Source organism: Actinomadura sp. HBU206391 (genome assembly GCF_014323665.1).
Taxonomy (GTDB): domain Bacteria; phylum Actinomycetota; class Actinomycetes; order Streptosporangiales; family Streptosporangiaceae; genus Actinomadura_C.
The window spans coordinates 1-50,683 of record NZ_JABVEB010000034.1 but is presented as its reverse complement, the minus strand read 5'-3'; the positions used below and the strand labels follow the sequence as shown (position 1 = coordinate 50,683).

The window sequence follows — 50,683 nt, the reverse complement described above, 5'->3', positions numbered from 1 at the left end:
GCCCAGCCCGGTGCCCCCGGCGCCCGAGCCCGTGCCGCCGCCCGTGCCCCTGCCCGAGCCCGTGCCGAGCCCGCCCCCGGGCCCGCCGGCACCCGACCCTGCGCCGCCCGATCCTGCGCCGGACCCGGCACCGCCGCCGCCGGCCGATCGCGGACGGATGAGGTGGGTCACAGGCCAGGGCCCCGCAGCCGCCGGGGACCGAGCTCGGGACGCGGTCCGACCGGCCGCGCCAGCCCCAGGGTCGCGCCCGCCACGGTGACGCCGGAGGGTGAGACCACGACAGGGTCGAGCTCCAGGCGGGCCACCTCGGGCAGATCGTCGGCGAGCTGCGACACGCGGAGCAGCAGGTCCTCGAGCCCGTTGACGTCGACCGGGTCGGCGCCGCGGTGGCCGAACAGCAACGGGGCCGACCGCACCGCCCGCACGAGTTCGGCGGCCTCGACGTCGGTCAGCGGGGCCAGGCGGTAGGCCCGGTCGTCCAGCAGCGCCGCGGTGGCGCCCGACAGGCCGAAGGACACCACGGCGCCGAAGGACGGGTCCTCTCGCGTGACGATCCGCACCGCGATGCCCGAGTGACCAGAGGGGCCCGAGGGGCCAGAGGGATCGGTCGCCCCGCCGGGCGCGGCGACGGTCACGCCATAGGAGGCCAGGAGCGCCGCGACGTCGGCAGGCGCGACGACCACCTGGCCGTCCTCGGTCCGTCCCTCCGGGCCGGAGGAGGGGGCGGCGTCGTCCGGATCACCTGCGCTCTTCGGAACGCCCGCGCCGTCCGGCCCGTCCGCGCTGTCCCGGTCGTCCGCGATCTTCGGGCCGTCGGCCGCGAGCAGCCGCCCCACGAGCGCCCGGGCCCGGTCGCGGCCGGCCACGTCGCGCTCGGGCAGTCGCCCCTTGGGTCGCCGCCGCCACGCGGCGTAGCGCATGACGTAGGCCAGGGCGCGCATGGCGTCCTCCGGCGTGGCGTACGACGGGACCGAACCGGGGCCCGCCACCGCATCAGGGCCGCAGATTCGCAATTCGGCGGGCATCCCGGCCAGACCGAGATAGGTCGCCACGATCGGCTTGGGACTTCCGGCCGACAGGCCCGCCACCGCCTGCGCCACCGTCTTGGTCCCGGCGTTCCCGCCATCGGCCGACCCGGCCGCTCCCGCCGCGACCGCCGCGTCGGCCGCTTCGTTGATCCGGCCCATGACCGGCGGGGTGAAGACGGTGACCACGGCGTCGACGGAATCGTCGGCGAGCGCCTCGGCCAGCGCGGACTCGTACTCCCCCGCCCCCGCCCGCGGGCCGAGGTTCACCGGAGCGATCGGGTCCAGGCCCAGCGTGGCTGCGGCGTCCTGGGCGAGCAGGCCGAGCGAGTCGGAGTTGTCGATGATCGCCACTCTGTCGCCGGCGGGCAGCGGCTGGTAGGCCAGCAGCTGTGCCACGTCGAACAGCTCGGACAGCCCCTCCACCCGGATCACCCCGGCCTGCGCGAACAGGGCGCTCACCGCGTGGTCGGGCAGCGTCAGCGCGCGGGCGGCGTGCCCGAGCGGAACTCCCTGGGTCGTACGACCCGACTTCACCGCCACGATCGGCTTCTTGCGGCTCAGCCGACGGGCGAGCCGAGTGAACTTCCGCGGGTTGCCGATCGACTCCAGGTAGAGGAGGACGGCCGTGGTGGCGGGATCCTCCTCCCAGTACTGCATGAGGTCGTTGCCCGACACGTCCGCCCGGTTGCCGGCGGAGACGAAGGTGGACAGGCCGATGCCGCGCTCGGCGGTGCGCTGGAGGATCGCGATGCCGAGCGCGCCGGACTGGGAGAAGAAGCCGATCGGCCCGCGGCCGGGCATGGTCGGCGCGAGGGTCGCGTTCAGTCGTACGCCCGGATCGGTGTTGGCGATGCCCAGGCAGTTGGGGCCGACGACCCGCATCCCGTGTGCGCGCGCCAGCCGTACGAGCTCCTCCTGGCGCGCCCGGCCGGCCGGGCCGGTCTCACCGAAACCCGCGGACACCACCACGAGCCCGTGCACTCCCTTGCCCGCGCTCTGCTCGACCACCTCGTGCACGGCGCCGGCCGGCACGGCGACAACGACCAGGTCCACGTCGTCGGCGATGTCCAGGACGGTCGGGTGGGCCCGGACACCGGCGACGGCGGTGGCGGTCGGATGCACGGGGTAGACCGGACCCGAGAAGTCCCCCGTGAGCAGATTCCGCAGGACGGTCTGGCCGACGCTGTGCGCCTCACGGCTCGCGCCGACCACCGCCACCGAACGGGGGAACAGCAGCCGCTGGATCGACCGGGACTCGGCACGGTGCTCGCGTGCCGTCATCACCTCGATGGAGGTCTCGGTGGGCTCGAGATCCAGGGTGAGCCGGATGACGCCGTCCTCGAACCGCTGCTCGGCGCGGTAACCGGCGTCGCGGAAGATCTTGGCCATGCGACGGTTGTCCGGCAGGACGTGCGCGACGAAACGGCGCAGCCTGCGCTCGCGGGCGGCGGCGGCGATGTGCTCCAGCAGCACCGAGCCGATCCCCCGGCCCTGGTGGGCGTCCTCGACGAGGAACGCGACCTCCGCGACCCCCGGCTCCTCACGGAGCTTGTCGTAGCGCACGACCGCGAGCATCGAGTCGCCGACGGTGGCGATCAGCGCCGCCCGCTGGTCGTGATCCAGCGTGGTGAAGTGCGTGATCTCCCGTTCGGACAGTTGCGGCCGCGGGCCGAAGAAACGGTAGTAGATGGTTTCCGAGGACAACCGGGCATAGAACGAACGCAACGATTCCGCATCGTCGCTCCGGATCGGTCGCAGATGGGCCGTACCCCCGTCCGCGAGGACGACATCGGCCTCCCAGTGATCCGGATACTTCACCTACCAAAGAGTAGGGGACCCGAGATGTCCGGTCTGCCCCAGCCGTGTTCGGAGTTGGGTCAGAGTTCCGGGTTTCGCTGCGCGTTCGAGACCTCATTGGGGGCGCTGAGCTGTTACGGTCGGCACACGCCCCGGGGAAAGCTGTCAACCGGGCCGTGTCAATCGAGGTGATGACGTCATGACGCGCGTGGTCGTGATCGGTGATCTCATGACCGATGCCGTTGCGCGAGCCGCCCTTCCCCTGGCCAAGGGAAGCGACACGCCGGCCGCTGTGACCATGCACGGTGGCGGATCCGGGGCCAATGTGGCCGCGTGGCTCGCCGTCGAAGGGGTCGAGGCCGCCTTCGTGGGACGCCGTGGCTCCGATATCGCCGGCCGCAACCGGGACATGGAACTGATGGGGTACGGCGTCGACGCCCGCCTCGTCATGGACCCGGAGCGCCCGACGGGCACGTGTGTGGTGCTGGTCACCCACAAGGGTGATCGGACCATGCTGTCCGATCCGGGCGCCAACGCCGCGCTCCTGCCGGAGGACATCCCGCACGACCTGTTCGCCGCCGGGTCGCACATGCATCTGTCCGGCTACTCCCTTCTCAACGAGGGATCCCGGCAGGCCGCGTTGCACGCCCTCAGCATGGCGCGCAAGAGCCAGATGTCGATCTCGATCGACGGCGGATCCTCCTCGCCGCTCAAGCGCGTGGGCGCCGAACCGTTCCTGGAGTGGACGCAGGGCGCCCGGCTGCTGATGATCAACGCCGACCAGGCCGAGGTGCTCACCGGACGCGACGTACCCTCGCAGGCGGCGAAGGTGCTCACCGCGTGGTACCCGCAGGTCGTCATCAAGATGGGCGAGGACGGCGCGCTGTGGTACACCAACGGCCGGGCCGAGCCGATCCAGGTGCCGGCCGAGCCGGTCAACAAGATCATGGACGGCACCGGCGCGGGTGACGCGTTCTGCGCCGGCTTCCTGCCGCCCTGGCTCGACGGCAAGCCCCCGGCCGAGGCGCTCGCCGCCGGCTGCCGGCTGGCCGCCGCGGCCATGGGTGAGATCGGTGCCCGTCCCGGACTCTGATCCAGCGCGACCCCTGACCCGGTACGGGTCCTCTCCCGTGCCGGTGCGGTACTCCCGGATCGAGCGCGGGTCAGGTCTCCTCGAGGGCCCTGGTCAGAGTGCCGACCGTGGTCCCCCCGTCCTCGGCGGCGACCACCAGCATGTCCATGACGGCCAGATATCTCTCGACCTCCTCGAGCTTCTCCAGATAGACGGCGCTGTTGAGCTGCTCGAGGTAGACCACGTCGGGCAGTTCGGGCTCGTTGAACCGCAGGATGCTGAACGGTCCACCGGCCGCGGCATGCCCTCCGTACCGGAGCGGCATGACCTGGATGGCCACGCCGGGCGTGGCCGCCAGCTCGATCAGGTGCTTCAGCTGCCCGCGCATCACCCGCCGATCGCCCAGAGGACGGCGCAGTGCCGCCTCGTCGATGACGGCCCACAGATGGGGCGGGTCGGATGCTTCGAGGATCCGCCGCCGGATCATCCGCACCGCCACCCTGCGCTCGATCTCCTGCGGCGAGGCGTCCGGGTGGCCGAGCAGCGTGACGGCGCGGGCGTAGTCCTCGGTCTGGAGCAGTCCGGGGACGAACTGCACCTCGTAGGTGCGGATGCGCGATGCCGCCTGCTCCAGGCCGACATAGACCTCGAACCAGGGCGGCACGACGTCGGCGTACTGACTCCACCAGCCGGGGGTGTTGGCCTGCCGCGCCAGTAGCAGGCAGGTCTCCCGCTCGTCGCCGTCGGTCATCCCGTAGAGGGTGAGCAGGTCCGAGATGTCGCGCTCCTTGAAGCCGACCCGTCCCAGCTCCAAGCGACTGATCTTGGATTCCGAGGCCCTGATCGCGTAGCCGGCCGCCTTGCGGGTGATCCGGTTCGCCTCTCGCAGCCGGCGCAGCCGGGCTCCGAGCATCATGCGCAGAACCGTGGGGCCGCCCGCCGCGGGGGAGGGAATCTCAGACATCTCGGGACCGCCGTCCGGCTGAGCCGTCACCTTGTCCCACCGCGGGACGCACAACGGCCCAGCATTCCATCCTGAGCGTCCAGGGCAGGGCCCCGGAGCGCGCGAGCATGATCTCTCCCCCTGATCAATTCCGTGAGGCATTCATTCGACCACCTCGAACAGAACAGCGCCACCCATTGCCGGAATGTCACAATCATGGCGATCGGTGCCTGCTCGATCGCCTCGATGCCGGGCATCCTCGGCCGACCCGCCGTGGTCGCGCCCCGGAGGCACCGTGGACGCTGCCGGTGTACGACTTCCGCCTGGTCGGACTTCACGCTCGAGCAGAACCGGCTCCAGTGCCTTTCCTGAACCCCCCGGGCAACCGCCGGAGCGTCGCCGCAGGCCGCGTCAGCCGGATGTTTGGAACGATCCATATGCGAGCTCCGCCGAAGAGTGCGAGCATCGCCCGACGACCTGAAAGGTGGAATGGCGTGAGTGAGCCTGCGGTTCGCAAGAACGAGACGACGGTGCCGTTGATGCCGTGCGCGTCGGTGGAGGAGGCCCTGGCGTTCTATGCGGCGCTGGGGTTCGAGGCGACCTACAAGCAGAGCAGGCCCTATGTCTATTTGGTGCTGCAGTGGAGCGGATTCCAGCTGCACTTCGGCCCGGCGCCCAAGGGCCTGGATCCGGCCCGGGAGGAGTCCGGAGGCTGCCTGGTCATGGTCGACGCCGTGGCGCCGTACCACGCGGCGTTCGTCGCGGCGATGCGCCGGGGCCACGGGAAGGTGCTGAGTTCCGGCCTTCCGCGGATCACCCGCTACCGGCCCGGCGCGTCCCGTTTCACGCTGATCGATCCGTCCGGGAACTCGATCATCTTCATCCAACGCGACGAACCCGCCGAGCTGGAGTACGGCGGCTCGAAGAAGCTGGTGGGCCTGGCCAGGGCGCTCGACAACGCCCGGATCCTGCGCGAGTTCAAAAACGATGACCTGCAGGCTTTCCGTGCGCTCAAGTCCGCGGTTCGCAGGCACGGCGCGGACGCCCCGGTGGTCGAGCGGGCCATCGCCCTGTGCCACCTCATCGACCTGGCCATGGTCCTCGGCGAACCTACCGATCCCTGGATGGCCGATCTGCGCGGTCTGGAACTCACCACGGGCGACAGGCAGCGCATCGAGTCGGAACTCGGGCATCTTGCCGAACTGCCGGAGTGGCTCCCCAAAGTGATGCCCCTGAGACCCGAAGTGGCCGATTCGCACCATTAGTGGACGGGAATGAATGCCTAACCGGCGGGATAGCGAGAATGGCCGCAGCATTCGATAGTGTTTTCGATGACGGGAAATCCTTCTGAGGATACGGCCTAGATGCTGTCGGAGCCCAAGCGCCACCCGGAAATTGCGGGAGCCGGGACCTGGGAACTGTGGAGGGAGGTGCTCTGCCGATGCCACCGGCGATGGTCATCGATATCCTTTCCGGATCGGAATGGGAAGGGCGGGCGGAGTTCCCTCCCGGGCCGCAGCTCGCGTGCGCACTTGCCGGACAGCGACTGAACGATCTGTCCGATGTGGAGCTGACCGAGCTGATGGCGGCCGCCCACCGCCAGACCTCCTGGGCACAGGCGCTGGAGCTGTCGGCGGTGGCCGAGCTGTCACGCCGACGCCACCATGACGATCACGGTCCGGCCGCCGCCGGGCACTGCACCTCAGAGATCCATGAGATCGTCACCGAAGAGGTCTCCCTCGCCCTCACCGTGACCGGTACGTTCGCGTCCGGGCTGGTCGTTCTGGCCGAACAGCTTGCCCAGCAACTCCGCCGCACCCGTGCCGCTCTGGAGAAGGGGCGCATCGACCTGCCTCGCTCCAAGGTCATCGCCGATGCCCTCCGCGGCCTCGACGACGCCCTTGCCGACTCGGTCGAGGCGGCGGTGATCGACGAGGCCACCGCGATGACCACTGCCAAGCTCCGCCACCGGGTGAGACGAGCGATCAAGGATGGAAACCCCGACGCCGCCGAGAAGCGCACCAGGGCCGCCGTCAAAGACCGTCGGCTGGAGTTGTTCGACAACAGCTCAGGTACCGGTGACCTGGCGTTGCGGGATCTGCCCGCAGAGGACGCCCACGCCGTCTACAACCGGATCAACGCCGCCGCTCAGGCTCTCAAAGCCGACGGAGACGAGCGGCCGATCGACATCCTCCGGGCCGACCTCACCCAGGCGCTCCTGCGCGGGCTGCCGCTCCCCGAGGCCGTCCGGCACATGCTCATCGAGCTCGCAGGCAACCTCGACCCGGGCAGGTCTCGACCGACCGGCCCCCACGACGACGGCACCCGCGATGATGGCTTCGCCGACCGGACCGGCACCCGCTCTCAACGGGAGACCGGGAGGCGGACGCCCGATGACGGCGGATCAATGGACGCCATCGAGCGGCGGATCGACGAAGCTCTTTCGCACAGCATCGATCAGCGCCTCAAGCGGCTGCTGCGCCAGGCCCGAACCGCCGGGCGCCTCGACGGCCTGGATCTGCTCATCGCCCAAGCCGTACAGGTCATGCACGACGGCCTGGCCGAGCTGAAGCACACCTGGTGCCGAACCACCGGGCCAAGGCCCGGAGCGGGGCCGGGCCCAGGAGCCCGGCCGACCCCCGGAGCCGGGCAAGGCGCCGGAGCAGGAGCGGACCCGGGAGCCGAGCCGAGGCCCGAAGAGCACGGCCACAGGGGCTACCGGCCACCTGCGGGAATGCGCCGGCTGATCGAACGGCGGCATCCCACCTGCGTCTTCCCCACCTGCAATCGCCAGGCCTCTCGTTGCGACATCGACCACACCATTCCGTGGCACAGAGGCGGACTTACGTGCCGATGTAATCTGTCGCCCTTGTGCAGGCGCCATCATCGGCTGAAACAACATCCTGGTTGGAAACTCCACCAACCGTGGCCGGGCCTCCTGGTGTGGATCACGCCCTCAGGCACATGGCACGTCGTCACACCCCAATGAGCCCGCCCGCCTCCCGGGCGACTCGGCCGTTCGGTTCGATCAACCGGTCCCCGGCGATGATGCACGCGTGCGCGACGTAACGCTCGACGTCGGGCCTCTCGACGTCAGGCCCGGAGGCGTGCCGCCGCGCAGCCTGAGCGCCGCGAGATCGAGTGCCGCCTGGGCGGGGGTGATCCCGGTGCGGTCCGCGGCCGCCAGTACGTCATCGACCGTTTCGCCGACGGCGTGGACCCGCGCGAGGGCCTCCTCGGCGGTGCTGTGGCGCAGTTCCACTGACAGGGCGTGGATGACCCCGCCTGCGCTGACGACGTAGTCGGGCACCCAGACGATCTTCCGCCGGTGCAGCAGGTCGGCGACGGCCGGGCCGGCCAGCTGATTGTTGGCCGGGCCGGCGACGGCCGCACAGCGAAGAGCGGGCACGACGTCCTCGGTGAGGACGCCGCCGAGTGCGGCCGGCACGAGTATGTCGACGTCCGCGGTGAGCGCCTCGTCAGGGCCGACCCACGTCGCGCCGAGCTCGGTGGCGAGCGCCTGCTTGGCCGGGTCGACATCACTGACGAGGAGCTCGGCCCGCTCCGCGGCGAGCAGGCGGGCCAGCCTTCCGCCCACGTTCCCGAGGCCGAGCAGCAGCAGGTCACGGCGGCGGCCCGCGTCGAGCACGGCGTCCGCGGGCACGGCGACGACGGTCTTGCCGCCGCCGTTGGGCAGCCCCGCGACGGCGCACTTACGGGTCATGGCGTCGGCCAGGAGCAGGGCGTCGGCGACGCCGTCCCGCCAGTCCGCGTAGCGCCAGATCCGGCAGCCGCCGACCGCCTGCCCGAGGACGGTCGAGTGCACGGCGACGATGACGGGAAGGCCGGAGCGCGACCCTCTGCGGATCACGACCTCCTCGTGGTCGAGTATCGACATGTCGGAGCCCTTCATCTGAGCGGTATCTCAGTCAGAGCATCGATCGACTGCCCGGAGAAGGGAATATCCATCGAACGAATGACCGGAATCGCTGGCAGACTGCCGCCCATGGACGAACTTGATTCGGAGATCATCCGGCTTTTGCAGACGGATGCACGACAGTCGAACCGGGAACTCGCCAGGCAGCTCGGCGTCGCTCCCTCGACCTGCCTCGAACGGGTGCGCGCCCTCACTCGGCGCGGGGTCATCCGCGGCTACCACGCGGACATCGATCTGGCGGCGCTCAACCGCGGCGTGCAGGCCCTCGTCAGCGTCCAGGTCCGCCCGCTCAGCCGCACCGTCATCGACACCTTCAAGGACAGCGTCAGCCGGTTCCCCGAGGTGATGTCGGTGTTCGTGCTGGCGGGCGGCGATGACTTCCTGCTGCACATCGCCGTACAGGATCTCGATCACCTGCACGGCTTCCTTCTCGACCGGCTCAGCATGCGCCGCGAGATCGTCGGCTTCCGCACCTCGGTGATCTACCAGCGGGTGCACAACACCGCGCTGAGCCGGCTTCCGGCACCGGCATCGGCCGGGACCTCATGAGGCGGTGGCGCAGAGGAACGGCGGCCACGGCGGTCACTGTGGGGCCCCGTCGTGGTGCTGGTCGACATCATCCTGCCGCTCCTGCGAGACGGCTCACCGCGGCCCTGGCTGGGCTGGACGGTACTGCTTCCCATCCCGTACATGGTGCTCCTCTGCGATGACCTCGATCACGGTGTCGGTGACGGCACGGAATCCGTGCCAGGTGTTCGGAGGCATGATCGCAATGTCACCTTCACGGCAGCGTCGGCGCTCGTCTCCGATGCGGACGAGGAGTTCCCCGCTCAAGACCCGCAGGACCTCGTCACCGGCGTGCAGATGTACAGCGCCGTGGTCATCGGCGGCCATGCGCCCGGAGGCGAGCAGCAGGCGGGTCAGGCCATTGTCGCGGCCTGCGAGAACACGGAAACCTGGTTCTTGAGGCACCTGGAACCGCTCGAACCATGTCATGGCCTCATCTCCGATTCTTCAGTTGACCACGGCGAGGACGAGCGGCAGCACCGCTGGAGCGCCGGCCTCACGCAGCAGCCGGGCCGCGACGGTCATGGTCCAGCCGCTGTCGATCCGGTCGTCGACCAGTAGCACCGGGCCGCCCAGGTCGGCGATCGCGGCGCGCAGCTCGTCCGGCAGCACCAGGGCGTCGGCCACCGACCGCAGGCGCTGGGCGCTGTTGTGCTGCCGTGCCATCGGCGGGCCCTGAGCGACGAGGTCCCCGAGGTACGGCAGCCGCCCGATCCCGGCGATCCGCCGCCCGAGATCGCCGACCAGCCGGGGCCGGGTGCGCGAGCCGACGCCCACGACGCCGGCCGGGCGCTGAGCCCAGTCCCACGCGCCCAGTACCTTCACGACCGCGTCGAACACCTCATCAGGCACCGGACCGTCCGGCTCGCCCTCCGCGAACATCTGCCGCAGGCGGTTGCCCCAGCCGATGTCGGTGAGCCGGCCGAGCGCCCGGCCCGGCTCTGCCATGACGCCGGCCGGGATGCGGCCGGAGAAACCGAGCTCCTTCATGCCGGTGGGCCACATCCGCCGGGGCGTCACCTCGACCCCGGGCCGGCGCAGCCGCTCGCGGGTGCGCGCGGCGCCCTGATCGGAGACGTCCACGGGCCAGTGCCGTCCCGTGCAGTTGTCACAGCGCCCGCAGGGCACCGCCTCGGGATCGTCGAGCCGGCGGCGCAGGAACTCCATCCGGCAGCCGTCGGTGGCGATGTAGTCGAGCATCGCCTGCTGCTCATGAGCGCGCTCGGCCGCCACCCGGGCGTAGCGGTCCCGGTCATAGCCCCACTCCCGGCCGGTGGCGACCCAGCCGCCGCGCACCCGCCGTACGGCGCCGTCGACGTCGAGGACCTTGAGCATCATCTCCAGCCGGCCACGGCTCAGGTCGACCCTCGGCTCCAGCGCGCCGGTCGACAGCGGGGTCTCGCCCAGCTCGGCGAGCGTCGCCCGGACGATCTGCTCGGGCGGGAAGGCCAGCCCGGCGAAGTAGGCCCAGATGTCGCGGTCCTCCACGCCCGGCAGCAGGATCACCTCGGCCCGCTCGACGCCCCGCCCGGCGCGGCCGATCTGCTGGTAGTAGGCCACCGGCGACTGCGGCGCGCCCACATGGACGATGAAGCCGAGATCGGGCTTGTCGAACCCCATGCCGAGCGCGCTGGTGGCGACGAGCGCCTTGAGCTTGTTGTCGAGCAGATCCTGTTCGGCCTGGAGCCGCTCCGCCTGCTCGGTCTGGCCCGAATACGCGGCGACCTCATACCCCCGGTCGCGCAGCAGCCCGGCCACGTCGTGCGCGGCCGCGACCGTCAGGGTGTAGACGATCCCCGAGCCCGGCAGCTCGCCGAGCCGGTCGGCCAGCCAGGTGAGGCGCTGCTCGGCCACCGGCAGCCGAACGACGGCCAGCCGCAGGCTCTCGCGTTCGAGCGCGCCTCGCAGCACCAGCGTCTCGCCCGCGTCGGCGGTGGCGAGCTGCTCGGCCACGTCGTGGGTCACCCGGGCGTTGGCGGTGGCGGTGGTGGCGAGCACGGGGATGCCCGGCGGAAGCTCGGCGAGCAGGGTGCGCAACCGCCGGTAGTCGGGCCGGAAGTCATGCCCCCAGTCGGAGATGCAGTGGGCCTCGTCGACGACGATCAACCCGGCGCCGGCGGCCAGCTTGGGGAGCACCTGGTCGCGGAAATCGGGATTGTTGAGCCGCTCCGGGCTGACCAGCAGCACGTCGACCTCGCCCGCCTCGACCTCGGCGAAGACCCGCTCCCAGTCCTCGGTGTTGGCCGAGTTGATCGTACGGGCGTGGATGCCCGCCCGGTCGGCGGCGTCGATCTGGTTGCGCATGAGCGCCAGCAGTGGCGACACGATCACGGTCGGCCCGGCGCCACGGCCGCGCAACAGCCGGGTCGCGACGAAGTAGACCGCCGACTTGCCCCAGCCGGTGCGCTGCACCACCAAGGCCCGCCTGCGGTCGACCACCAGCGCCCGGATCGCCGTCCACTGGTCGTCGCGCAGCCGGGCGTGCTCTCCGGCGAGGGCCCGCAGGCACCGCTCCGCCTCGACGCGCAGGCCATCGGCGGCTTCGGGCTCGGGCTCCTGGGAGAACTCCGTCTCGGTCATGTCCTCCTTGCTATCAGCCGCGCCGGACAACTCAGACCAGAAAACGCTGTTCGGAGGTACGGAAGTTCTCGCGCCGCCGGGGCCGCGGGCGTCAGAGCCTGCCGGCCTCGGCGAGCGCGAGCGCGTCGGCCGCGGCGCGCGTAAGGAGTACTGGCTGTCAGTCCGTGCTGTCTGTGTGGTCGGTGCCGCGATCGAGGATCGATTCGGCGTACGGGTCGAGCCCGCGGCCGTACGCGAACTCGGCCGCGAAGGCCGTCTCACCGAGTACGGCCCGGACACGGGCGGTGACGCGGTCGACGTCGCCGCGCTCGGCGGGCGGCAGCGGCGCTCCGACCCCGTCACGAGTCGCGGCGGCGGCGCCGAGCAGCCGGGCGGCCTCGGCGTGACCGCCCGCCAGAGCACGCGCACCGGCCAGCCCCTCCAGGGCCAGCGCGATCGCCCGCGGGTCACCGGTGCCGCGGGCCGCCTGCAGACCGCCGGTCTGCAGTGACACGGCGGCCTCGGCGTCACCGCGCAGCTCCGCGACGAACCCCAGCTCGGCCAGGATGAGGGCGATGCCCGCGGTTCCGCCGACGTCGCGCAGCCAGGGCAGCCAGGCGCGCAGGTGCGTCTCGGCGGTGCCGAGCTCACCCTGCCGCCTCGCCACGAGTCCCAGCCCGACCTCGGCGAACTCCTCCGCGGGCTTGCTGGACCGCCCGGCCGCCAGGCGCCTGGCCCGCTCGTGCAGCTCCCCGGCCGCCGCCAGGTCGCCGGTGAGCAGGGCGATCCGCCCGAGCCCGGACAGCCGGAACGACACCTCGGTCCACATGCCGAGGGCCTCTGCGACCCGCAGCCCCTCGGTGAGCAGCCCGGCGGCCTGTTCGTAGTCGCCGGTGATCTCGGCCCAGCGACCCAGCGCGTCCGTGGCCTCCAGCCGTCCCCACGCGTCGCCGAGCTCACGGAACAGCGTCAGGCTCTCCTCGGCGTCGCGTTTGAGCGCGGCGAGATCGCCGTGGACGATCGCCAGCTTGGCCCGCGTGCTGAGCGCGACGGCCGTGCCCCAGCGGTCGCCGAGCTCGCGGAAGGCCGCGAGGGCCCGGTCGACCCGGCTCTCGTTCACGGCCAGGTCGCCGTAGGCCCACAGGATGAAGCCGAGGAACCACTCCGCTCGGGCGCGGGCGCGCGGGTCGTCGACGTCGTCGTACAACTCCAGCGCCGCACGGCTCAGCTCCTCCGCCTCCGTCCCCTCGCCCGAGGCCATGGTCATGCCCGCCTGCCAAGTGACGGCCTCGGCCAGGGCGGCGGAGGAAACCGGGCGGGCACCGGGCGGGTGACTAACGTGCACCGCCGCTCGGCCGATCGACACGGCGCTCTCCAGCGACCGGCGGGCCTCGCGGTACCGGCCGCGCAGGAACCAGTACCAGCTCAGCGCGTTGACCAGGCGCAGGGCCAGTTCCGCTTCACCGTCGCGTACGGCGCCCTCCAGCGCCTCGCGCAGGTTCGCGCCCTCCCGGTCGAGACGCTCCAGCCACCTCGCCTGCTCGTGGCCGCGCAGGTGAGAGCAGGCTCTTTCGGCCAGCTCGGCGTAGTACCGGCCGTGCCGCCGCCGCAGCACATCGCCCTCGCCCGCCTCGTGCGACCTCTCGTGGCAGTACGCCGAGACCGACTCCAGCAGGCGGTAGCGGGGACCGGTGGCGTCCTCGGCGACCACGACGAGCGAGCGGTCGATGAGCCGGGCCAGCACGTCGAGCACCTCCGTGGAGCGCATGCCCTCCCCGGCGCAGACCTGCTCGGCGGCTTCGAGCGCGCAGCCGTCGGCGTGCACGGCCAGCCTTCGCAGCACGACGCGCTCGGGTTCGGTGAGCGGCTCCCAGCTCCAGTCGATCATCGCCCGCAGCGTCCGCTGCCGCGCAGGGGCGTCGCGTCTGCCGCCCGTCAGCAACCGGAACCGGTCGTCCAGCCTGGCGGCCAGCTCCCGTACACCGAGCGCCCGTACGCGGGTGGCCGCGAGCTCCAGCGCCAGCGGGATGCCGTCGAGGCGGGCGCAGATCGCGGCGACCGCCGGGGCGGTGGCCGCGTCGAGCGTGAAACCGGGCGCCGCGTCGGCGGCCCGTGCGGCGAACAGGCGTACGGCGCTGAACTCGCGCAGCGACTCGGGCCGTGCGGCCGCCGAAGGGCCGGGTGACTCCAGCGGGGGCACGGACTGCAGGCGTTCGCCGGCGATTCCGAGGGGCTCCCGGCTGGTCGCCATGATGCGCAGCCCGGGAACGGCGGCCAGCAGCCGTCCGGCCACGTTCGCGACGGCCTCGATCACGTGCTCGCAGTTGTCGAGTACGACCAGAAGCCGCCGGGTGCGCAACGCCTCGGCGAGCCGGTCGGCCGCGTCGGCGGCCGGCCCGCCGGGGTCGGCCTCGTCGCGCACACCGAGTGCCGCCGCCACCGCCTCGGCCAGGTCCGTGGTCGAGGACCGCCTCCTCAGCGCGCCGAGCTCGACGATCCATACGCCGTCGGGATGGTCGCCGGCGCTCTGTGCGGCCGCCTCCAGGGCGAGGCTGGTCTTGCCCACGCCTCCCGGGCCGGTGAGCGTGACCAGGCGACCGGCCGCCAGGAGCGCCCGGGTCTCGGCGACCGTCCGCTCCCTGCCGATGAGCTCGCCGAGCGCGGCGGGCAGGTTCGTACGGGGACCGGCCGCGGGCGGCGTGAGCGACGGGTCCTGCTGAAGAAGCGACCGGTGCAGCGCGACCAGCCCGGGGCCGGGGTCGAGGCCCTGGTCCTCGGCGAGTCCGCGCCGTAGCTCGGCGTAACTCGCGAGCGCCTCGCTCTGCCGTCCGGCGCGGTAAAGGGCGAGCAGGTACGCGGCGCGCAGCCGCTCGCGCAGCGGATGCCGGGCCACCAGGCCGGCCAGCTCACCGGCGAGCACGTCGTGCTCGCCCAGCTCCAGCCGCGCCTCGGCCTGCTCCTCCAGCGCGACCAGGCGCTGTTCCTCGAGGGCGAAGACCGCCTCACGGGCGAACTCCGCGTCGATGAAGTCGGCGAAGGCCGGGCCCCGCCACAGCGCCAGCGCGTCGGTGAGCAGCGCGGCCCTGGCGCGCGGATCGGCGCTCCGCCGGGCCCGCGCGGTCAGCGCGGCGAAACGGCCGGCGTCCACCGCGTGGGCGTCGGTCTCCAACGCGTAGCCGGGCGGTCGCGACACCACCAGCGCGCGGGTGCCCGGTTCGGCCTCGTCCAGAGTCCTGCGGAGCTGCGAGACCCTGGCCTGCAGGGTGCCGCGCGCGTCGCGCGGCGGCCGCGCGCCCCACAGGTCGTCGATCAGCCGGTCCGTCGAGACCGGCCGCCCCGGGTTCGTCAGCAGGTCGGCCAGCAGCGCCCGCACCTTCGCCTCGGGCACGCGTACGAGCCGTCCCGTCCCGCGCTCGTCGCCCTCGGCCCAGACCGCCAGCGGGCCCAGCACCCCGAAACGCATTGCGCCAGCGTAACCCTCCTCCCGAGGCCGGCCCGCAGCCGATCCGAGGCGATCCCGAAGGTCCGGTCCGCAGAGTGGACACCGGCAGGGGGCGACAGCCGCCGACAACGACGGGAGCACATGAATGTCGACGCACACTGGAGGCGACCGCGCGCCGGTCACGGTCATCGGCTTGGGCGCGATGGGCTCGGCGATGGCCGAGACCTTCCTGCGGGCAGGTCATCCGACGACGGTATGGAACCGTACGGCGAGCAGGGCCGATCCCCTGGTGGCCCAGGGTGCGGCACTCGCGGCCTCGCCCGCCGACGCACTCGCGGCTAGCGATCTCGCCGTCGTCAGCCAGGTGGACTACGAGGCGATGTACGACTCCCTCGGCCCGGCCGAGGGGGCGCTGAAGGGCCGGGTGCTGGTCAACCTCAGCTCGGGCACCCCGCAGGAGCTGCGCCGCGCGAGCGCGTGGGCGGCCGGGCACGGGGCCGAGCTGCTGCCCGGCGGGATCATGGTCCCGCCGCCCGGGATCGGGCGGCCGGGCGCGTACGTCTTCTACAGCGGGTCCGAGGCCGCCCTGGATCGTCACCGGCGGACTCTGGCGGCGCTGGGCACGCCCACCTACGTCGGCGCAGACGCCGGGCTGGCGATGCTCTACTACCAGGCGATGCTCTACGTCTTCTGGTCGGGCCTGAGCAGCTATTTCCACGCCGCCGCCCTGGTGGGCACGGCGGGGGTGCCGGCCAAGGAGCTCCTCCCCTTCGTCTCGGGCATGTTCGCTGACCTGTCCTCCGACGGGCCGATGGGCTTCCTGCGGCAGCTCACCGGCGAGATCGACGCCGGCGCCTACCCAGGGGAGTTCAACAACCTCCGGATGCAGGCCGTCGGAATGGATCACATCGTGCACGCCAGCCGCGACGCCGGCCTCGACACCGGGGTGCCCGAGGCGCTCAAGGAGCTCTTCGAACGCGCCGTGGAGCGGGGTCACGGATCCGAGGGGCTGACCAGCGTCATCGAGGTGATCAAAGAGCCGAAGCGCTGATGTGCCGGGCGGCCTGTCCCCCGCGACTCCACGCCGAGAACGGGCCGCCCGCGCCCGCTCGAACACCCGATCGAAAATGTCGGTGCTCGGCGGTACGTTCCTGCCATGTACCGACAGGGAGACATTCTCATCCTGCCCGTCGCGGCCGGAGCCGTGCCCGACGAGGTGCGCACGCTGACCCCGGCGCAGCGCGACGGCCGAGGCCGCCTGGTGCTGGCGCTCGGCGAGATGACCGGCCACGCGCACGCCCTCCACGCGCCCGGTGAGCTGCTGCGCGACCCCGACCCGCTGAGCCCCGACCACCTGCACCTGCCCTCCGGCGGGCGCCTCGTCCACGAGGAGCACGCCGCGATCTCGCTGCCCAAGGGGTGGTACCGGGTCGTGCGCCAGCGCGAGTACGTCCCCGGCGCCGTCCGGGTCGTCGCCGACTAGTCCCCCACAGGAGCCTTCTCATGAGCACACTCGTGGCACAGGACTGGCACGCGGTGGCCTTCGCCACCGGGCCGGCCGACCGCGCCGGGGCCGAGGCGGGGATCCGTTCGGCCTACGAGGCGGCCGGGCTCACCGGTCCGGAATGGTTCGTCTGGGTGCCGTCACCGGCGCACGGCGCGGTCACCGCCGCTTTGCTGACCGATCGGCAGCGAACCCTGGCCACCCTGCGGCCCGCCGAACTCGCCTGCTCGGCCGCATCGGCCGAACCCGTGCGGGACCAGATCGACCCGGGGCCCAGCGTGCGCGACGCCGTACGGACGCTGCCCTGGGAGGCCGCGCGGACTGCGGCGTTCCGCGAACTGGGCCCCCGGGAGTGGGGCCGGATGTGGGCCCGGACCGGCGGCGGCCTGTGGGACCAGGTCAACGTGCTGGTCAACCGGATCCGCCAGGGCATCGGCGAACTGCGCATCGGAGATCTGGCCGGCGACGACGGCCGCGGGGTCAGGCGCGGAATCGAGGTTCCGGCCGGCGACGGCAGCGCCACCGCCCTGCTGCGCGCCGTCACGCTCGACGCGGTGCTGGGGCAGCACGACGCCCCGTGGCTGGCGGCGTTCGACGCGGTGGACGGCCTCGGCCGCCTCGCGGGAGTGGCCGGGGCGGCCCGGTCGGCGGGCTGGTGGTGGCCGTACCAGCGCGTCGCGATCGTCTCCGAACGCCCCGTCGAACTGCACCGCGACGAACCGGGCCGCCTGCACCGGGGCGACGGCCCGGCCCTGTGCTACCCGGGCGGCTTCGCGCTGCACGCGTGGCGCGGCATGCCGATGCCCGCGGACTTCACCGCCACGCTGTCCGGGCTGACGAGCGAGCGCATCGCCGCGGAGACCAACGCCGAGATGCGCCGGGTGATGCTGGAGCACTACGGCTACGACCGCTACCTGGCCGAGACCGGCGCGAAGCCCGTGCATCGGGACGAGGCGGGCGTGCTCTGGCGGATCGACCTGCCCGGCGACGAGCCGGTCGCGATGGTCGAGGTGGTCAACTCGACGCCCGAGCCCGACGGCACGAGCCGCACCTACTACCTGCGCGTGCCACCGCGGATGAGAACCGCTCACGAAGGCGTGGCGTGGACGTTCGGCCTGTCCGCCGACGACTACCGGCCGGAGAAGCAGACGTGAGCGCCGACGCCTTGACGGCTAATCCGCGGGCGAAGGTCTGGCGCGCGATCACCGAACCCGAGCAGTTGCGCGTGGTTCGTGCAGATCCTCGACGGCGCGCCGCCATATTCTCACGGCGCCATCGCCGTCTACTGCAGCAACCCGTCCTGCGGCAACAGCCAGGCCGTGGCGACGAGACTGGAGAAGCTCGGATACACAGGCGTCCGGAAGTACCGCGAGGGCATCCAGGACTGGGTCGAGGCAGGCCTGCCGATCGAGACCGGTGTCCCCGCCTAGCCATCAGGGAGCGTTCATTCCGTTGGCACCCGGTTCGCCGGGCCAACGGAATGACGCCCAAGGTCACCGGCCAGGCCGGCGGCCGGGATGCGTTCCAGGACGCCTCCCGCGAAGACGTCGTACAGCCCGAGCGGCTCCAGGTGCACATAGCCGATATGGCAGTCGCATTGCTCCAGCGGACAACCACGGGGCCGGAGCGCGGCGCGGAACGAGCCGTCATAGAGGTTGCCGAGCACGGCCGGCACGAAATGGCAGCGCCGCACCGTGCCGTCGCCGTCCACCGAGACCACGCTGTCCCCCGTACGGCACGGCAGCCCGCGGCTGCGGTGCGCGTGGCGGCTGTGGCCGAACAGCGGATCGACCTCCGCCCACCCGGCGGCCTCGGCGTCGGTGTAGAGGTGTCCCTCGGCGGCGTTGACCCACAGATAGGTCTCGGCCGGCAGATCCGCCCGCAGCCGCCGGGCCGCGGGCAGGTGCTCGGCGAGCCCGACGACCCCCACGCTGTGACGTACGCCGCGCGCCGACAGTTCGCGGCACTTGCCGAGGAAACGCTCGTACGGCACCTGATCGGGGTGGTAGGTGGCCCACAGCGCCAATCGGGACAGGTCCGCCTCGGCCGTCCAGTCCAGCCGGTGACTCAGGTTGGTCTGGATCGCGGCACGGCGCACGTGCGGCAGCCGGCTCAGCTCCACCAGGGCATGGCGGTACCACGACCGGACGAGGCCCTCGCCCCACGGCGTGAACAGCACCGAGACGTCGTGGGGCTGCTCGGCCACCCAGCCGGTGAAGCGCCGCAGGGCGGCCCGGTCGGCGCGCAGCTGCTCCGGGGTGTCGCGGCGCTTGGCGAACGGGCAGTACGGGCAGTCGAAGTCGCAGCTGGCAAGCGGCCCCCGGTAGAGGATCGTCAGGTGCTCCATCAGCGCGCCTCGTAGGAGTCCATGAGCGCCCGCACCCGCGGGGAGAACAGTGCCGGTCCGATCGCGTCGGAGTGCGCCAGCCCCTCGGCGGTGAGCCGGATCGAACCGGTCTCGTGCTCCAGCCAGCCGAGACCGGCGAAACCGTCCAGCTCTGCGGCGAAGTCGGCGGCCGCGTCAGTGCCGAAGATCCGCGTGTAGGCCGCCGTCTCGAGACCGTCGGCCTGCAGCAGCGACTGGATCAGATGGCGCCGCCGGCGCTCGTCGTCGTCCAGCTCGAATCCCACGCGCGCGAAGCCGAACTCCTGTTCCCGTACGTAGTCGTCGATGATGCCCCGCACCTGCCCGGCCCCGACCGCGTACTCGAAGGAGTAGTGCAGGTCGCGGGTGTAGGAGCGCGCTCCGCAGCCGAGGCCCACCATGCCGTCGGTCTGGCAGCAGTACTCCGTGCCGCCCGCGCCGGTGCCGGGCCGCCGGAACATGCGCATGGACACCTGTTCGTAGCCGAGGCCGAGCAGGTGGTCGCGGCCGATCCGGTAGAGCTCCAGCCGCTGGTCGTCCCACTCTCTGGGGCGCCGGCCGAGCCCGGTGAGCGGCCGGACGTAGAGCGGGTAGAGGTACAGCTCCTCGGGTTCCCAGGCCAGAGCGGCGTCGAGCGAGTACAGCCAGGACGCCGGCGTCTGACCGTCGATGCCGTAGATCAGGTCGATGTTGAGCCTCTCGAAGCCGACCGCGCGGATGCGGTCGAGCGCAGCCTCGACCTCGGCGCGCCTCTGCGGTCGTACGGCGGCGCGCGTCTCGCTGTCGACGAAGCTCTGCACCCCGATGGAGACGCGGGTGGTGCCGCGCTCGGCGAGCACGGTCAACCGGTCGGTGGTCGCCGTGGCCGGGGAGGTCTCCACGCCCAGCGGAACCGCACCGAGGTCGGCGAACCGGCATGCGAGATCGCAGAGCCGCTCGAGCTCGGCCGCGGTGAGGTAGGTCGGGGTGCCGCCGCCGAAGGCCGCGGTGGCGAAGCGCGCCTCGCCGAGGGCGTCGCCGACCGCCGCCGCCTGCCGCTCCAGCGCGTCCAGATAGGCCGTGGTCAGCTCCTCGGGCGCGCCGGTGCGGGTGAACAGGTTGCAGAAGCCGCAGCGCATCTCACAGAACGGCACGTGCAGGTAGAGGAACAGGGCGTCGCGTGGCTCCGTCGCCCACACGTCCGCCAGCCGGGGCCGTGGATCGAGCAAGCGGTAGGCGGTCTTGTGCGGGTAGGCGTAGACGTACCCCTGGTACGGGCTGGTGCGGTCGGAACCCTGCGGCAGGGCGAGGGTGGTCATGTCAGCAGGAACTCCCCGTACGGAACCGTCCACACCACCTCGTGCCCGATCCGGTGGCCGGTGTGGCCGTCGTCGTCGTACGCGGTGCCGTGGTCGGAGCAGATGATGACAAGGCAGGGACGGCGCATCAGATCGAAGAGCCGGCCGATGTACCGGTCGACGTATTCGAGCGCGGCGGCGTGGGTGTCGCGGGAGTCCCCGCCGGCGCGTGTGGCACCCGCGCGGTAGAACCAGTTGGGCTGGTGCAGTGCGGCCACGTTGACCAGCATGAACAGCCGCCGGTCGGCGGGCTGCCGCGCCATCACCCGCTCGACCTGGGCGATCTGGTTCTCCAGCGAGGCGGGGTCGGTGACGCCGCACTCCGGCGTCCAGTGGCTCTCGGCGAACAGCGCCGGAAGGGCGGAGCCGAGCGGGGTGAGCTTGTTGAAAAAGCCCACTCCCCCGACGCACACGGTGTGGTAGCCGGCCTTGCCGAGGCCCGCGGGCAGGTCGGCGGCGTCGAACACCCATGTGCCGTCGCCGGTGCTCTCACTGCCGGCGAACCGCGCGGCGAACAGCCTCGGATGCGGGCCGGGCCCGGCCGGCGTGGGCAGGAACCCCGCGAGGAAGGCCGCATGCGCCGCGTAGGTGAAACTGCCCGGCGTGTGCCGCCGCTCCCACCGCCCGCCCGGCAGGTGATGGGTGAGAGTGGGGGTACGGCCCGCGGCCGCGAGTTCGGCGGCGACGTCGTAGCGCAGCGTGTCGAGGGTCACCAGCAGCACGTCGTGGCCGCCGATGAGGGCGTTCATGTCACGGCTCGCACCGGGGCCGGCATCGCGGTCGGCATCGCGGTCGGCATCGCGGTCGGCATCGCAGCTCGCGGCACGGCTCACGTCGGGGGCGGTATCGCGGTTCAGCTGACGGCTCACGTCGCGCACGCGGGCTTCCTCCTGGTCAGGGCCGCTTCGACCTGGACGGTATAGGTGTCCTTGCCCTCGGCCGCGCTCCCCGGCAGGCCGGTGAGACCGGGCAGCAGATCGCCGAAGGCGTTGACCTCGGCGACCGCGAGCCGCCGCCAGCCGATGCCGATGAGCAGGTCGACCCCGACCATGAGGCTGCGCGGGAAGCAGGCGGCTGCCCGTGCGCAGACGTCGAGAGCGCGCTGCCAACCGGCCGGGCCGAGGGCCGAGCGCACCGCGTCGAGGTCGCCGCGGACCCCGCCGAGATGCAGGTTGGTCATCGGGTTGTCGCTCGCCCGCACGACCGCGTGGGTCGGCGTGCCGTCGACCACGACCACCCGGAGGTCGATGACCCGCCCGCCGACGGCGGCCTTGGGGATCCACCGCTCGACGTGCAACCCGTCGGGCGCGAGGGCGTCGACCAGCGCGGCCACCTCACGCTCGGTGCCGTAGGACCGGACCCGTAGCGAGTTGTGCAGGCCGCGCGGGCCGGCGACGGCGGAGGTCACCGCCTTGACCCGGCCCGGCGCCGTCTGCAGGGCGACCACTCCGGACGCCGACGACCCGTGGGCCGGCTTGACGAACACCCGGCGCCATCCGGCCTCGCGCATCCGTGCCCGCAGCTCGTCATGGCCGTGCACCTCGGGCAGCGCGGGCGGCACCGGTACCCCGGCCGCCTGGAGACGGGCGTGACAGCGGCGCTTGTCGAACATCACGGCGATCTCGCCGGCGTCGCCGAGCATCTCGGCCTGCCCGGCCGCGGCGCCGATCCGGCGCAGTGCGCCGGTGAAGGTGCGGTGCCACCGCGCACCGCCGCCGACCCGGGCCGGATCGCCGGGGCCGCGCAGCAGGGCGTCGGCCTCCGGGTCCTCACCCGGTGAGTCGACGCGCAGCAGCGTGCCGGGGGGCATGGCGAACTCCCGGCCGCGCAGCACGTCGCACCACGGGATGAGGTACGGGTCGGGCAGGCCGGCGGACCGGCAGGCCATGGCGAACACCTCCGTCCGGCGGTCGCCGGGGGTGCCCACCACGGTGAAGGTCATTCCGAGACCGCCACGTAGCGCCACTCGTCGCGTGGTCGCTGGTGCTCGCTGAGATCGACGTCGACGTCCGGCAGCGCGGCGCGCACCCGCTTCACCATCTCGTCGCCGAGGAAGTGATGGTGCAGGTCGAGCCGCTTCAGATGGGTGAGCGGCTGGCCCGACAACAGCGCCTCGGCACCCTCGTCGGTCAGCACGCCCATGGCCAGGCTGAGCGACTCCAGGCCCGCGACGACGGGCGCGCCGGCGACGGCGGCGGCGATCTCGTCCTGGATCTGACTGTTCTGCAGGCCGAGGTGGCGCAGGGCGGGCAGCCGCTCGCCGGTGAGGAGCGGCGCGAGGTCGGCCACGGTGGCGTCGCCCGAGTAGTCGTCGACGCCCAGCCACAGCTGGAGGTGCTCCAAGGCGGGCAGGTCGCTCGCCCCGACCGCCCGGACGACACCGGCAGGCAGACCGCCCGCCTCGAAGCGCAGGGTCGTGAGGGTCTCGTTGCGCACGGGGTCGAGCGCAAGCCCGGTGCCACCCCGTACTTCCAGCCGCTCCAGGCGCGGGAAGGCCGTCAGCAGCGGCGTGATGTCGGACTGCTCGATCCACGAGATCTCCGCCTCCTCGGAGACGATGTCGCCGAGGAAGAGGGAGCGCAGGTTCGGCAGCCGCTCGGCGGCGCCGGTGAGCAGCGCGGCCGGATCCGCGGCGCCGTCGTCGTAGGAGGCCCCCCAGAAGCCGATGACCAGCGCGGTGACCTCGGTCGTGTCGACCGCCGTCAGGAAGTCCTGGAAGACCTCGTCGAAGTCGACCCCCTCGAACTCCGTCGCGATCCGCCACGCCACCGGCCGGTCCGGCGGGGTCACGGCATCGGTGCCGTCCGTGGGGAAGTCCAGGACGGGGAGTCCCGCGAACTCGGTGAGGTGCTCATATATGGACACCGGCTGTATCCCTCCTGAGATTCGGTGGGATACGTCCTATCAGGGGCCGGGGACAGAACATGCGGGAAACGGCGCACCGCCACGAAGACGCCGGCCCGGCCGGGCGGGTGCCCGGCCGGGCCGGGCCGGCGGAATCGCCGAGCGCCGGTGTCGAACGGCGGTGTCGAACGGCGGGTCAGGCCGCCGGGATCACCGAGCCCGCGTACTTCTGCTCGATGAACTTCTTGACCTCGGCCGACCGCAGCAGCTCGACCAGCTTCTTCACCCGCGGGTCGGTGGCGTTCTGCGGCAGCGTGACGATGCCGTTGGCGTACGGGTTGCCCTCGGCCTTCTCCAGCGCCAGCGAGTCCTTGGCCGGCGAAAGGTCGGTCTCGAGGGCGTAGTTACCGTTGATCACCGCGAGGTCGACGTCGGCGACCGAGCGGGGCAGCTGAGCCGGCTTCAGCGGCTTGAACTTCAGCCCCTTCGGATTGGTCGCGATGTCCCGCTCGGTGGCGCTCTGCGGCGCACCCGGCTTGAGGGTGAGCAGGCCGTTGTCGGCGAGCAGCTTGAGCGACCGGCCCAGGTTGGCGGGGTCGTTCGGCACCGCCACCGTCCCGCCGCCGCGCACCGACCGCAGGTCCGTGACCTTCTTGGAGTAGACGCCGAGCGGTTCGATGTGCACCGGCGCGACGAACGTCAGCTTGACGCCCTTGTCCTTCTCGAACTCCTCCATGAACGGCACGTGCTGGAAGTAGTTGGCCTGGACCTGGCCCTCCTGGAGTGCCGTGTTCGGCTGTACGTAGTCGGAGAACTCGACGATCTCGAGCTTCAGCCCGGCCTTCGCCGCCAGTTCGTCCTTGACGTACTTCAGGATCTCGCCGTGCGGCACCGGGTTGACGGCGACCTTGAGCGCCGCGGCCGGGTCGTCGGCCTTGGCGGACACGCCCGAGTCGGAGGAGCCGCACGCGGTGAGCCCCGCGAGCAGTCCGACGGAGGCCAGCGCGATTGTGATCTTGCGTAGCACGAAGAGTGCCTTCCTTTGTTCCGTACGGGAATCTCCCGCACGTCGTTCACTGATGGATGGGTGGACGGGCGCGTCGCGCGAGGCGGTCCTATCTGCGGGACAGCCGCCTGGCGGCGAGGTCGCCGATCATCTGGACGACCTGCACGAGGACGATGAGCAGCACGACGGTGGCGACCATGACCTCGGTCTCGAACCGCTCGTAGCCGTAGCGGACCGCCACGTCGCCGAGCCCTCCGCCGCCGACGGTGCCGGCCATGGCGGAGTAGCCGATGAGCGCGATCACCGTGACCGTCAGGCCGGCCACGAGGCCGGGCCGGGCCTCGCGGAGCAGGACCTTCACGACGATCTCGCGGACCGAGGCGCCCATGGCCTTGGCCGCCGCGACCACGTCGCGGTCGACCTCGCGGAGCGCGGTCTCGACGAGCCGGGCGTAGAACGGGATCGCGCCCACGGTGAGGGGCACGATGGCGGCCGTGCTCTCGATGGTGGTGCCGACGACCAACCGGGTGAAGGGCATCAGCGCGATCAGCAGGATGATGAACGGAAGGGACCTGCCGACGTTGACGATCGCGCCCAGCACCCGGTTGACCAGCGGCGCCGCCAGCAGGCCGCCCCGGTCGGTGAGCACCAGCAGCACGCCGAGCAGCAGCCCGAACACCGCCGTCAGCAGCGTGGCGACCCCGACCATGTAGAGGGTGTCGACGGTCGCGTCCCTCAGCAGCGGTGCCATCTCGCTCCAGCTCATTTCGCCGCCTCCTCGACCGTCAGGCCGGCCTTGCGCAGGAACGCCAGGTGCGGGGCGTTGTCCTCCGGGCCGCCCGCCAGCTCGATGCGCAGGCGGCCGACCGGCGCCCCGCCGACCGTCTCGACGGCCCCGGCGAGGATGTTGACGTCGACGGCGTGCTCCCTGGCCAGGGTCGAGATGACCGGCCGGGCGGTGGCGTCCCCGACGAACGTCACGTCGATCACGGTGGCGCCGGCGCGCCGGGGCGCGGGTGGCAGCGGGAACAGGCCGCGGGCCAGCTCGGACCCGGGCCGGGCGAGCAGTTCCCGTAGCGGACCCGACTCGGTGAACCGTCCCTCCCGCATCAGCGCGGCCGAGTCGCAGATCCGCTTCACGACGTTCATCTCGTGGGTGATGAGCAGGATGGTGAGACCGAGGTCGCGGTTCAGCCGCCGCAGCAGCTCCAGGATCGAGTCGGTGGTCTCCGGGTCGAGGGCCGAGGTCGCCTCGTCGGACAGCAGCACCTTGGGCTCGCCGGCAAGGGCCCGCGCGATGCCGACACGCTGCTTCTGCCCGCCGGATATCTGCGCCGGGTGGGCCTTGGCATGATCGGTCAGGCCGACCAGGTCCAGCAGCTCGGCGACGCGCCGGGCGCGCTCGGCACGGGGAACCCCCATGACCTCGAGCGGGAAGGCCACGTTGCCGGCGACCGTACGGGAGCCGAGCAGGCCGAAGTGCTGGTGGATCATGCCGATGCCCTGTCTCGCCCGCCGGAGCTCGCCGCCCGATAGGGCGGGCAGCTCCCGCCCCGCCACGGCCACGCGGCCCTCGTCGGGGCGTTCCAGGAGGTTGACGCAGCGCAGCAGCGTGCTCTTGCCCGCGCCACTGCGGCCGAGCACGCCGAAGACCTCGCCCTCGCGCACGTGGAGGTCGACGCCGTCGACGGCGGTCACCACGCGCCCTTGCGAGCGATAGGTCTTCCTGAGTTTTTCGATCTGAATCACAGGGATTGTCCCAAGCAGGCGTCAGCCGGCACAGGCCGGCGGCAGACGAACGGAAAGACGGTCAGGTCAAAGAGGCGGCAGAGCCGCGGTTCAAGAGAGACCGGTTCAGCAGTTCCCTGGCGGGAAGGGCGTGTGGCTCAGCAGATGAAGAACGAAGAACATGTGCTCACGGGGTCGCGGTTCGCTCACTTCGGGGCGTGAGGCTTGACGAGCAGGGGCCCTCAGAAGGCACACATTCGACAACACCGCATCGCCCGCATGGTCTGCGGGCGGCGCATGGAGCAGCGCGGAGCGGCGGTCATGCCATTAGTAAAGCAGAGTGCGGCTACTGTCCCAAAATCTCCGGCGGGTCATCCCCGTCACGTCCCTCACCTGGTCCGGCGCCCTTGGCGCGGGTCACCGCGTCTCGGCGGGCAGCGGCGGGGTACCGGCGGGAAGCCTGCGGTGCCCGGTGGCCTGTTCGTACGCGTGGCCCATTCCGAGCAGACCGGGCTCGCTGTACGGCAGGCCCAGCAACTCCACCCCGACCGGCAGACCGTCCGCGGTGAAGCCCGCCGGGACGCTCAACGCCGGGAACCCGCTGTAGCCCGCGAGCCGGCAGTTCGCATAGGGCTGCGTGGTGCCGACGGTGGTCGCCGGCCGGGTGATGGACGGATACAGGAGCGCGTCCAGGTCGTGGTCGCGCATCAGCGCCTTCAGCCCGTCCTGGAGGATCCCCCGCTGCCGCAGCTTCTCGTCGTAGGCGTCGTTCGGCAGCGCCGGGCTGCCGACCCATGCCTTCAGCGTCGACAGCACGGTCGGGGTCACCTGGCCCGAGGTGGCGATGTCGGCCAGCGTGATCTCGTCGTACGGCGGTTCCAGGCCGGCCAGCTCGCTCGGGCGGCCTCGCGCGGCGGCCAGGTAGGCGTTCAGGTCGCGCTCGAACTCGTCGCGGACCCGGTTGGCCCCCGCCGCGGCGGCGAGCAGCTCCGGCTGAGGGCCGAGCTCCACCGTCCGCGCTCCCTGGCGCACCATGTCATCGGCGGCGGCGCGTACGAGGTCGGTCGTGGGCTGCTCCTCCGCCGAGGCGCCGAAGTAGTCCGTGAAGATCCCGATGCGCTTGCCGCGCAGAGCGTTCCCGCGCAGTGCCGGGAGGTAACTGCGCGGAATCCTGCCGATGGACTCCCTGGTCACCGGGTCCTTCGGGTCATGGCCCACGGTCGCGTCGAGGATCAGCGCGACGTCGCGCACGGACGTGGCCAGCGGCCCGGCCGTGTCCTGGGTGCCGGCCAGCGGTGCGACGCCGTCGCGGCTGGACAGGCCGAGCGTCGGCCGGAGCCCCACGAGGTTGTTGTGCGCGGCCGGGATCCGGATGGAGCCGCAGGTGTCGGTGCCCATGCCCGCGGGCGCGAAGCCGGCCCCGACGGCGGCGCCCGTGCCCCCGCTCGATCCGCCCGGATGCCGGGTCTGGTCGTACGGATTGCGCGTCTGGCCGCCGAGCGAGCTGATCGTGTAGATGTTCATCGCGAACTCGTGCATGTTGGTCTTGGCGAGGACGATTGCCCCGGCCGCACGCAGCCGCCGTACCTGCTCCGCGTCGTCACGCGGCCTCAGGTCGCGCAACGCCACCGATCCGCTCGTCGTCGGCATGTCGGCGGTGTCGAAGTTGTCCTTCACCACGATGGGAATGCCGTGCAGAGGGCCGCGGATCCGGCCCGCCCTGCGCTCGGCGTCGAGCCGTGCCGCCTCGGCCTGCGCCCGCTGGTTCACCGCGATGACGGCGCTCAGGCCCGGCTGGTCGCCGTAGGCGTGGTCATAGGCCTCGATCCGCCGCAGGTACTCCCGTACCAGCTGCACCGACGTGAGCCTGCGGTGCTTCAGCAGCACGCGGAGCTCGTCCAGGCCAAGTCCGGCGACCTGCGGCGGCGCGGAGGGCCGGTGCGGCGACGCGTCGGCCGCGGGAGGGGTCACGAGGGTTCCGGACAGGCCCGCCGCCGTGACGAGGGCGATCACACGGCGGAGCCTGCGTGCCGACGGAGCGTTGCCCATGAAGATCCTTTCCCAACGGCCTGCCCTCGACGGTAAAGATCTTTTGTTTCTGTTCCGTTGCGGTTCGGTCTCGCCTGTATCGCCGTGATCGTCTGTATCGCCGTGATCGCCCCCGATCACGCCGAGGGGCGGGGCCTACCATGGGCGCATGCGGCGTCCGCTGATCATCGGCCTCGCGGTCACCGTCGTCCTCGTGGGCTGGGCCGTGACCCTGACCGAGAAGTACCGGGACTTCGTACGGGACGACATCCCCTACCCCGCCATCTCCGCGCCGCCGGGCATGAAGCCCGTGGCATGGAGTTACTTCGGCTTCGGCGTGCCGGCCGAATGGCGGGAGGAACACTCGGACGGGCCCTCGACCACCTGGACCGACCCGGCGGGCATCACTCTGTCGGGCGGCGTCTACACGATCCTTCACTGCCCGGCGCGAGATCGCCCCGAGCCCCTGCCGGCCACCATGACCGAACGCGGCATCCGGCTCGACAAGGCCGTCCCCCTCACCGTCAAGGGCGCCGCCGGCGGCTGGCGCTACGACCTGACGGGTGGGGTCCGAGGCGATCAGACGATGGTGCAGGTGTGGCTGCCGAAGTGCGAGAAGCGGCTCACGCTCGATATCTACGCTTCGCGCGGCGTCGCCGATCGGATCATCGGCACCCTGGTCGCCCAGGAACGCAAGGAAGCGAGCTGACCGCGCACCCGTACGGCCGCGGGGCTAAGCGTCGGCCCGCCGCAGGATGTCCGGCGTCAGGTCGCCTGGCCGGACGACCCCCGACAGCGCCAGCGTCAGCTCGAACTCGGCCATGAGACAGCGCAGCACGTGCTGCACGCCGGCCTCGCCCGCGAGCCCCAGACCATAGACGTAGGGCCGGGCGATCAGTACCGCACGCGCGCCGAGCGCCAGGGCCTTCACCATGTCGGAACCGCTGCGGATGCCGCTGTCGAAGAGCACCGTGATCTGCTCCCCGACCGCTGCGACCACGTCCGGCAGCACGTCGAGCGATGCGACGGCCCCGTCCACCTGACGCCCGCCGTGGTTGGACACGATCACTCCGTCCATCCCCGCATCGGCCGCCTGCCGCGCGTCATCGGCGTGCTGGATGCCCTTGAGCACGATCGGGCCGTCCCAGTGCTCGCGCAGGAATCCGAGATCGTCCCAGGTGAGCGCGGGATTGCCGAAGTTCGCGGCCCAGTGCATGATCGCCGCGGCCCGATCGGCGTCGAGCGAGCCGCCGATGCCCTTCAGGAAAGCCGGGTCCGAGAAGTAGTTGGCCACCCCGATGCCGCGCAGGAACGGCAGGAACGCCTGATCGAGATCACGGGGACGCCAGCCGAGGATCGAGGTGTCGAGCGTGACCACCAGCGCCGTGTAACCCGCCGCCTTCGCCCGTCCGAGGAAGCTCGCCGCGATCTCGGGGTCCTTCGGCCAGTACAACTGGAACCATCGCGGGCCGTCGCCGGAGGCCTCCGCTACCTCCTCGATGGTGTGCGACGCGGCCGAGCTGAGCACCATCGGCACGCTCAGCGCGGACGCCGCACGCGCCACCGCCGGCTCACCGCCCGGATGCACGATCGAGAGCACGCCCACGGGGCCGAGCAGCACCGGAGCCGGCAGCGACGCGCCGAGCACCTCCACGGCGACATCGCGTACGGCCACGTCGCGCAGCATGCGAGGCACGATCCGCCACCGGTCGAACGCCGCCCGGTTCGCCCGCGCGGTCGCCCCGCCGCCCGCGGAACCGGCCACGTAGCCGTGCGCGCCCGGCGACAGCCGCTTCCTCGCGAGCCGCTCCAGCCGGGTGAGGTCGGTGGGCAACCCAGGGAGCACGTCCCCGAGCCCGTTGAGGTAGATCTCGTTCTGGAAATCGGCGGGCGAGCTCATCAGGGCGCCTCCTCCATCGTGACGTGCACGCCCATTGTGATCGCTGGGACGCATGAGAGCCACGCCGGGGGCGCGGTCCGTACGTATCTGTCTCCGGGACACGGAAGAATGGCCGCATGGCACGACGTGGTACGCAGACCCCTCCGCCCCCGCCGGACTTCGAAGAGAACATCGTCGACGTCGATGTCTCCGAGGAGATGCGCGGGAGTTTCCTCGAGTACGCCTACTCGGTGATCTACCAGCGGGCGCTCCCCGACGCGCGCGACGGGCTCAAGCCCGTACAGCGCCGCATCCTCTACTCGATGAACGACATGGGCCTGCGGCCCGACCGGGGGCACGTCAAGTGCGCCCGCGTCGTGGGCGAGGTGATGGGCAAGCTGCACCCGCACGGCGACAGCGCGATCTACGACGCCATGGTGCGGCTGGCGCAGCCCTGGTCGATGCGGATGCCGCTGGTCGACGGGCACGGGAACTTCGGATCGCTCGGCGGCGACGACTCCCCCGCGGCGATGCGTTACACCGAGGCCCGGTTGTCCCGCGAGGCCATGCTCATGGTGACCTCCATCGACGAGGACACCGTCGACTTCCGGCCCAACTACGACGGGCAGGAGAACGAACCGGAGGTCCTGCCCTCGGCGTTCCCGAACCTGCTGGTCAACGGCGCGTCGGGCATCGCGGTCGGCATGGCCACCAACATGGCCCCGCACAACCTCGGCGAGGTGATCGCCGCCGCCCGCCACCTGATCGCCCACCCGGACGCCTCGCTCGACGACCTGATGCGGTTCGTCCCCGGCCCCGACCTGCCCACCGGCGGCCGGATCGTCGGGCTCGAGGGCATCCGCGACGCCTATGAGTCCGGCCGCGGCACCTTCCGCACCCGTGCGACCGTGCGCATCGAGAACGTCACCGCCCGCCGCAAGGGCATCGTCGTCACCGAGCTGCCGTACGGCGTCGGGCCCGAGCGCGTGGTCGCCAAGATCAAGGACATGGTCAACGCCAAGAAGCTGACCGGGATCGCCGACCTCAAGGACCTCACCGACCGGTCCACCGGGCTCCAGCTGGTCATCGAGATCAAGAACGGCTTCCACCCCGAGGCGGTCTTGGAGGAGCTCTACCGGCTGACGCCGATGGAGGAGACCTTCGGCATCAACAACGTGGCGCTGGTCGACGGCCAGCCGCGCACGCTCGGCCTGCGCGACCTGCTGCAGGTCTACGTCGATCACCGCATCGACGTCGTACGACGCCGGAGCCAGTTCCGGCGGCGCAAGCGCGAGGAGCGGCTGCACCTCGTCGACGGTCTGCTGATCGCGCTGCTCAACATCGACGAGGTCATCCAGGTCATCCGCGAAAGCGATGACTCGGCCCAGGCCAAGCAGCGGCTGATGCAGATCTTCGAGCTGTCGGAGATCCAGGCGCAGTACATCCTGGACACCCCGCTGCGCCGACTCACCCGCTACGACCGGCTGGAGCTCGACAAGGAGAAGGAGACGCTCAGCCGCGAGATCGCCGAGCTGACCGCGATCCTGGAGTCCGAGACCAAGCTCCGCAAAGTCGTGTCGGACGAACTCGGGAAGGTCGCCAAGGAATTCGCCAACGCGCGCCGCACGGTGCTGCTGGAGTCCTCCGGCCAGACCACGACCGCGGCCGTGCCGCTGGAGGTCGGCGACGACCCGTGCCTGGTCCTGTTCTCCTCGACCGGCCTGCTCGCGCGTACGGGCGGGGTCGACCCGCTCCCGGCGGACGGCCCGAGAGCGCCGCACGACACGCTCGTGTCGGTGGTCCGCGCCACCGTGCGCGGGGAGGTCGGCGCGGTGACCACCGCCGGCCGCATGCTGCGGATCGACGTACTGGACCTACCCGCGCTGCCACCGGCGGCCACCCCTCCGTCGCTGGCGGGCGGTGCGCCGATCAGCGAGTTCATCACGCTCGAAGCCGGCGAGACCGTGATCGGCCTCGGCACGTTCGACACCGAGGGGCCGGGGCTGGTGCTCGGCACCGAGCAGGGAGTGGTGAAGCGGGTCGTGCCCGACTACCCCGCCAACCGGGACGAGTTCGAGGTGATCGGCCTCAAGGACGGCGACAAGGTCATCGGCGCCGTGCAGCTCGACTCCGAGGAACTCGATCTGGTGTTCATCACGAGCGACGCGCAGATGCTGCGCTTCGGCGCCGACACCGTCCGCCCGCAGGGCCGCCCGGCCGGCGGGATGGCCGGCATCCGGCTGGGGACCGACGCCCGCGTGGTGTGGTTCGGAGCCGTCGACCCGTCCCGCGAGTCCGTGGTCGTCACGATCGCGGGCTCGTCCGCGGCCCTGCCCGGCATCCAGCCCGGCGCCGTCAAGGTCAGCGACTACGCCGAATTCCCGTCGAAGGGCCGCGCCACCGGCGGCGTACGATCGCACCGCTTCCTGAAGGGCGAGGACACGCTACTGCTGGCCTGGGCTGGCCCGACACCGGTCCGCGCGACCTCGAACACGGGCAAGCCGGTGAAGCTGCCCACTGAGCTGGGCCGGCGGGACGGCTCCGGCGAGCGGGCGGGTTACCGCGTCTCCGCCGTCGGCGGCCCCATCGGCCCGGTCAGGCAGATCGTGGCGGAAGGCGCCCCCGACCCCGAGTGAACGCACCTTCACGCAGTTGATCAAGGGTTCGGGCACCTGTAGGCGCTCGAACCCTTGATCATTTCTGGGCGCCCAGGCACGTGCCCGCGCTCGTCTCCGTGCTCGCCTCCGTGCACGTGTGGCGCACGTACCGAGCCGCGTTCAGGCTCCGGCTCCGGCGTGATCATGCAGTTGTTCGAGAGGCCCGGTTGTCGTAGGTCTCGCGCGCGTCGGTGACCTGCTCGATGTGGGTCTCGGCCCAGCACTTAATGGCCTGCATCACCGGGAGCAGACTGGCGCCCAGCGGGGTGAGCGCGTAGTCGACCCGTACCGGCACCGAGGGTGTGACGGTACGGGTCAGCCGTCGCGCTCCAGGCCCGCAGGGTCTGGGTGAGCATCTTCTCGCTGACCCCGGCGATGATCCGGGAGAGATCGCTGTAGCGCCGCTGACCGTCGGCGAGCGCGTTGAGCACGAGGCTCACCCATTTGTCGCTGATGCGATCGAGAAGCTGACGGGTCGGGCACGCGGCGAGATAGGCGTCGTAGGCGATACGCGCCTCCTTGCGCCGCTGTGCGGCGGTACGGGTGGCCATCACGCTTCTCCGGGTCTGAACCGCACCTCGACGTGCGTACTTCCCATCAGAGAGTAGCTCTCTTTACGGTCGTACCCAAAGGAAGCACCGCTTTGCGGAACGCGAGGAGATCTCATGCGCGCAGTCGTCGTCCGTGCCTTCGGAGGGCCGGAGGTCCTGGAGGTGGCGGACGTCCCGGTGCCGGTCGCGGGACCGCATCAGGTCCTGATCCGGGTCGAGGCCGCGACGGTCAACCCCGTCGACCTGGCCACGCGGTCCGGCGTACTCGCCCAGGCCGGCCTGATGCCGGCACGGGACATGATCGGCATCGGGTGGGACGTCGCCGGAACCATCGAGGCCGCGGGGCCAGGAGTCACAGGTCTCGTCCCCGGCCAGCGGGTGATCGGCCTGTCGGACCGGCTCGACGTTCCGCTCGGCACGCAGGCCGACCATGCCGTACTCGATGCGGACGCCGTCACCGGTGCGCCGGCGGGCCTGTCGTCGGCGGAGGCCGCGACGCTGCCCCTGAACGGGCTCACCGCGGCCCAGGCGCTCGACCGGCTCGACCTCGTCCCAGGGCGGACGCTGCTGGTGACCGGTGCGGCCGGTGCCGTGGGCGGCTTCGCCGTCCAACTGGCCGCGGCTCGGGGGCTCCACGTGGTCGCCGTCGCCGCGACCGAGGACGAACCACTGGTACGCGACCTCGGAGCCGAGCTGTTCGTGCCGCGCACGGCACGGCTGGGCGAGGCGGTCCGCGCCCTCGTCCCGGGAGGTGTCCGCGCGGCCCTGGACGCGGTCGTGATCGGAGCGGCCGCCCTCGACGCGGTCCAGTCGGGTGGGGCCTTCGCCGCCGTGGTGTCAGGGGCAGCGCCGCCGCCTCTGCGCGGCACCCGGGTCTTCAACCACTGGATACGCGCCGACGCCACCCGCCTCTCCGACCTCGTCGCCCTGGTCGAGAAGGACGCGCTCACCCTGCGCGTCGCCGGCGCCATGCCTCTCGACGAGGTCGCCACGGCCCATCGCAGCCTCGCCGAGGGCGGCCTCCGCGGACGTCTCGTCCTCGTCCCCTGACGCCGACCTCTAGGCGCGAGGCGAACACCCAGGCGTTTTGCCCACATTCGCCCCCCTGCTCGCCGAGGAACCGTGTTTGCCGAGGAACCGTGTTTGCGGAGGAAAATGGACCGAACAGGCTTCAGTGTCGGCATCCGCACGACCGGAGGCCGACCCGATGGTGCATACGCCGACACCGAACAACCTTCGAGCGGGGTGAAGACACCACGCAGCCGATCTACGCGGCGTGCCGCGCCTATTGCTCTGCGGGTTTGCCGGGCATGGTCGCCGTGTCCACGACGATTCCGAACGGCTCCGGCAGATCGAGCTTCTCGCCGATGGGAACGGCGGCTGAGCGCAGGTAACCCCGCGGGCTCGGCCCCGCGAACAGCGTGATCAACGATTCCCGGGGGTCGATGATCAGATAGAGCGGGATCTCGCTCTGCGCGCAGCTCGCGCGCTTGACCACGTAGTCGTCGCGCCGACTGGACGGAGACACCACCTCGACGGCCAGCAGGACATCCTCCGCGGAGAGCAGCCACTCCCCATCGGTGGACTCGTCAGCCGGGCATATGAACAGATCGGGCTGGATTCGCTCGGACGTCTTGGGCAGCTCGATCGTGCCGTGCGTCAATCGGTCCAGGCCATGCTGATCGCAGAGCTCCCGAAGTGCGTCGCTCAGCCAGGTCACGATCCGGTTGTGCATTTTGATCGGCGCAGGGCTCACGACGATTCGCCCTTCGAGCAGCTCCACGCGGTGACCCGGAAGGTCGAGCGATTCGTAGAGCTCCTCGATCGTCGGACCGCCGGTGTCGTCTTCCATTGCGCGAGCCGCCTCCAGGACCGTCGCGAGGGCCATGACTCCATCATCCCCTGTTCTCTCCCATCGCGCGGTTACACTGTCTTCAATACGGAGAGTACAGGTGATGTTGCACAGAGCAACAGAAATTCGGCTGATAACGGCAATGCATTCGCCCCCGGCGCTCGCCGAGGACGAAGACCGAGCGGCCTTCGGTGTCGGGATATGCCCCGCCGGAAGCCGATCCGGTGGTGCACACGCCGACACCGAACAGGCTTCGACTCCGTCTCGGATCCTGCGATCAGATGAGAACGTATGACTTGCGAGTCGAACTCTTGAAGCGGGCTCGAGTTGATCTAGGTGAGGTTCAGAGGTCGTGGTCGCCTGCGCGAGCCGCCTCGACGAAGCGCCGGAAGCTCGCCACGTCGAAGGCGAGCACTGGCCCCTTGGGGTTCTTGGAGTCTCGAACCGCCACCGTCCCGGCGAGACCGGCGATCTCGACGCATTCATCCCCGCCCTGAGCGCTGCGGCTGCTCTTACGCCAGTCGGCGATCTGCTCCAGCTCGATCATCGATGCTCCTCCAAGAGCTTAAAGATCAACTCGGTGGACTCGGCGCGAGGCAGTGCCTCACCCATGAGGAGATCGAACCGTACCCCGCACTCCGCGACGGTGTCCTTGTCATCGATGAGCTGTGTGATGCCAGGTGCCTCGACGTACACGAGATCGGGATCATTCCCGAAGCTCAGGATGGTGAAGGCCCCATCCAAGGCCGCCTCGGTGACCGAGGCGAACGGCAGGATCCGAACCTGCGTTTCCCCCGCCTCCGTGAACTTGGCCAGCGTCTCGAGCTGCTCGCACATGATCTGCGACCCTCCGATGGGCCGGTGCAGGATCGCTTCTTCGAGAACGAACAGAGCGTTCGGCGGCTGTTCTCTCAGGAGGACTTTCTGCCGTTCCATCCGCGCGGCCACTCGTTGGTCGAGCGCCGGCTGGAGCCGCCCCAATGCCATCACCGCTCGCGCATAGGGCTCGGTCTGGAGCAGCCCAGGGATCGCCTGCGTGGAGAATCGGCGGATGGACACCGCCTCGGCCTCGAGCTCGAGGTATCTGGGAAAGCCTGGCAAGAGCACGCGACAGCGTCCCGCTCGTTTGATCGCCTCCCACAGGCGGTGGAAATTGCCGCAGGTCTTGAAATAGGTGTCCAGGTCGTACGCGAATTCTTCCGAAGGGGGCTTTTCGCCGAGCTCGACCTGCCCGATCCACTGGGCGGAACAACCGAGCGCGGTGGCGAGTCGGGCCATCGAGAGATCAGCCTTGTTGCGATACGTACGAAGCTCAGCTCCGAAGTGGCCTACCAGGGAATCGGGGTCGAGCTCGCGCTGGGGGCGGGGCATGGGACCTCCGGGGAGTCGGCCGTATCTCGGGCCGCCATGCGGCGCCGGTTGCGGTTGCGTCCAGACCGGACGCACCGGCCTGGCATGCAAGTATCGCCGACGGTAACCGATAAATGACGGAACGCAGCAGAATTCGTTCTCAGTCGTCCTCTACGCGCCGGGGGTTCCGCACCAACAGGGTCAAGCAGGGGGTCGGTGGGGATAATCGCGGCATGGCCATCTCGTCGTTCATGGTCCCGCTCGGGACCCGCGCTCCGTCCTTCTCGCTGCCGTCGATCCAGGGCGGCACGGTGTCGATCGACGACTTCGCGGACGCCCCTGCGCTGCTCGTCGCCTTCCTGTCGAACCACTGCCCCTATGTGCGCCGGATCGAGAGCGCCCTCGGCGAGGTCGTCGCCGAATACCAGCAGAAGGAGGGCCTGGCGGCCGTCGGCATCTGCAGCAACGACGTCGAGAACTATCCGGACGACGATGCCGCGCATCTGACCGAGCAGGCGAAGCGTGCCGGCTTCACCTTTCCCTACCTCGTCGACGAGACGCAGGAGGTGGCCAGGGCCTACAAGGCGGCCTGCACACCGGACCTCTTCCTGTACGACACCGAGCGGGGGCTCGCCTACCGGGGAGAGTTCGACGGCGCACGGCCCCGCAACGACCAGCCCGCCGATGGCGCGACCCTGCGAGCCGCCCTCTATCAGGTGCTCGGCGGGCGCCCGGTACCGGAACCGCACGTCGCGAGCCTGGGCTGCGGCATCAAGTGGAAGCCCGGCAACGAACCCACCTGACGCGCGAGCGTATGTGACGGGTCAGCCGGTGATGACGGCGACGATCCGGGTGCCTTCGGCGAAGGCTCCGCGCTCGGCGAGGGCGAAGATCCCGTACATCATCTTGGCCACGTAGACCCATTCGAGGGTGACCCCGTGCCGCGCGGTGAAGTCGGCGATGAACGCGTCGAGATCAGAGGTACGGCGGGCGAACCCGCCGAAGTGGAAGCCGTACTCGATGCTCCAGTCACCGGAGTTCTCGCCGTGGGCCTCGTGCTGCAGCCGGTCCACCTCCTCGTCCAGGAACCGGCCGCCCTTGAGCGCGGCGAAGCCCAGCGCCCGCCGCCCGGGCGGGAGCGCGGCGGCGAGGCCCGCGAGCGTTCCGCCGGTGCCGCAGGCACAGCAGATGACGTCGAACGGGACGTCGATCTCGGCGGGCAGCTCGGCGCATCCGCGTACCGCGAGGGCGTTGCTGCCGCCCTCCGGGATCAGGTAGAACTCGCCGAACCTCTCGCGCAGCCCGGCGATCAGCTCCGGGTCGGCCTTGCGGCGATAGGCCGTACGGTCCAGATAGGTGAGCAGCATGCCCTGCGCCGCCGCGTACGCCAGGGATTCGTTGAGCGGCCGGTGCTCCTCACCCCTGATCACGCCAATCGTGGAGAACCCGAAGTGCCGGCCAGCGGCGGCCGTGGCGCGGATGTGATTGGAGTAGGCCCCGCCGAAGGTGAGCAGTGTCCGGTGGCCCTGCTCGGCGGCGGCCTGGAGGTTGTACTTCAGCTTGCGCCACTTGTTCCCGGGCAGCTCGGGATGGATGAGGTCGTCACGCTTCAGGAACAACCGCAGCCCATGCCGGGCCATCCGGTCGTCCGCCAGCTCCACGACCGGTGACGGCAGCAGCAACCGCACCGAGGCGACGGGCACCCGGCCGGTGTTCACATGCATCCGGCAATCATCCCGCGACGCGTCCGGTGGGCCGGCCGTGCGAGCGCCGGCCCGCGCCCGAACCCGGCGGACCCTCGATCAGGTGTCGATGCGGGCGGTGTCGAGCTCGGAGGCACCGGCCGTGATGAACTCACGGCGCGGCGCGACCTCGGAGCCCATGAGCAGATCGAAGATCTTGGCCGCGTCCTCGGCGTCCTCGATCCGGATCCGCCTGAGCATGCGGCGCCGCGGGTCCATGGTGGTCTCGGCGAGCTGGTCGGCGTCCATCTCACCGAGGCCCTTGTACCGCTGCACCGGCTCCTTCCAGCGCTGGCCCTTGCGCTCGAGCTCGACGAGCTTCTTGCGAAGCTCCCCGTCGGTGTAGCAGTAGATGTAGCGCTCCTGCCCCTTCCTGGGGTTGCTGAGCTGGATCCGGTGCAGCGGCGGTACGGCCGCGAACACCCGGCCGGCCTCCAGCATGGGGCGCATGTACCGGTAGATCAGGGTCAGCAGCAGACACCGGATGTGCGATCCGTCCACATCGGCGTCGGCCATGAGGATGATCCGCCCGTACCTGGCCGAGTCGATCTCGAAGCTGCGGCCGGAACCGGAGCCGATGACCTGGATGATGGCCGAGCACTCGGCGTTCTTGAGCATGTCCGCGACCGAGGACTTCTGCACGTTGAGGATCTTGCCGCGGATCGGCAGCAGCGCCTGGAACTCGGAATTGCGGGCGAGCTTGGCGGTGCCCAGCGCGGAGTCGCCCTCGACGATGAACAGCTCGCTGCGGTCGTCGGAGGTGCGGCAGTCGACCAGCTTGGCCGGCAGCGCGGAGTTCTCCAGGGCGTTCTTGCGGCGCTGGTTGTCGCGCTGGGTGCGGGCGGCGATGCGTGTCTTGGCCGCGGAGACGATCTTCTCGAGGACGTTGCGCAGCTGCTGCTTCTGGCCGCGCTTGGGCGACTCGAACGCCGCCTTGAGCTCCTTGGCGACCACCTGGGACACGATCCTGGTCGCAGCCGAGGTGCCGAGGACCTCCTTGGTCTGCCCCTCGAACTGCGGCTCCGGCAGCCGTACTGTGACGACGGCGGTGAGCCCTTCGAGGATGTCATCCTTGAGGACCGGGTCGTCGCCGTTCTTCAGCAGGCGGGTGCTGCGGAGCTGTTCGTTGATCGTCCGCACCAGGGCCCGGTCGAATCCGGAGACGTGGGTGCCGTGCTTGGGCGTGGCGATCACGTTGACGAAGGAGCGGGTGATCGTGTCGTAGCCGGTGCCCCAGCGCAGCGCCACGTCGACTTCGAGATCGCGCTCGACGTCGGTGGGGGTCAGGTGCCCCTGGTCGTCGAGCACCGGCACCGTCTCGGTGAAGTGACCGCGACCCTGCAGGCGCAGCACCTCGCTAACGGACTCGTCCGAGGCGAGGTAGGAGCAGAACTCGCTGATGCCGCCGTCGAAACGGAACGACTCCTCGATCAGCTCCTCGCCGCGCTCGTCCCTCACCGAGATCGACAGGCCCGGTACCAGGAAGGCGGTCTGGCGCATCCGGTCGAGCACCAGCTCGGTCGCGATCGTCGCGTCCTTGATGAAGATCTGCCGGTCCGGCCAGAACCGCACCCGGGTGCCCGTGGTCTTCTTGGCGACCCGCTTGCCGAGCCTCATGCCGGACTTCTTCTTGAACTTGGCCGTCGGTCCCTCGTCGGCGAAATCGCCGGGCAGACCGCGCTTGAAGCTCATCAGGTGGGTGTGGCCGCCGCGGTCGACCTCGACGTCGAGCCGGGCGGACAGCGCGTTGACCACCGAGGCGCCGACGCCGTGCAGACCGCCTGAGGCGGTGTAGGAGACCCCGCCGAACTTGCCGCCCGCGTGCAGCCGCGTCATGACAAGCTCGACGCCCGGCAGCCCGGTCTTGGGCTCGATGTCGACCGGGATGCCACGGCCGTCGTCGCCCACCTCGATGGAGCCGTCGGCGTGCAGGACGACCTCGACGTGCGTGCAGTGCCCGCCCAGGGCCTCGTCGACGGAGTTGTCGACGATCTCCCACAGGCAGTGCACCAGGCCGCGGCTGTCGGTGGAGCCGATGTACATGCCCGGCCGTTTACGGACGGCCTCCAGCCCTTCGAGCACCGACAGATGCCGGGCCGAATAGCCGTGCGGGTCGTCTGCGGCAAGTTCAGCGGTCACAGCGGTCAACTTGGTCGAACTCCTCGGGGGGCAGAACGTCAGGCAGCAGGCTACCCCTCCTGGGGCCGTTCACCCGTCGGCCACTCCGAAGCCGTGACGAAGATGCCGTTCGAGGCCCCGAGATGTCGCGAAGATGTCGTCACGCGGCCTCGTCGGTCCTCGAACAGGGCTCCCACATGCGGCAGGATGCTGCCCGATGGCCGATCCACCGCCTGGACTTTCCGGCGTTTTCCAAAGCAGAGGGGACTCTTTGTGACTTACGTCACTTATTGCTCCATTCTGCTCTGGGCGTACTGACTGGCGGGTTGGGAACGTCCGCGTCCGGTTAGATGTTCTTTTAAGTACCGACCCCGAGACGAGGAAGGTGCCGTGACTGGAGCCCTTGCCCCATCCAAGCCACTGACGGCCGTTGATCGCTGCGACCGTTGTGGCGCCCAGGCCTATGTCCGTGCGGTCCTTTCGGGCGGCGGCGACTTGCTGTTCTGCGCGCACCATGGCCGCAAGTTCAGCGAGGCGCTTCGCTCCAACGGGGCTGACATTCAGGACGAGACCGACCGGCTGATCGAGACCCCTGCCATCGCCCCTGACAAGGAACGGTAGTTCGACAGCTCCATACATAGAGAGAAGATGGCGGTCATCGGCGACGATGGCCGCCGTCTTCTGTATCCGGCCGACGCCGACCCGGCGTCCCTACGACCTACGACCCGCGACCACCCACCGGAGGGACCGTGCTCGTCCTGTTGCCGCCTTCCGAGGGAAAGGCGACCACCGGAGACGGCCCGCCCGTCGACCTGGACGGGCTGACCCGTCCCGAGCTGACGAGGACCAGGGAACGGGTCCTCGACACCCTGATCACCCTCTGTGCCGGCCCGGAGCGACGGGCCATGGACGTTCTGGGGCTGCCCGCCGGGCAGGCCGACGCCCTGCAGCGCAACCGCGTACTGCGGTCGGCGGCCACGCTGCCGACCGCGCGGCTCTACACGGGGGTCCTGTACGACAATCTCGGCCTCGCCGATCTGGACGGTGCCGCCTACGCGCGGGCCGCCGAGCGTCTGGCGATCTTCTCCGGCCTGTGGGGCGTGCTGCGCATCGGCGACCGCGTTCCGCCGTATCGGCTGGCCATGGGAGTGAGACTGCCGTGGCTCGGCGCGCTCGCGGGCGTATGGCGGCCGGCCCTCGCCGAGGCGATGTCCGCTGAAGACCCAGGGCTGATCGTCGACATGCGCTCCGCGCCCTACGCCGCGGCGTGGCGGCCGGCAGTCCCTACGGTGGCGGTACGGGTCCTGCGCGAACGGATCGCCGGCGGCGTGGTGCGGCGCTCGGTGGTCAGCCACATGGCCAAGGCCACCAGGGGCGCGGTGACACGCGATCTCATCGTGGCCGGCGCCGACCCGCGGTCTCCAGAGGAGCTGGCGAAGATCCTTGGCGATCTGGGCCACGTTGTGGAACTGAAGGGCCCGGCCCGGAGCGGGGCACCCTGGACCGCCGAGGTCATCCTCAGCGATCCGTGCGAACCCGGGCACTGAATCACGGGCACTGAAACACCTGGGGCGGCTAAACACGAGCGCTGAATCACGTTTGGTAAACAGTCCGTCACGTGGTGCGCTCGGCGTGTCGCGGCCGCTCCCGATGGTGCACGGAGGGCGATTTCCGGCAGGCCGGGCCTCCCCGGCCGTACCGGTCGGAGGCCCGCGCCGCCAAATCAATCCGGGCGGAGCTCAGTCCAGGCGGAGCTCAGTCCAGGCGGAGCTCAGTCCAGGCGGAGCTCAGTCCAGGTAGTCGCGAAGCACCTGGGAGCGCGACGGATGACGCAGCTTCGACATGGTCTTCGACTCGATCTGGCGGATCCGCTCCCGGGTCACCCCGTAGACCTTGCCGATCTCGTCGAGGGTCTTCGGCTGGCCGTCGGTGAGACCGAACCTCATGGAGACCACTCCGGCCTCGCGCTCGCTCAGCGTGTCGAGCACCGAGTGCAGTTGCTCCTGCAGCAGCGTGAAGCTCACCGCGTCGGCCGGGACGATCGCCTCGGAGTCCTCGATGAGGTCCCCGAACTCGCTGTCGCCGTCCTCACCCAGCGGCGTGTGCAGCGAGATGGGCTCACGGCCGTACTTCTGGACCTCGACGACCTTCTCGGGGGTCATGTCGAGCTCTTTGGCCAGCTCCTCCGGGGTGGGCTCGCGGCCCAGGTCCTGGAGCATCTGCCGCTGCACCCGCGCCAGCTTGTTGATCACTTCGACCATGTGGACCGGGATGCGGATGGTCCGGGCCTGGTCGGCCATCGCCCGGGTGATCGCCTGCCGGATCCACCAGGTGGCGTACGTGGAGAACTTGTAGCCCTTGGTGTAATCGAACTTCTCGACCGCGCGGATCAGCCCGAGGTTGCCCTCCTGGATCAGGTCCAGGAACAGCATGCCGCGGCCGGTGTAGCGCTTGGCCAGCGACACCACCAGGCGCAGGTTCGCCTCGAGCAGGTGGTTCTTGGCCCGGCGGCCGTCCTCGGCGATCCACTCGAAGTCCTCGAGGTCGTCCTCGGACATCGCATGGCCCTCGACGGCGAGCCGCTCCTCGGCGAACAGGCCCGCCTCGATGCGCTTGGCCAGCTCGACCTCCTGCTCGGCGTTGAGCAGCGGGACCTTGCCGATCTGCTTGAGGTAGTCCTTGACCGGGTCGGCGGTCGCGCCGGCCGCCGCGATCTGCTGGGCCGGGGCGTCCTCGTCATCGTCGCCGAGGACGAACGCCTCTTCTTCGGAGTCCTCGCGCTTCTTGCCCTGCGGCCCGGCGGCGTCGGGCTCGGCGACGACGGCCTCGGTGTCGGGCTCGACGGCGACATCCGCGTCCCCGGGCGTGTCACCGGCCTCCAGATCGACGTCCACCTCGAGGTCCACCTCGAGATCGACATCGAGATCGGTGACCTCGACCTCGTCATCGACGACCGGCTCGGCCTTCTCGGCCGACCGCTTGGCCGTGCCGTTGGCGGCGGGACCGCCCTTGGCCGGCTGGGTCTTCTTGGCGGCCGTGGGCCGCTTCGGCTTGGGCGCGGCCTTCTTGGGCTTGGCGGTCTGCGACCGGCCCGCCCGGGCCCGCTGGTCCGACGCGCCGCCGTCCGAACCGTCGTCGACGACGGCCGTCACCGTGTCGGGCTGCTCTTTGGCGGCCGCGACGCTCTTGGGCGCCCCCTGACGGGAGCCCGCCCCCTCTTCAGTCTGATCTTTCCGCGCCGCCTGCGTCCCGGCGCGCTTGCGCGGACGCTTCGGCGCCGCGGAGTCGGCAGCGCTCACCATGACGGTCACACCCTCCTTGCTGAGGCTCCGCAAGATGCTCGAGGCCTTGGACACGGGGATGTCGGCCTCCTCGAACGTACGGCGTACATCGTCGGCTTCGATGTAACCCTGGGACCGTCCACGCTCGATCAGTTGCCCGATGACGTGCTCGTGCAGCTGCTCTGTTGGCTTCGAGGTCGAACTGGCAGGCGACACAAACACCTCTCGAACGAAACATGTGGCTAGGTTGACCCAGGCGGCCTGTCGGGCGTGGCCTCGCGGGCGGGGCCACGAACCCCGCGCGGGAAAGCAGCGTACCCGCTTCTCCTAGGGTCAGCATTCTGGCACGGCTGCGCATTCCGTACGGGGAGTCCTGCCCGGTAACACACCACCTTAGGGGGAGCTGAGTGGTCCTTCGTACGGACTACGCCGTCTTCGGCGGAACGTGTAGGGCAAGTACGGTCACATCGTCGTCTTGCTCATACCCGGCAAGCATGCGATCGACCAAGAAATCGACGATTATTTCAGGATCTGCTACCACCTCCGGTGGCGCGTCCGCCGCGACCCCGACGAGCTCGTCGAGACCGGCGTCCACTCCACGCCTACGGTTCTCCACGAGTCCATCGGAATAGAACACCACAGTGTTGCCGGACTCGATGGAAAAACTTGTCTGCTGTCTTTGACTCGGCCAGCCGAGCGGCGTCCCCGGCTCGCTCGCGCTGAGCCGCGCGGGGGCGTTCGGGCTGATCAGCAGCGGTGGCGGATGCCCCGCATTGCTGAGAACGCCCACTCCGGTCTCGGGATCGATGACGGCGTAGGCCACCGTCGTGAACTGCTCTTCGTCCTCGGTGGCGCTGAACAGCCGGTCGAGCCCGGCCAGCACCGCGGCCGGCCGCGGATCGTTGAGCGCGAGGGCGCGCAGGGCGTTGCGGACCCGGCCCATCCCGGCCGCGGCCAGCACGCCCTTGCCCATGACGTCGCCGACCGCGATGGCCAGCCGGTCGTCGGGCAGCCGGAACGCGTCGTACCAGTCCCCGCCGACCTGCACATGGCGGGTCGCCGGGTGGTAGCGGGCGGCCAGTTGCATGTTGGACAGCTGCGGCAGATCGCTCGGCAGGAGGCTGCGCTGCAGCTCCTCGGCGGTCTTGTGCTCGCGCTCGAACAGCAGCGCCCGCTCGACCGCCAGCGCGCACTGGCCGGCGAGCGCCTCGAGGAACACCCGCTCCTCTTCGGTGATCTCTCGTGGCCGCATGAACGAGAATCGCAGGGCGCCGATCGCGGCGCCCGCCGCGAGCAGCGGCAGCCCCACCCAGGCCCGCTCCTCCATCTGACGCCCGAACAGACCGGGCTCGTCGCCACCGAGCTGCATCCGGAGGCTGTCGGGATTCTCGGCCAGGAACGGCCGGCTCTCCCGGACCGCGACCGACATCACGGTCTGGCCGCTGACCTGGATGTCGTCGGGCGCGACCGGAGCGGTCTCCTGGGTGCCGCCCGGCGTGATGATCCGCAGCACCAGCTTGTCGTCGTTCAGCAGCGCCACCGCCGACTGGTCGGCGCCGATCGCCGACCGGCCGACCTCGGTGATGACCTGGACGACCTGCGCCACCGTGAGGGCCTCGGCCAGCAGCGAGGTGGCCTGCTGCAACCTGGCCGTGCGCAGTGCGGCGGCCGACAGTTGCTCGGTCAACCGGCCGCGCATCTCCTCGGCCTCACGCTGGCCGGTGACGTCGGTGTTCGCGCCGACCCACTCGACGACGTCCTCGCCCCGCCAGATCGGCACGGCCCGTACGTCGTAGTGCCGGTAGGTGCCGGTCTTGGTGCGGACCCGGTAGTTGGCCTCGAAGACACGGTTGACCTGCACGCACTCCTGCCAGACGGCCTCGACGCGCTGGCGGTCCTCGGGGTGGATGACCGCGAGCCAGCCGCCCAGGAGGTACTCGTCGATGGACTGCCCGGTGATCGACCGCCACTCCGGCGCGTCGTCGGAGATCTGGCCGTCGGGCTGGGTCACCCACACCACCTGGGAGCTCGCCTCGACCAGCGAGCGGTAGCGCTCCTCCTTGCGGCGGATGATCTCCTCGGAACGGCGGCGCTCGGACACGTCCACCACGATCAGCACGATGCCGAGGAGCTTTCCGTCCGGGCCGCGGGAGGGGAACCACGAGTACGACCAGTGCCGGGTCCGGTCGACGGACGCGCTGAGCGAGTCGTCCGGGCCGGGCGCCCCGGTGCCGACCGTCCCGGGCCCGGCTTCGCCTTCGGCCGCACCGCCCTCGTTCGCGCCGTCTTCATCCGCGCCGCCCTCCCTGGCGACGTCGACGGTGAGATCGAAGGCGTCGATCACGGACTGGCCCTCGTCGAGCGCCTGCCGCAGCGCGGCCTCCATGGCCGCGGCCGTCGCCGCGTCGTCGGTCAGCACCTCGGACGGGCGCCGCCCGATGAGGCGCTCGGCGGACACGCCGTGGATCTCCACGAGGGTCTCGTTGACCCGGCGGCACTTCAGCTTGGCATCGAAGAACGCGAAACCGATGGACGCTTCCTTGATCAGGGTCTCGAACAGCGCGATATCGGAGGAGTCCATACCGGCCACCCGGGGGTGCGGAACAGAAGTATCGGTGCTCACCATCGACACCTCCGTCGCGGGCGAGGATTAACCACAAGGCAGGTCGTCATCACTATGGGTGAATGGGAGCAGGCTGAGCCCCCGCCTCCATCACAACACTGGTCGGAGCCAGGCCTTCATCATCTCGGTGGTTCGGCGCCGAAGACAAGTCTTACCCCCAGTGGCCGGTTCGGCACCTTCACCGGTCACCCTACGGTGCCGTCGATACGCCCGCCGTCCGGCCAGGTCCGCCGAGGCACCGAGGCGGCCGGATCAATCGGCAGGTACGAGATGATAGAACGCCGCGCGCCGATCGGCAGCCGAGCGCGGGATCCCGGCGCGTCCCCGCGCAGATCGGCACCGTGCCTCGTACCGCCGCCCGCCCGATCGCGAATGCCTCCGGCCGCGTGCCGCGCCCGCCTCGCGCCGGTGCGGGCCAGTGCAGGCGATCCCGATTGGCCGATTCCGGCCGTTCTCCGAAGATCGCCGTTCCGGCCCGGAGCCGGCGAGGCCAGATATGACTGATTTCTTACATTCCGATCGTTCCCGTGGTCATACGGTGTGCGTAGTGCTCGAATGGGGGGGTGACGGGCACCAGACTGAACGGCGGAGCCTCCGCGCGGCCGGACTCCGCGCGGCCGGACGAAGGCACCCCTGTGGGACGGCGGATCGTCCTCGGCATGTTGGGCCTCGGCGCGATCGGCGTGGCGGTCGGCGCCGGCGTGCAGGAGAAGGTCGACCGCGCCCTGTCGCCCATCAACAAGATCGTCCCGATCGGTGGAGGTTTCCGGTACTACTCGGTGGTCGACAGCGTCGATCGCCGCGATGCCGGGAACTACACGCTGACGGTGAGCGGGCGGGTCCGCGAACGGCGCACGTTCACGATGGCCGACCTGCGTGCGCTTCCGCAGACGCGGATCACCCGGGACTTCCAGTGCGTCACCGGCTGGCGGGTGCCCAAGGTGCCGTGGGCGGGGGTCGCGCTCCCCGACCTGCTGGACGCCGTCGGCGCGGCGCCGGCAGCGGCCGCCGTGCGCTTCCGCTCCTTCGACGGCGCCTACACCGAGTCGCTGACGATGGAGCAGGCACGCAGGCGGGACGTCCTCGTCGCCACCGAGATGCTCGGCAAACCCGTCACCCACGATCACGGCGGCCCGGTGCGGCTGTTCGTCGCGCCGATGTACGGCTACAAGTCGCTCAAGTGGCTGGGCGGCATCGAGGTCGTCGACAAGGTCGTCCCCGGCTACTGGGAAGAGCGCGGCTACGACGTCGACGCGTGGGTCGGCCGGTCGAACGGGAGAGACGATGAGCCGACGTGACCCCGGCGGTCGCGGCGGGCGGGCGATCCTGAGGTTCACCCTCCCTGAGCGCGCCGTCCATCACGCCGTCGCGCTCCTGATGATCATCTGCCTCGTCACGGCGGCGTGCCTGTACGTCCCGGTCGTCGCCGCCGCCGTCGGCCGCCGGGAACTGTTCAAGACCATCCACGTGATCGCCGGATTCTCCCTGCCCGCCCCGATTCTCGCGGGCTGGCTGTCGAAGGCGTTCCGAACCGATCTGGGGCGGCTCAACCGCTTCGGCGACGTGGACTGGGAGTGGCTGCGCCGAAGTGACCGGCGTGTCGTCATCGACGGCGAGGGAGCGATCCCCGTCGGCAAGTTCAACGCCGGCCAGAAGCTCAACGCCGCCTTCGTCGCCGGCGCGATCCTCGTCATGCTGGGGACCGGGGCCATGCTCACCTTCCCCGGCCCGTTCCCCGACGGCTGGCGGACCGGCGCCACCTTCGTGCACGACTGGCTCACCCTGGGGATCTTCGCGGCCTTCCTGGGGCACCTCTGGTTCGCGATGCGCGACCGCGGGGCGATGGCCGGGATGTGGGACGGCCATGTCGACCGGCCGTGGGCCGCCCGCCACCACCCGGCGTGGCTGGCCGAACAATCCACACAATCCACACCGGAAGAGCCAGAGAAGCATGACGCCCGGAGGCCTTGACAGGTCTCCTTGCTGCGTGAAATAGGACGCCGCGACTCCGCCGGTAGACGCCGGTCAAGGCCCATGGCAACGGGCACCTTTACCGCCATGGGGGAGTAAAATGGTTGTTCGAACATGGACCGGCCTCCCGACGACAATTCCCCCGAATATCGGGGGTGCCGGGTGGAGCGGTCCTACCAGAGCATTCCGCTGGCGACATCATGCAGGTCGTGGGCGACTGTCACGAGCGAATCTGAGAGGGTAAGTCCGTGAGTCCCCGCAGCCGCCGCCGTCCTCCGGGGGACGCCAAGCCACCCTCCGACGAGATCTACGCGATCTTCAATGACATCCTGAGGCACGCCCGTGAGCTGCTGGCGGTGCGCAGCCCGCTCGACGCCGAGCTCATCGTGAGCGAGATCCTCGGTTCCTGGTGGGGCCGCCGGTCGGACGAGGTCGGCACCGACGCCGACGAGGTGGTCGGGGAGGCCCTGGTCGACCACGCCGGTCGTGCGGGTACCCCTGCGGCGCTGGCCCTGCTGACCGGCATGGCCTATCTCGGCACGAGCCGGCAGGCGGCCATGGCCGAGCACGCCGCGCTCGGCCTCATGGAACGCGGGGTGGCCCGCCCCGGCTGGGCCGACCGGGTCGGCATGGTCGCGGCCGAGGAGTGCTACACCTCCCGGGACGTCTACGGCGACCAGGAATCGATCGTCTGCACCTACACCTATGGCGGCGCGGAGCGGCACGCCCTCATCGTCGTGGTCGACCACAACTACGGCGGCATGGTGCGGGACGCGTGGGTGTCCTCCCAGGTCGAGAAGGTGCTCGATCACTGCCGCAACGACGGCCGCGACAACCCCCTCATGCGCTTCGAGCATCTCGAGCCGGGCCGTACCCGGGCGCTGCTCGAGACCGCGCTGAGGACGACCGACGGCTGGACCGACCCGCCGGTCAACGAGGGCTTCGGGTCCTACCACGCGTTCGTGCGGGCCAGGGTGCGGGCGCTGCCCCCGGGCGGCCGCCACCCCGCGCCGCCGGTCTACGGCCGCGACCGGCGCGCCACCCTGGCCGCGCAGTTCCTGGCCTCGGACGAGGCCGAGGAACTGTCGGACCGGTCCGCGGCGAGCCGCTGCGTCGACCGGATCATCGACTACGGCTGCACGTACGACTCCGGCCGCCCGCTGCGGGTCAGCCCCATCAAGTGCGAGCGGTTCCTGCTGGAGTGGGTGCCGCGCAAGGTCCTGCTGTGGCCCACCGAGCAGGAGGCGATGCCGCACGTGCTCGCGGCGTGGGTGCGGTGGGCGAGCCGCCGCACCGGGCTGCCCGAGGAGGGCGTCCGGGCCACCCTCGACGCGGTCTGGGACGCCACTGTGAGGTTCGCCGAGGCCTACCGCGATCCGACCGAGGCCGGCCTGGACCGCGAGCTGGTCGAGCGGCTGCTGCCGGACGGCGATCTGGAGGCCCTCCCCCGCCGGGCGTTCGCGCTGCCGTTCCTCAACGGACGGCACGGCAAGGTCGACCTGACGTCGCTCAATCCAGCGGATCCGGGTGACCGCCGGCTGCTGCTCGAGTTCGAGCATCCAGGGGCTCCGGAGGATCATCTGGCCGAGCACGAGCGGCTGGCCGCGCGGCTGTGGGCGGGTGATCCGCCGCAACTGTGGGAGACCGCGCAGATCCTGCTGGATCTCGGCTACGAGCGCCATGAGATCCTGCACCGGCTCATCGAAGTGATCGACCGGCACGGTGGCGACGCCGACGCGCTGCGCGGCGCTCTGCGCGCGCTGCGCCACGATCGGCCGCCGGCCGGCTGACCGAGCGGTTTGCGAGAGGAGACCCGGACGGCGATTATCGGCGTTTACGGTGGGGTCGGAGATCCCGAGTGGCTCGACGGCGGCCGGTGAGGAGTGATCTTGTTGGAGTGGTCCGAATTCGCCGAACGCCTCGGCCGTGAGCTGGCGGGTCTCGATCGCGACACCATCCTCATCGTGCGGGAACACGACGAGAGCCGCCACTACGTCCAGGCCATGCGCGAACCGGACCGGCTCTACGCCGAGGCCGTCAGCAACAACTTCCTCGAGGGCCCGCTCCTGCTGACCCCCGCCGACGAGGAGGTGCTCACCGAGGCCGGGTGGCGGCCGCCGACGGCGGACTGGTCGCCGGCGAACTGGTGGACCGAGCTGCCGCCCCTCGCGACCGCCACCGACTACGCCGGGCTGGCCGACATGATGGTCACCGCCCTGCGCGACGTACAGGGCCTGCGACGGCCCGCCGACCTGGTGTACGAGTCGTTCCACCGGCACGGCACCGGGCTCATCGAGCTGGCGGACTTCGGCATCAGCCCGGCCGACCCGAGCAGGATCACCGAACACCGCACCGCCGGCAACGGTCAGGCCCCCGCGCCGGAGGCCGATGACGGCGCCGGCCGCGCCACCGGGTCGCGCCGGATCGGCGAGACCACGCCGGCGCTCACCGCACCGACCGTGCCCGAGCCGCACAAGCCCGCGCCCCGCGACGTCAACGGCG

At 70.8% G+C, this 50,683-nt stretch carries 43 protein-coding genes; 18 read left to right on the top strand and 25 right to left on the bottom strand.

What is annotated here, in order from left to right; translation table 11 throughout:
- Positions 1–167: 167 nt before the first annotated feature.
- Positions 168–2,846, bottom strand: coding sequence for a GNAT family N-acetyltransferase (locus HKK72_RS14280; protein WP_187234827.1), 2,679 nt, complete (start codon positions 2,844–2,846; stop codon positions 168–170).
- A gap of 178 nt (positions 2,847–3,024) precedes the next feature.
- On the opposite strand from HKK72_RS14280, the gene HKK72_RS14275 reads away from it, so the two are divergent.
- Positions 3,025–3,918 carry a carbohydrate kinase family protein gene (locus HKK72_RS14275; protein ID WP_187234826.1) on the top strand — a complete coding sequence of 298 codons (894 nt, stop codon included), beginning with the start codon at positions 3,025–3,027 and terminating at the stop codon, positions 3,916–3,918.
- A 70-nt stretch (positions 3,919–3,988) separates the two neighbouring features.
- Here HKK72_RS14275 and HKK72_RS14270 read toward each other — a convergent pair whose 3' ends face one another.
- The gene (locus tag HKK72_RS14270) at positions 3,989–4,861 is read right to left on the bottom strand and encodes a helix-turn-helix domain-containing protein (protein ID WP_187234825.1); all 873 of its coding nucleotides are present in this window, start codon (positions 4,859–4,861) and stop codon (positions 3,989–3,991) included.
- 473 nt (positions 4,862–5,334) lie between these two features.
- On the opposite strand from HKK72_RS14270, the gene HKK72_RS14265 reads away from it, so the two are divergent.
- Positions 5,335–6,105 (top strand): glyoxalase, encoded by a 771-nt coding sequence (locus HKK72_RS14265; RefSeq protein ID WP_187234824.1) that lies wholly within the window; start codon positions 5,335–5,337, stop codon positions 6,103–6,105.
- Positions 6,106–6,281: 176 nt separating this feature from the next.
- The gene (locus HKK72_RS14260) at positions 6,282–7,829 is read left to right on the top strand and encodes an HNH endonuclease signature motif containing protein (protein ID WP_187234823.1); all 1,548 of its coding nucleotides are present in this window, start codon (positions 6,282–6,284) and stop codon (positions 7,827–7,829) included.
- A 39-nt stretch (positions 7,830–7,868) separates the two neighbouring features.
- Here HKK72_RS14260 and HKK72_RS14255 read toward each other — a convergent pair whose 3' ends face one another.
- Positions 7,869–8,753, bottom strand: a complete 885-nt coding sequence (locus HKK72_RS14255; protein WP_222720688.1) for a Glu/Leu/Phe/Val dehydrogenase dimerization domain-containing protein — start codon at positions 8,751–8,753, stop codon at positions 7,869–7,871.
- Between the two features lie 93 nt (positions 8,754–8,846).
- Here HKK72_RS14255 and HKK72_RS14250 point away from each other — a divergent pair, with 93 nt between their 5' ends.
- A complete protein-coding gene (locus HKK72_RS14250) occupies positions 8,847–9,326 on the top strand; it encodes an Lrp/AsnC family transcriptional regulator (protein ID WP_187234822.1) in 480 nt (159 codons plus the stop codon).
- 93 nt (positions 9,327–9,419) lie between these two features.
- Here HKK72_RS14250 and HKK72_RS42730 read toward each other — a convergent pair whose 3' ends face one another.
- The 3 genes from HKK72_RS42730 to HKK72_RS14235 all read right to left on the bottom strand — a co-directional run bounded on the left by HKK72_RS42730 (position 9,420) and on the right by HKK72_RS14235 (position 15,366).
- On the bottom strand, positions 9,420–9,671 hold the full coding sequence (locus tag HKK72_RS42730) for a cupin domain-containing protein (protein ID WP_410050301.1): 252 nt from the start codon (positions 9,669–9,671) through the stop codon (positions 9,420–9,422).
- Between the two features lie 120 nt (positions 9,672–9,791).
- Positions 9,792–11,924 (bottom strand): RecQ family ATP-dependent DNA helicase, encoded by a 2,133-nt coding sequence (locus tag HKK72_RS14240; protein ID WP_187234820.1) that lies wholly within the window; start codon positions 11,922–11,924, stop codon positions 9,792–9,794.
- 157 nt (positions 11,925–12,081) lie between these two features.
- Entirely contained in the window at positions 12,082–15,366 is a 3,285-nt protein-coding gene (locus HKK72_RS14235; protein ID WP_187234819.1) for a BTAD domain-containing putative transcriptional regulator, read from the bottom strand.
- Positions 15,367–15,490: 124 nt separating this feature from the next.
- Between HKK72_RS14235 and HKK72_RS14230 the strand changes: the two genes are divergently transcribed.
- The 4 genes from HKK72_RS14230 to HKK72_RS14215 all read left to right on the top strand — a co-directional run bounded on the left by HKK72_RS14230 (position 15,491) and on the right by HKK72_RS14215 (position 18,279).
- Positions 15,491–16,396, top strand: a complete 906-nt coding sequence (locus tag HKK72_RS14230) for an NAD(P)-dependent oxidoreductase (RefSeq protein WP_187234818.1) — start codon at positions 15,491–15,493, stop codon at positions 16,394–16,396.
- 105 nt (positions 16,397–16,501) lie between these two features.
- Positions 16,502–16,828 (top strand): hypothetical protein, encoded by a 327-nt coding sequence (locus HKK72_RS14225; protein ID WP_187234817.1) that lies wholly within the window; start codon positions 16,502–16,504, stop codon positions 16,826–16,828.
- 20 nt (positions 16,829–16,848) lie between these two features.
- On the top strand, positions 16,849–18,003 hold the full coding sequence (locus HKK72_RS14220) for a DUF6745 domain-containing protein (protein ID WP_187234816.1): 1,155 nt from the start codon (positions 16,849–16,851) through the stop codon (positions 18,001–18,003).
- A 78-nt stretch (positions 18,004–18,081) separates the two neighbouring features.
- Positions 18,082–18,279 carry a rhodanese-like domain-containing protein gene (locus HKK72_RS14215; protein WP_261986809.1) on the top strand — a complete coding sequence of 66 codons (198 nt, stop codon included), beginning with the start codon at positions 18,082–18,084 and terminating at the stop codon, positions 18,277–18,279.
- Positions 18,280–18,293: 14 nt separating this feature from the next.
- Here the strand turns inward: HKK72_RS14215 and HKK72_RS14210 are convergent, their stop codons facing one another.
- The 9 genes from HKK72_RS14210 to HKK72_RS14170 form a co-directional block, all read right to left on the bottom strand.
- Positions 18,294–19,196: an STM4011 family radical SAM protein gene (locus tag HKK72_RS14210; RefSeq protein WP_187234815.1), complete on the bottom strand. Its 903-nt coding sequence runs from the start codon at positions 19,194–19,196 to the stop codon at positions 18,294–18,296.
- Positions 19,196–20,512 carry an STM4012 family radical SAM protein gene (locus tag HKK72_RS14205; protein ID WP_187234814.1) on the bottom strand — a complete coding sequence of 439 codons (1,317 nt, stop codon included), beginning with the start codon at positions 20,510–20,512 and terminating at the stop codon, positions 19,196–19,198. The genes HKK72_RS14210 and HKK72_RS14205 overlap by 1 nt, the downstream gene beginning before the upstream one ends.
- Entirely contained in the window at positions 20,509–21,300 is a 792-nt protein-coding gene (locus HKK72_RS14200; RefSeq protein WP_187234831.1) for an STM4013/SEN3800 family hydrolase, read from the bottom strand. Before HKK72_RS14200 ends, HKK72_RS14205 begins: the two co-directional genes overlap by 4 nt.
- A 116-nt stretch (positions 21,301–21,416) precedes the next feature.
- Complete coding sequence (locus HKK72_RS14195; RefSeq protein WP_187234813.1) at positions 21,417–22,493, bottom strand: STM4014 family protein; 1,077 nt, start codon at positions 22,491–22,493, stop codon at positions 21,417–21,419.
- Positions 22,490–23,416: an STM4015 family protein gene (locus HKK72_RS14190; protein WP_187234812.1), complete on the bottom strand. Its 927-nt coding sequence runs from the start codon at positions 23,414–23,416 to the stop codon at positions 22,490–22,492. The genes HKK72_RS14195 and HKK72_RS14190 overlap by 4 nt, the downstream gene beginning before the upstream one ends.
- Positions 23,417–23,591: 175 nt before the next feature.
- The gene (locus tag HKK72_RS14185; protein WP_187234811.1) at positions 23,592–24,422 is read right to left on the bottom strand and encodes a MetQ/NlpA family ABC transporter substrate-binding protein; all 831 of its coding nucleotides are present in this window, start codon (positions 24,420–24,422) and stop codon (positions 23,592–23,594) included.
- An 88-nt stretch (positions 24,423–24,510) separates the two neighbouring features.
- Positions 24,511–25,167, bottom strand: a complete 657-nt coding sequence (locus HKK72_RS14180; RefSeq protein WP_187234810.1) for a methionine ABC transporter permease — start codon at positions 25,165–25,167, stop codon at positions 24,511–24,513.
- Entirely contained in the window at positions 25,164–26,150 is a 987-nt protein-coding gene (locus tag HKK72_RS14175) for a methionine ABC transporter ATP-binding protein (protein WP_187234809.1), read from the bottom strand. The genes HKK72_RS14180 and HKK72_RS14175 overlap by 4 nt, the downstream gene beginning before the upstream one ends.
- Positions 26,151–26,546: 396 nt before the next feature.
- Positions 26,547–28,178 (bottom strand): amidase, encoded by a 1,632-nt coding sequence (locus HKK72_RS14170; protein WP_187234808.1) that lies wholly within the window; start codon positions 28,176–28,178, stop codon positions 26,547–26,549.
- A 148-nt stretch (positions 28,179–28,326) separates the two neighbouring features.
- Here HKK72_RS14170 and HKK72_RS14165 point away from each other — a divergent pair, with 148 nt between their 5' ends.
- On the top strand, positions 28,327–28,866 hold the full coding sequence (locus HKK72_RS14165; protein ID WP_187234807.1) for a hypothetical protein: 540 nt from the start codon (positions 28,327–28,329) through the stop codon (positions 28,864–28,866).
- Between the two features lie 24 nt (positions 28,867–28,890).
- Here the strand turns inward: HKK72_RS14165 and HKK72_RS14160 are convergent, their stop codons facing one another.
- On the bottom strand, positions 28,891–30,057 hold the full coding sequence (locus tag HKK72_RS14160) for an alpha-hydroxy-acid oxidizing protein (RefSeq protein ID WP_187234806.1): 1,167 nt from the start codon (positions 30,055–30,057) through the stop codon (positions 28,891–28,893).
- 116 nt (positions 30,058–30,173) lie between these two features.
- Here HKK72_RS14160 and HKK72_RS14155 point away from each other — a divergent pair, with 116 nt between their 5' ends.
- Positions 30,174–32,672: a DNA topoisomerase (ATP-hydrolyzing) subunit A gene (locus HKK72_RS14155; RefSeq protein WP_187234805.1), complete on the top strand. Its 2,499-nt coding sequence runs from the start codon at positions 30,174–30,176 to the stop codon at positions 32,670–32,672.
- 163 nt (positions 32,673–32,835) lie between these two features.
- On the opposite strand, the gene HKK72_RS42140 is transcribed toward HKK72_RS14155, so the two are convergent.
- Together HKK72_RS42140 and HKK72_RS14150 are read right to left on the bottom strand one after the other, a co-directional pair.
- Positions 32,836–32,988 carry a winged helix-turn-helix transcriptional regulator gene (locus HKK72_RS42140; RefSeq protein ID WP_315987242.1) on the bottom strand — a complete coding sequence of 51 codons (153 nt, stop codon included), beginning with the start codon at positions 32,986–32,988 and terminating at the stop codon, positions 32,836–32,838.
- A complete protein-coding gene (locus HKK72_RS14150) occupies positions 32,918–33,244 on the bottom strand; it encodes a helix-turn-helix domain-containing protein (protein ID WP_315987241.1) in 327 nt (108 codons plus the stop codon). The genes HKK72_RS42140 and HKK72_RS14150 overlap by 71 nt, the downstream gene beginning before the upstream one ends.
- Positions 33,245–33,358: 114 nt before the next feature.
- Here HKK72_RS14150 and HKK72_RS14145 point away from each other — a divergent pair, with 114 nt between their 5' ends.
- Positions 33,359–34,294 carry an NADP-dependent oxidoreductase gene (locus HKK72_RS14145; protein ID WP_187234804.1) on the top strand — a complete coding sequence of 312 codons (936 nt, stop codon included), beginning with the start codon at positions 33,359–33,361 and terminating at the stop codon, positions 34,292–34,294.
- A 235-nt stretch (positions 34,295–34,529) separates the two neighbouring features.
- On the opposite strand, the gene HKK72_RS14140 is transcribed toward HKK72_RS14145, so the two are convergent.
- From HKK72_RS14140 to HKK72_RS14130, 3 genes are all read right to left on the bottom strand, one after another.
- Positions 34,530–35,132 carry a Uma2 family endonuclease gene (locus tag HKK72_RS14140; protein ID WP_187234803.1) on the bottom strand — a complete coding sequence of 201 codons (603 nt, stop codon included), beginning with the start codon at positions 35,130–35,132 and terminating at the stop codon, positions 34,530–34,532.
- A 307-nt stretch (positions 35,133–35,439) separates the two neighbouring features.
- Positions 35,440–35,643 (bottom strand): DUF397 domain-containing protein, encoded by a 204-nt coding sequence (locus HKK72_RS14135; RefSeq protein ID WP_187234802.1) that lies wholly within the window; start codon positions 35,641–35,643, stop codon positions 35,440–35,442.
- Positions 35,640–36,467 carry a helix-turn-helix domain-containing protein gene (locus HKK72_RS14130; protein WP_187234801.1) on the bottom strand — a complete coding sequence of 276 codons (828 nt, stop codon included), beginning with the start codon at positions 36,465–36,467 and terminating at the stop codon, positions 35,640–35,642. The genes HKK72_RS14135 and HKK72_RS14130 overlap by 4 nt, the downstream gene beginning before the upstream one ends.
- Before the next feature lie 212 nt (positions 36,468–36,679).
- Here HKK72_RS14130 and HKK72_RS14125 point away from each other — a divergent pair, with 212 nt between their 5' ends.
- Positions 36,680–37,249 (top strand): thioredoxin family protein, encoded by a 570-nt coding sequence (locus HKK72_RS14125; protein WP_187234800.1) that lies wholly within the window; start codon positions 36,680–36,682, stop codon positions 37,247–37,249.
- Between the two features lie 21 nt (positions 37,250–37,270).
- Here the strand turns inward: HKK72_RS14125 and HKK72_RS14120 are convergent, their stop codons facing one another.
- The gene (locus HKK72_RS14120) at positions 37,271–38,170 is read right to left on the bottom strand and encodes a 1-aminocyclopropane-1-carboxylate deaminase/D-cysteine desulfhydrase (protein WP_187234799.1); all 900 of its coding nucleotides are present in this window, start codon (positions 38,168–38,170) and stop codon (positions 37,271–37,273) included.
- Positions 38,171–38,248: 78 nt separating this feature from the next.
- Positions 38,249–40,336 carry a type IIA DNA topoisomerase subunit B gene (locus tag HKK72_RS14115; protein ID WP_187234798.1) on the bottom strand — a complete coding sequence of 696 codons (2,088 nt, stop codon included), beginning with the start codon at positions 40,334–40,336 and terminating at the stop codon, positions 38,249–38,251.
- A 360-nt stretch (positions 40,337–40,696) separates the two neighbouring features.
- Here HKK72_RS14115 and HKK72_RS14110 point away from each other — a divergent pair, with 360 nt between their 5' ends.
- Together HKK72_RS14110 and yaaA are read left to right on the top strand one after the other, a co-directional pair.
- On the top strand, positions 40,697–40,927 hold the full coding sequence (locus HKK72_RS14110; RefSeq protein WP_187234797.1) for a hypothetical protein: 231 nt from the start codon (positions 40,697–40,699) through the stop codon (positions 40,925–40,927).
- Between the two features lie 128 nt (positions 40,928–41,055).
- Positions 41,056–41,853: a peroxide stress protein YaaA gene (gene yaaA, locus HKK72_RS14105; RefSeq protein ID WP_187234796.1), complete on the top strand. Its 798-nt coding sequence runs from the start codon at positions 41,056–41,058 to the stop codon at positions 41,851–41,853.
- Positions 41,854–42,093: 240 nt separating this feature from the next.
- Here yaaA and HKK72_RS14100 read toward each other — a convergent pair whose 3' ends face one another.
- Together HKK72_RS14100 and HKK72_RS14095 are read right to left on the bottom strand one after the other, a co-directional pair.
- Positions 42,094–43,803 (bottom strand): RNA polymerase sigma factor, encoded by a 1,710-nt coding sequence (locus HKK72_RS14100; RefSeq protein WP_315987240.1) that lies wholly within the window; start codon positions 43,801–43,803, stop codon positions 42,094–42,096.
- Between the two features lie 208 nt (positions 43,804–44,011).
- Positions 44,012–46,213, bottom strand: coding sequence for a SpoIIE family protein phosphatase (locus tag HKK72_RS14095; RefSeq protein WP_261986808.1), 2,202 nt, complete (start codon positions 46,211–46,213; stop codon positions 44,012–44,014).
- Between the two features lie 560 nt (positions 46,214–46,773).
- On the opposite strand from HKK72_RS14095, the gene HKK72_RS14090 reads away from it, so the two are divergent.
- The 4 genes from HKK72_RS14090 to HKK72_RS14075 form a co-directional block, all read left to right on the top strand.
- Positions 46,774–47,508 (top strand): molybdopterin-dependent oxidoreductase, encoded by a 735-nt coding sequence (locus HKK72_RS14090; RefSeq protein ID WP_222720687.1) that lies wholly within the window; start codon positions 46,774–46,776, stop codon positions 47,506–47,508.
- A complete protein-coding gene (locus tag HKK72_RS14085; protein ID WP_187234794.1) occupies positions 47,495–48,181 on the top strand; it encodes a cytochrome b/b6 domain-containing protein in 687 nt (228 codons plus the stop codon). The genes HKK72_RS14090 and HKK72_RS14085 overlap by 14 nt, the downstream gene beginning before the upstream one ends.
- Before the next feature lie 248 nt (positions 48,182–48,429).
- Positions 48,430–49,971, top strand: a complete 1,542-nt coding sequence (locus HKK72_RS14080; protein WP_315987239.1) for a hypothetical protein — start codon at positions 48,430–48,432, stop codon at positions 49,969–49,971.
- Between the two features lie 99 nt (positions 49,972–50,070).
- Positions 50,071–50,683: TY-Chap domain-containing protein (locus tag HKK72_RS14075; RefSeq protein ID WP_410050300.1), on the top strand; the 613-nt coding region annotated here is incomplete at its 3' end.

What these genes read in the sequence shown, in the direction of transcription:
- HKK72_RS14275 (WP_187234826.1), top strand. Translation starts at nt 3,025, where the DNA reads ATGACGCGCGTGGTCGTGATCGGTGATCTCATGACCGATGCCGTTGCG.
- HKK72_RS14270 (WP_187234825.1), bottom strand. Translation starts at nt 4,861, where the DNA reads ATGTCTGAGATTCCCTCCCCCGCGGCGGGCGGCCCCACGGTTCTGCGC.
- HKK72_RS14260 (WP_187234823.1), top strand. Translation starts at nt 6,282, where the DNA reads ATGCCACCGGCGATGGTCATCGATATCCTTTCCGGATCGGAATGGGAA.
- HKK72_RS14255 (WP_222720688.1), bottom strand. Translation starts at nt 8,753, where the DNA reads ATGAAGGGCTCCGACATGTCGATACTCGACCACGAGGAGGTCGTGATC.
- HKK72_RS14250 (WP_187234822.1), top strand. Translation starts at nt 8,847, where the DNA reads ATGGACGAACTTGATTCGGAGATCATCCGGCTTTTGCAGACGGATGCA.
- HKK72_RS42730 (WP_410050301.1), bottom strand. Translation starts at nt 9,671, where the DNA reads ATGGCCGCCGATGACCACGGCGCTGTACATCTGCACGCCGGTGACGAG.
- HKK72_RS14240 (WP_187234820.1), bottom strand. Translation starts at nt 11,924, where the DNA reads ATGACCGAGACGGAGTTCTCCCAGGAGCCCGAGCCCGAAGCCGCCGAT.
- HKK72_RS14235 (WP_187234819.1), bottom strand. Translation starts at nt 15,366, where the DNA reads ATGCGTTTCGGGGTGCTGGGCCCGCTGGCGGTCTGGGCCGAGGGCGAC.
- HKK72_RS14230 (WP_187234818.1), top strand. Translation starts at nt 15,491, where the DNA reads ATGTCGACGCACACTGGAGGCGACCGCGCGCCGGTCACGGTCATCGGC.
- HKK72_RS14225 (WP_187234817.1), top strand. Translation starts at nt 16,502, where the DNA reads ATGTACCGACAGGGAGACATTCTCATCCTGCCCGTCGCGGCCGGAGCC.
- HKK72_RS14220 (WP_187234816.1), top strand. Translation starts at nt 16,849, where the DNA reads ATGAGCACACTCGTGGCACAGGACTGGCACGCGGTGGCCTTCGCCACC.
- HKK72_RS14210 (WP_187234815.1), bottom strand. Translation starts at nt 19,196, where the DNA reads ATGGAGCACCTGACGATCCTCTACCGGGGGCCGCTTGCCAGCTGCGAC.
- HKK72_RS14205 (WP_187234814.1), bottom strand. Translation starts at nt 20,512, where the DNA reads ATGACCACCCTCGCCCTGCCGCAGGGTTCCGACCGCACCAGCCCGTAC.
- HKK72_RS14200 (WP_187234831.1), bottom strand. Translation starts at nt 21,300, where the DNA reads ATGAACGCCCTCATCGGCGGCCACGACGTGCTGCTGGTGACCCTCGAC.
- HKK72_RS14195 (WP_187234813.1), bottom strand. Translation starts at nt 22,493, where the DNA reads ATGACCTTCACCGTGGTGGGCACCCCCGGCGACCGCCGGACGGAGGTG.
- HKK72_RS14180 (WP_187234810.1), bottom strand. Translation starts at nt 25,167, where the DNA reads ATGAGCTGGAGCGAGATGGCACCGCTGCTGAGGGACGCGACCGTCGAC.
- HKK72_RS14170 (WP_187234808.1), bottom strand. Translation starts at nt 28,178, where the DNA reads ATGGGCAACGCTCCGTCGGCACGCAGGCTCCGCCGTGTGATCGCCCTC.
- HKK72_RS14165 (WP_187234807.1), top strand. Translation starts at nt 28,327, where the DNA reads ATGCGGCGTCCGCTGATCATCGGCCTCGCGGTCACCGTCGTCCTCGTG.
- HKK72_RS14160 (WP_187234806.1), bottom strand. Translation starts at nt 30,057, where the DNA reads ATGAGCTCGCCCGCCGATTTCCAGAACGAGATCTACCTCAACGGGCTC.
- HKK72_RS14155 (WP_187234805.1), top strand. Translation starts at nt 30,174, where the DNA reads ATGGCACGACGTGGTACGCAGACCCCTCCGCCCCCGCCGGACTTCGAA.
- HKK72_RS14150 (WP_315987241.1), bottom strand. Translation starts at nt 33,244, where the DNA reads ATGGCCACCCGTACCGCCGCACAGCGGCGCAAGGAGGCGCGTATCGCC.
- HKK72_RS14145 (WP_187234804.1), top strand. Translation starts at nt 33,359, where the DNA reads ATGCGCGCAGTCGTCGTCCGTGCCTTCGGAGGGCCGGAGGTCCTGGAG.
- HKK72_RS14140 (WP_187234803.1), bottom strand. Translation starts at nt 35,132, where the DNA reads ATGGCCCTCGCGACGGTCCTGGAGGCGGCTCGCGCAATGGAAGACGAC.
- HKK72_RS14135 (WP_187234802.1), bottom strand. Translation starts at nt 35,643, where the DNA reads ATGATCGAGCTGGAGCAGATCGCCGACTGGCGTAAGAGCAGCCGCAGC.
- HKK72_RS14130 (WP_187234801.1), bottom strand. Translation starts at nt 36,467, where the DNA reads ATGCCCCGCCCCCAGCGCGAGCTCGACCCCGATTCCCTGGTAGGCCAC.
- HKK72_RS14125 (WP_187234800.1), top strand. Translation starts at nt 36,680, where the DNA reads ATGGCCATCTCGTCGTTCATGGTCCCGCTCGGGACCCGCGCTCCGTCC.
- HKK72_RS14120 (WP_187234799.1), bottom strand. Translation starts at nt 38,170, where the DNA reads ATGCATGTGAACACCGGCCGGGTGCCCGTCGCCTCGGTGCGGTTGCTG.
- HKK72_RS14095 (WP_261986808.1), bottom strand. Translation starts at nt 46,213, where the DNA reads ATGGTGAGCACCGATACTTCTGTTCCGCACCCCCGGGTGGCCGGTATG.
- HKK72_RS14085 (WP_187234794.1), top strand. Translation starts at nt 47,495, where the DNA reads ATGAGCCGACGTGACCCCGGCGGTCGCGGCGGGCGGGCGATCCTGAGG.